General features: G+C 47.1%; 47 protein-coding genes. 20 read left to right on the top strand and 27 right to left on the bottom strand.

The window, feature by feature from the left end:
• The 11 genes from HKN88_01735 to HKN88_01685 all read right to left on the bottom strand — a co-directional run.
• The coding region (locus tag HKN88_01735; GenBank protein ID NNC96771.1) for a hypothetical protein at nucleotides 1-200 on the bottom strand (200 nt) is incomplete at its 3' end.
• A gap of 108 nt (nucleotides 201-308) precedes the next feature.
• The gene (locus tag HKN88_01730) at nucleotides 309-650 is read right to left on the bottom strand and encodes a DUF2853 family protein (GenBank protein NNC96770.1); all 342 of its coding nucleotides are present in this window, start codon (nucleotides 648-650) and stop codon (nucleotides 309-311) included.
• A gap of 219 nt (nucleotides 651-869) precedes the next feature.
• Nucleotides 870-1,169 carry a DUF202 domain-containing protein gene (locus tag HKN88_01725; GenBank protein ID NNC96769.1) on the bottom strand — a complete coding sequence of 100 codons (300 nt, stop codon included), beginning with the start codon at nucleotides 1,167-1,169 and terminating at the stop codon, nucleotides 870-872.
• Nucleotides 1,170-1,445: 276 nt separating this feature from the next.
• Nucleotides 1,446-1,994, bottom strand: coding sequence for a hypothetical protein (locus tag HKN88_01720; GenBank protein NNC96768.1), 549 nt, complete (start codon nucleotides 1,992-1,994; stop codon nucleotides 1,446-1,448).
• Nucleotides 1,995-2,022: 28 nt separating this feature from the next.
• The gene (locus HKN88_01715) at nucleotides 2,023-2,430 is read right to left on the bottom strand and encodes a hypothetical protein (GenBank protein NNC96767.1); all 408 of its coding nucleotides are present in this window, start codon (nucleotides 2,428-2,430) and stop codon (nucleotides 2,023-2,025) included.
• Between the two features lie 20 nt (nucleotides 2,431-2,450).
• A complete protein-coding gene (locus tag HKN88_01710) occupies nucleotides 2,451-3,215 on the bottom strand; it encodes an SDR family oxidoreductase (GenBank protein ID NNC96766.1) in 765 nt (254 codons plus the stop codon).
• 87 nt (nucleotides 3,216-3,302) lie between these two features.
• Nucleotides 3,303-4,277 carry an NADPH:quinone oxidoreductase family protein gene (locus HKN88_01705; protein NNC96765.1) on the bottom strand — a complete coding sequence of 325 codons (975 nt, stop codon included), beginning with the start codon at nucleotides 4,275-4,277 and terminating at the stop codon, nucleotides 3,303-3,305.
• A 37-nt stretch (nucleotides 4,278-4,314) separates the two neighbouring features.
• Nucleotides 4,315-4,791: a hypothetical protein gene (locus tag HKN88_01700; GenBank protein ID NNC96764.1), complete on the bottom strand. Its 477-nt coding sequence runs from the start codon at nucleotides 4,789-4,791 to the stop codon at nucleotides 4,315-4,317.
• Between the two features lie 9 nt (nucleotides 4,792-4,800).
• Nucleotides 4,801-5,826, bottom strand: coding sequence for a phosphotransferase family protein (locus HKN88_01695; protein ID NNC96763.1), 1,026 nt, complete (start codon nucleotides 5,824-5,826; stop codon nucleotides 4,801-4,803).
• A gap of 69 nt (nucleotides 5,827-5,895) precedes the next feature.
• Nucleotides 5,896-7,104 carry an acyl-CoA dehydrogenase gene (locus HKN88_01690; protein ID NNC96762.1) on the bottom strand — a complete coding sequence of 403 codons (1,209 nt, stop codon included), beginning with the start codon at nucleotides 7,102-7,104 and terminating at the stop codon, nucleotides 5,896-5,898.
• Between the two features lie 51 nt (nucleotides 7,105-7,155).
• Nucleotides 7,156-7,860, bottom strand: coding sequence for a histidine phosphatase family protein (locus tag HKN88_01685; GenBank protein NNC96761.1), 705 nt, complete (start codon nucleotides 7,858-7,860; stop codon nucleotides 7,156-7,158).
• A 149-nt stretch (nucleotides 7,861-8,009) separates the two neighbouring features.
• On the opposite strand from HKN88_01685, the gene HKN88_01680 reads away from it, so the two are divergent.
• From HKN88_01680 to HKN88_01660, 5 genes are all read left to right on the top strand, one after another.
• Complete coding sequence (locus HKN88_01680) at nucleotides 8,010-8,909, top strand: LysR family transcriptional regulator (GenBank protein ID NNC96760.1); 900 nt, start codon at nucleotides 8,010-8,012, stop codon at nucleotides 8,907-8,909.
• 92 nt (nucleotides 8,910-9,001) lie between these two features.
• Nucleotides 9,002-11,809, top strand: a complete 2,808-nt coding sequence (locus HKN88_01675; protein ID NNC96759.1) for a valine--tRNA ligase — start codon at nucleotides 9,002-9,004, stop codon at nucleotides 11,807-11,809.
• An 83-nt stretch (nucleotides 11,810-11,892) separates the two neighbouring features.
• Complete coding sequence (locus tag HKN88_01670; protein NNC96758.1) at nucleotides 11,893-12,771, top strand: AAA family ATPase; 879 nt, start codon at nucleotides 11,893-11,895, stop codon at nucleotides 12,769-12,771.
• An 18-nt stretch (nucleotides 12,772-12,789) separates the two neighbouring features.
• The gene (locus HKN88_01665; GenBank protein ID NNC96757.1) at nucleotides 12,790-13,791 is read left to right on the top strand and encodes a DUF58 domain-containing protein; all 1,002 of its coding nucleotides are present in this window, start codon (nucleotides 12,790-12,792) and stop codon (nucleotides 13,789-13,791) included.
• Nucleotides 13,788-15,737 carry a DUF3488 domain-containing transglutaminase family protein gene (locus HKN88_01660; GenBank protein NNC96756.1) on the top strand — a complete coding sequence of 650 codons (1,950 nt, stop codon included), beginning with the start codon at nucleotides 13,788-13,790 and terminating at the stop codon, nucleotides 15,735-15,737. The genes HKN88_01665 and HKN88_01660 overlap by 4 nt, the downstream gene beginning before the upstream one ends.
• A gap of 1 nt (nucleotide 15,738) precedes the next feature.
• Here the strand turns inward: HKN88_01660 and HKN88_01655 are convergent, their stop codons facing one another.
• The 5 genes from HKN88_01655 to HKN88_01635 all read right to left on the bottom strand — a co-directional run bounded on the left by HKN88_01655 (nucleotide 15,739) and on the right by HKN88_01635 (nucleotide 23,498).
• Nucleotides 15,739-17,325, bottom strand: a complete 1,587-nt coding sequence (locus tag HKN88_01655) for a peptide chain release factor 3 (GenBank protein ID NNC96755.1) — start codon at nucleotides 17,323-17,325, stop codon at nucleotides 15,739-15,741.
• A gap of 79 nt (nucleotides 17,326-17,404) precedes the next feature.
• Entirely contained in the window at nucleotides 17,405-18,844 is a 1,440-nt protein-coding gene (locus HKN88_01650; GenBank protein ID NNC96754.1) for an NAD(P)(+) transhydrogenase (Re/Si-specific) subunit beta, read from the bottom strand.
• A 114-nt stretch (nucleotides 18,845-18,958) separates the two neighbouring features.
• Complete coding sequence (locus HKN88_01645) at nucleotides 18,959-19,243, bottom strand: NAD(P) transhydrogenase subunit alpha (protein NNC96753.1); 285 nt, start codon at nucleotides 19,241-19,243, stop codon at nucleotides 18,959-18,961.
• 38 nt (nucleotides 19,244-19,281) lie between these two features.
• Nucleotides 19,282-20,412 carry a Re/Si-specific NAD(P)(+) transhydrogenase subunit alpha gene (locus HKN88_01640; GenBank protein NNC96752.1) on the bottom strand — a complete coding sequence of 377 codons (1,131 nt, stop codon included), beginning with the start codon at nucleotides 20,410-20,412 and terminating at the stop codon, nucleotides 19,282-19,284.
• Between the two features lie 47 nt (nucleotides 20,413-20,459).
• Entirely contained in the window at nucleotides 20,460-23,498 is a 3,039-nt protein-coding gene (locus tag HKN88_01635) for an aminotransferase class III-fold pyridoxal phosphate-dependent enzyme (protein ID NNC96751.1), read from the bottom strand.
• A 168-nt stretch (nucleotides 23,499-23,666) separates the two neighbouring features.
• On the opposite strand from HKN88_01635, the gene HKN88_01630 reads away from it, so the two are divergent.
• Nucleotides 23,667-24,629: a hypothetical protein gene (locus HKN88_01630; protein NNC96750.1), complete on the top strand. Its 963-nt coding sequence runs from the start codon at nucleotides 23,667-23,669 to the stop codon at nucleotides 24,627-24,629.
• Nucleotides 24,630-24,656: 27 nt separating this feature from the next.
• On the opposite strand, the gene HKN88_01625 is transcribed toward HKN88_01630, so the two are convergent.
• The 6 genes from HKN88_01625 to ilvC are packed head-to-tail and all read right to left on the bottom strand — an operon-like array spanning nucleotide 24,657 to nucleotide 29,122.
• Complete coding sequence (locus HKN88_01625; protein NNC96749.1) at nucleotides 24,657-25,226, bottom strand: hypothetical protein; 570 nt, start codon at nucleotides 25,224-25,226, stop codon at nucleotides 24,657-24,659.
• A 15-nt stretch (nucleotides 25,227-25,241) separates the two neighbouring features.
• Nucleotides 25,242-25,688, bottom strand: coding sequence for a ribosomal protein S18-alanine N-acetyltransferase (gene rimI / locus HKN88_01620; GenBank protein ID NNC96748.1), 447 nt, complete (start codon nucleotides 25,686-25,688; stop codon nucleotides 25,242-25,244).
• A 3-nt stretch (nucleotides 25,689-25,691) separates the two neighbouring features.
• On the bottom strand, nucleotides 25,692-26,516 hold the full coding sequence (locus HKN88_01615; protein ID NNC96747.1) for a uracil-DNA glycosylase: 825 nt from the start codon (nucleotides 26,514-26,516) through the stop codon (nucleotides 25,692-25,694).
• Between the two features lie 8 nt (nucleotides 26,517-26,524).
• Nucleotides 26,525-27,403: a CDP-diacylglycerol--serine O-phosphatidyltransferase gene (gene pssA / locus HKN88_01610; protein NNC96746.1), complete on the bottom strand. Its 879-nt coding sequence runs from the start codon at nucleotides 27,401-27,403 to the stop codon at nucleotides 26,525-26,527.
• A 29-nt stretch (nucleotides 27,404-27,432) separates the two neighbouring features.
• Complete coding sequence (locus tag HKN88_01605) at nucleotides 27,433-28,077, bottom strand: hypothetical protein (GenBank protein NNC96745.1); 645 nt, start codon at nucleotides 28,075-28,077, stop codon at nucleotides 27,433-27,435.
• Between the two features lie 55 nt (nucleotides 28,078-28,132).
• Complete coding sequence (gene ilvC / locus HKN88_01600) at nucleotides 28,133-29,122, bottom strand: ketol-acid reductoisomerase (protein NNC96744.1); 990 nt, start codon at nucleotides 29,120-29,122, stop codon at nucleotides 28,133-28,135.
• Between the two features lie 214 nt (nucleotides 29,123-29,336).
• On the opposite strand from ilvC, the gene HKN88_01595 reads away from it, so the two are divergent.
• The 3 genes from HKN88_01595 to HKN88_01585 all read left to right on the top strand — a co-directional run bounded on the left by HKN88_01595 (nucleotide 29,337) and on the right by HKN88_01585 (nucleotide 32,187).
• On the top strand, nucleotides 29,337-31,055 hold the full coding sequence (locus HKN88_01595; protein NNC96743.1) for a proline--tRNA ligase: 1,719 nt from the start codon (nucleotides 29,337-29,339) through the stop codon (nucleotides 31,053-31,055).
• 81 nt (nucleotides 31,056-31,136) lie between these two features.
• Nucleotides 31,137-31,715, top strand: coding sequence for a lytic transglycosylase domain-containing protein (locus tag HKN88_01590; protein ID NNC96742.1), 579 nt, complete (start codon nucleotides 31,137-31,139; stop codon nucleotides 31,713-31,715).
• A gap of 10 nt (nucleotides 31,716-31,725) precedes the next feature.
• Nucleotides 31,726-32,187, top strand: a complete 462-nt coding sequence (locus HKN88_01585; protein ID NNC96741.1) for a flavodoxin family protein — start codon at nucleotides 31,726-31,728, stop codon at nucleotides 32,185-32,187.
• On the opposite strand, the gene yccX is transcribed toward HKN88_01585, so the two are convergent.
• Nucleotides 32,188-32,490: an acylphosphatase gene (yccX, locus tag HKN88_01580; protein ID NNC96740.1), complete on the bottom strand. Its 303-nt coding sequence runs from the start codon at nucleotides 32,488-32,490 to the stop codon at nucleotides 32,188-32,190. It lies immediately after the preceding gene.
• Between the two features lie 43 nt (nucleotides 32,491-32,533).
• On the opposite strand from yccX, the gene arsC reads away from it, so the two are divergent.
• On the top strand, nucleotides 32,534-32,878 hold the full coding sequence (gene arsC, locus HKN88_01575; GenBank protein ID NNC96739.1) for an arsenate reductase (glutaredoxin): 345 nt from the start codon (nucleotides 32,534-32,536) through the stop codon (nucleotides 32,876-32,878).
• A gap of 13 nt (nucleotides 32,879-32,891) precedes the next feature.
• A complete protein-coding gene (locus HKN88_01570; GenBank protein NNC96738.1) occupies nucleotides 32,892-33,356 on the top strand; it encodes a DUF2069 domain-containing protein in 465 nt (154 codons plus the stop codon).
• A gap of 30 nt (nucleotides 33,357-33,386) precedes the next feature.
• Here HKN88_01570 and hda read toward each other — a convergent pair whose 3' ends face one another.
• Both hda and HKN88_01560 read right to left on the bottom strand, forming a co-directional pair.
• On the bottom strand, nucleotides 33,387-34,091 hold the full coding sequence (gene hda, locus HKN88_01565; GenBank protein NNC96737.1) for a DnaA regulatory inactivator Hda: 705 nt from the start codon (nucleotides 34,089-34,091) through the stop codon (nucleotides 33,387-33,389).
• Between the two features lie 16 nt (nucleotides 34,092-34,107).
• Nucleotides 34,108-35,346: an AI-2E family transporter gene (locus tag HKN88_01560; protein NNC96736.1), complete on the bottom strand. Its 1,239-nt coding sequence runs from the start codon at nucleotides 35,344-35,346 to the stop codon at nucleotides 34,108-34,110.
• Nucleotides 35,347-35,498: 152 nt separating this feature from the next.
• Here HKN88_01560 and purM point away from each other — a divergent pair, with 152 nt between their 5' ends.
• Genes purM through HKN88_01545 form a run of 3 tightly spaced genes read left to right on the top strand, consistent with a single transcriptional unit; the run spans nucleotide 35,499 to nucleotide 38,076 of the window.
• Nucleotides 35,499-36,542, top strand: a complete 1,044-nt coding sequence (purM, locus tag HKN88_01555) for a phosphoribosylformylglycinamidine cyclo-ligase (protein NNC96735.1) — start codon at nucleotides 35,499-35,501, stop codon at nucleotides 36,540-36,542.
• A gap of 13 nt (nucleotides 36,543-36,555) precedes the next feature.
• A complete protein-coding gene (gene purN / locus HKN88_01550) occupies nucleotides 36,556-37,197 on the top strand; it encodes a phosphoribosylglycinamide formyltransferase (protein NNC96734.1) in 642 nt (213 codons plus the stop codon).
• Nucleotides 37,198-37,215: 18 nt separating this feature from the next.
• Nucleotides 37,216-38,076 carry a DUF3108 domain-containing protein gene (locus HKN88_01545; protein ID NNC96733.1) on the top strand — a complete coding sequence of 287 codons (861 nt, stop codon included), beginning with the start codon at nucleotides 37,216-37,218 and terminating at the stop codon, nucleotides 38,074-38,076.
• Between the two features lie 29 nt (nucleotides 38,077-38,105).
• Here the strand turns inward: HKN88_01545 and HKN88_01540 are convergent, their stop codons facing one another.
• Both HKN88_01540 and apbC read right to left on the bottom strand, forming a co-directional pair.
• Nucleotides 38,106-38,672, bottom strand: a complete 567-nt coding sequence (locus tag HKN88_01540; GenBank protein ID NNC96732.1) for a dCTP deaminase — start codon at nucleotides 38,670-38,672, stop codon at nucleotides 38,106-38,108.
• Between the two features lie 86 nt (nucleotides 38,673-38,758).
• On the bottom strand, nucleotides 38,759-39,802 hold the full coding sequence (gene apbC / locus HKN88_01535) for an iron-sulfur cluster carrier protein ApbC (GenBank protein NNC96731.1): 1,044 nt from the start codon (nucleotides 39,800-39,802) through the stop codon (nucleotides 38,759-38,761).
• A 316-nt stretch (nucleotides 39,803-40,118) separates the two neighbouring features.
• Between apbC and HKN88_01530 the strand changes: the two genes are divergently transcribed.
• The 6 genes from HKN88_01530 to HKN88_01505 form a co-directional block, all read left to right on the top strand.
• Entirely contained in the window at nucleotides 40,119-42,536 is a 2,418-nt protein-coding gene (locus tag HKN88_01530) for a protein kinase (protein NNC96730.1), read from the top strand.
• Nucleotides 42,537-42,616: 80 nt separating this feature from the next.
• Nucleotides 42,617-43,693: a PilT/PilU family type 4a pilus ATPase gene (locus HKN88_01525; GenBank protein ID NNC96729.1), complete on the top strand. Its 1,077-nt coding sequence runs from the start codon at nucleotides 42,617-42,619 to the stop codon at nucleotides 43,691-43,693.
• Nucleotides 43,694-43,704: 11 nt separating this feature from the next.
• A complete protein-coding gene (locus HKN88_01520; protein ID NNC96728.1) occupies nucleotides 43,705-44,793 on the top strand; it encodes a type IV pilus twitching motility protein PilT in 1,089 nt (362 codons plus the stop codon).
• Nucleotides 44,794-44,912: 119 nt separating this feature from the next.
• Complete coding sequence (gene metG / locus HKN88_01515) at nucleotides 44,913-46,964, top strand: methionine--tRNA ligase (protein NNC96727.1); 2,052 nt, start codon at nucleotides 44,913-44,915, stop codon at nucleotides 46,962-46,964.
• Between the two features lie 37 nt (nucleotides 46,965-47,001).
• A complete protein-coding gene (gene rsxA, locus HKN88_01510; protein NNC96726.1) occupies nucleotides 47,002-47,583 on the top strand; it encodes an electron transport complex subunit RsxA in 582 nt (193 codons plus the stop codon).
• Nucleotides 47,584-47,591: 8 nt separating this feature from the next.
• The coding region (locus HKN88_01505) for an electron transport complex subunit RsxB (protein NNC96725.1) at nucleotides 47,592-47,731 on the top strand (140 nt) is incomplete at its 3' end.

The following is a 47,731-nucleotide window of genomic DNA, read 5'->3' as shown; positions in this document are numbered from 1 at the left end:
AGCCCCTGAGGTGCGGTGATACTCAGCTTTTCAAACGCTTTCGCATAATCGCCCGCGCGATACGCCTGCATGGCTTCTTTTTCCAGTTGATATAACTTGTTTACTTCCGAGTGCTCGAGTTTGGGTTGTGCAGCAAAGGCACAGATTGCACAGGCACTCACTGTAATTAATAGAATATAACTTTGAATAAACGCTTTCATAGCAATTCCTGTTGTGTGAGAAACAATATTAGCAAATTATTACCGACTATCAGGAAATAAAAAAGCCGACAAATTGCCGGCTTTAATAATTGCATATCAAACAAGGTCTTATTTATAGACAGATGCTTTTTTGAAATGCTTGCAGAGCATGTAATAGATCACTGCACGGTATTTGTTGCGGTTAGATTTGCCATATTTTTCCATAACAGTGGCAATCGCATCGTCCAGGTTGCTGCTGTCTTTCAGGCCAAGTTTTTTGATCAGGTAGTTATTTTTAACGGTGGCAATCTCAGCCTTGTCGGAACCGGATACTGTGGCAGCGTCTTTATTATAAATAGCCGGGCCACAGCCAATGGTTACTTTTTTCAGAAGATCCATATTGGCACTTTCGCCAAATTTGTCTTTAATATCGGCGGCGTATTTCGCGATCAAGTCGTCTCTTTTACCCATTACAGCGTTCTCCGTTGTGATTGATTAAAATTTGTGTGCCGTGATTGTATACGATTCTGCCCCCCTAGAGCATGCAAAGTTTTGTAAAGCGAAATGATTGAATCAAGATTGGAATTTTTATCAGGAATTTATAATTTGAATTTTAGATTAGACCTGTTCCAGATACGGAAAATAGGTCAAATATTCAACGTAAGCAATTGTTTTTATTGGTTATAGCTGTCAATTATGGGTCTCTGAGTGTTTTTTCGGTCTAACGACGCGAAGAATTTTACGAAAGCGGAAGAATCGCACCAAACCCATAATTACGACCAGGACGCCGGCCACGAAAAGTACTGCGCCAACTATTTGCAAAAACTGATCTTCAGGGAAGAACTTCAGCAGAGTTACACCACCCGCCAATAAGGCCAATGCTGTACGCAAATATGCCAGCAAAGTTCGCTCATTGGCCAAAACCGTGCGGTCAAAGGCGAGCTTGTCACGCAGGGTCATTTCATTATCGGTATAGGCCAAGTAACTCATAATTTCAATATCTGGTGAAGGAACAGGAATTATACATTTGAAAAATAAAAGCGGACATAAAAAAATCGCCTTGTTCTGCAAGGCGATCCAGTTCTTTACGTAATTTGTTTTTTTGTTTTCGGCGTTTACTGCTTGCGCTTCGGATGTGTGCACCGCCCTTGCGCATTAATGGCGAAAGAGCTGCGAGGTTTCGTCGTTTGTTTTTCTTTGGCTTATTTTTCTTGGGCATAGTTGTGTCTCAACATCTAAAAAATCAGTATAACATTTACTCAACTACTATTTTACGCGTCTATACACCAGTTTGTTTTCAGTGAGCTTGTCACCATCACGAAAAACAATATAACCTTCAATTTCGTTATCGGATCTTTTATAAAAACTGATACCGGAAAAATGTATTGCGTCTTTTTCAATACTGACCAATCGGAAATTCACATAATCCGGTTTTTCCTCCCAGGCACTGAAGTCGGGATTGAAATGTTTGACCTTCAGGGAAAGACTGTCGTTTTCCTCAACCAGCAGTAATATTTCGTAAAAAATAATTCCTTTATCATTAAACAATTTAAACATCCCAAGCATCGAACCCATGGACGGCGGATTCCAGACCTCTTCAAATTTCGAACCGAAAGCCTCACCTTCCCAGGACCCCACTAACCAGGCAACGTCCTTAAGTGTGGCTTTTTGACCAAGTTCTCCATTTGCCAGTCTTTTTGTATATTTTAGCGTTGTGCTTGGATCGGTATGCAAACTCTCGCTTGCAATCACACAAGCATTCAAGGCTAATAGTGTTAGCGTAATAACAGCTGATTTTGCAACAATTTTCAACACTTATACATCCTTTATTCAAGTAGCTTGCTTAAAATATAATTTTATACATTAAACGAAACCACATAGTCCACAAAAACACTGAACTAAGCACATACATCCAGAATCGATGAGACACTTTATTATAAGTTGTGTGTATGCAACTATGCAGGATTCGAAAGATCACAAATGCCCAAGCACACACCAGAAAGACACTATCTGTGAGCTTTAGTACAAGAATTATTAGCGAAACCGTATAAAACAATATGGGCAATTCACACAGATTACGAAAATTATCACCAGAGAAAATAATTGCTGCAGGTAAATTACGATTAGTTGGTTGCATGTCCGCTGTGGTTAAATCAAATTTCCTCATTACAGAAAAGCGCACATAGTACATACGCAACCATACGAAAAATGTTAGCAGAACCATTGCAAATACAGGATACAAAATATTCATAAATTATTGCACTTTTAAATCTATACTGTAAAACCACCATCCACAACAATACACTCGCCTGTTGTGTACGAACTTGCATTAGATGCGAGATACAAGATGGTACCGGCCATTTCATCCGGTTCGGCATGACGATGCATTGGAATCATGGCCATTGCCATTTTATACACTTTTTCGTCATTGAATAATGCCCCGGCGAATTTGGTTTTGGTCAGACCCGGAAGCAATGCATTCACTCTAATGTTGAATTTGGCACATTCTTTTGCGAAAGATTTTGTCATATTGATCACCGCTGCTTTGGTTATCGAATATATGCCTTGCCCGATACCCGGCTGCAAGCCATTGATCGATGCGGTGTTGATGATCGAGCCGCCGCCGTTCTCACGCATCATTTTGCCACCTTCGATGCTCATGAAAAAATACCCGCGAATGTTCACATCGACCGTTTTATTAAAAGCGCCGAGGTCAGTATCGAGTATATGCCCATAATACGGATTCGCTGCGGCATTGTTGACTAGAATATCCAGCTTGCCATGTCGGGATTTTAATTCGCTAAAAATACTCGAGATCTCTTCCATACTGCCAATATTACAGGCGATAGCTTCGGCAGAATTTCCCGCGGCTTTGATCTCGTCCACCACACGCTGACAGCCTTCAATTTTGCGGCTCGAAACGATCACGTGTGCGCCTTGTTCAGCGAGTAGTTTTGCAGCCGATTCACCAATCCCGCGACTCGCGCCGGTTACCAGTGCGATCTTTCCAGTTAGGTCAAATAAGTTTGTAGTCATAATTAAAATTTCTCGGTTAGTTTTTATCTGAATAAGCACATACAAAAGCCAGATTAATCAATTCAGCTCTTAATATGCATAATTTAGTTATGGGCGCAAAATCACTTTACCCTTGGTCTTCCGGTTCAGCACTTTATTCAAGGCGTTTGCTGTATTTTCCAAAGCAATGATCTCATCCACGTGAACTTTGACCTTGCCCTGCAAATACCAGGTTACGAGTTCCTGCATATTCTGCATAAATCCTTTGGGGTCACGTTGGGTCCAGGCGCCCCAAAACACTCCGACCAATGCATACCCCTTTACCAAAGCAAGGTTGATCGGAAGCTTGGGAATTGTTCCCGAAGCAAAACCGATCACCAATAAGCGGCCATTCCAGGCCATGCCACGACTGACCGCAGCAAAGGCGTCGCCACCAACCACTTCATAGGCAACATCCACACCCTGACCATCGGTCAAACGCTTGATCTCTGATTTCAGGTCATTCTCGACATAGTTAATGCTTTCATCGGCACCATTAGCCACAGCAAGATCGATCTTTTCCTGGGTTGAGCACACCGCTATGACTTTTGCCCCCATGGCTTTCCCGATTTGCACCGCGGCTAAACCGGTGCCACCCGCTGCTCCAGTCACCAGCAGGGTTTCGCCCGGCTGCAGATTGGCACGCTGCTTTAAAGCATGGTGTGCCGTGGCATGTGCCGTGACCAGTCCGGCGGCTTCTTCAAACGGGATCTGGTCCGGGATCGGAAAGGCAAAATGTGCATTAACCACCGCTTTGCTGGCAAACATACCCAAGCGTGCGACAGCAATTACACGATTGCCAATTTTCAGGTTTGTGACACCTTCCCCGAGTTCTGACACCACACCGGCAGCTTCAGTCCCCGGAATGAATGGAAAATCCGGTTGGGATTGATAAAGACCTTGTACTAACAAACCGTCCGGGAAATTGACTCCACAGGCTTTTAAGTCGATCACCACTTCACCCGCTTGGGCAACTGGATCGGGAAGCTCCTGGAATTGTAATTCTTCAACGGGTGCAAATTTGGTACATACTATGGCTTTCATATATTTCTCTTGAATTGGAGTATTTCTGAATCACTGCCTACCTGGTTAACAAGGTTATCACTCTGGCATTGATCTCGGCTTCGGACTCGATGGCATCAATTCTATTCTCCAGAATCTCATCCATCCAGTCATTTAATGACGCATACATTTCCGCAGTATCGACCGCATCTTCACCCATGGCTTGCAAATTACTTTTTGCCTGCTTGACGGTTAGCAAACGGGGTAAAAGCAAAGAGTAAAAGGTATACGCCCTTGGGTGTTGGAATTTACGCTCACTAAAATATGCGTGGACCTTGTCCAAATGCTCGGAAAAAGCCGGGTCCAGGTCGTAGTTTTTTAATTGATCTATCAGATGGTCTTTTTTAAGTTCGGAAAAATCTTCGGCAACCTTTGCATCCAGGCTGTCTTGCAAACGCTCTAGTGGCTTGGTCTGTTTATCTTGCCCGAACCATTTTGTTGCTGCGAAAAAAGCAGCCACGCCTGCGATACTTCCGATGATAAAGCCTTCTAGCATGAGCTCATTTTATTCAGAAATGACTTGTAAAGCCATTTGTGCGAGTGGCTCGACAAATGCTCCGACTTGTCCGGCCTGTTTGCTCGAGGCATTGCCGTCGGCGGCCCGTTTAGCGACCCCTTGCACAATAGCGGCCAAACGGAAAAAGCAAAAGGCTAAATAAAATGGCCAGTTTGGAATCTCGTCCAGGCCCATACGCTCACAATACATGGCCACGTATTCTTGTTCACTCGGAATATTAAGCGCTTTTCTGTCTCTGCCTTGCAAACCCGACATGCTGCCCATACCGGCCGGTAGGCGTAATCCCATGCACTGATAGGCAAGATCGGCATAGGGGTGTCCGAGGGTCGATAATTCCCAGTCTAAAACCGCAATGATCTTTTGATTGCTTTGATCGAACATAACATTATCGAGACGATAATCGCCATGCACCAGCGAAACTTTTCCGTCATCCTCCGGCATATTTTCTTCCAGCCAGGGCATTAGCTTGTCCATAGCCGGAATTTTGTGAATCTCGCTGGCCTTGTATTGCCTGGACCAGCGCCCGACCTGGCGGGCGAAATAATTGCCGGGCTTGCCGTAATCAGCCAGACCAACTTTATTGATATCGACACTATGCAGTGCGGCCAGGACCCGATTCAATTCAAGGTACATCTCGCGCCGCGTATCCGGATCCACGTTTTCCAGAGCCGCGTCCCAATGGATGTTGCCGTCACAATATTCCATGACATAGAACATAGAACCAATAAGCTCGCGGTCTTCACACAGGTGATAAACCCTTGCAACCGGAACGTCTGTATCTTTTAATGCATCCAGCACCCGATATTCACGATCAACGGCGTGAGCTGAAGGCAATAACTTGCCTGGCGGCTGGCGACGCAAAACGTATTGGCCCGACTTGGCATTGAGAAGAAAAGTTGGGTTGGATTGGCCACCTTTGAACTTAGTGGCCGATAACGGACCTTTGAAGCCCTCAATCCTGGTTTCCAGATAACGGGCCAATTCGGTTTCATTCAAAGTATCTACTGCTGACATTTAATTGTTCGCCAAAAGAAAGAGGGTCAATAAAATAGAATCAATGGAATAGTTTCAAGCTAATAGGCATTAAACCATATAGGTAGCGGCCAGATTACGCCCCAATTGCATCATGTGCACTTGGTCCGGACCATCAGCCAGACGCAAGGTACGTGCATAGGCATACATGTGTGCCAGTGGTGTGTCTTGACTCAATCCAACCGCGCCATGCATTTGCATGGAACGTTCCAGAACACGGATGGCCATATTCGGAACAGTGATCTTAATCATTGCGATCAGGTCTTTGGCAATCTTGTTGCCGAATTTATCCATGCGGTCTGCGGCTTTTAAAGTCATTAATCGCGCTTGCTCAATTTCACAAGCGGATAAAGCGATGTCTTCGCGTACCGACTGATTCTTGATAAGTGGCCGACCAAACACCACACGTTCATTGGCGCGCTTACACATCATGTCCAAGGCCACTTGTGCAACCCCGATCATACGCATGCAGTGATGTATACGTCCGGGTCCCAAACGCCCCTGGGCGATCTCGAACCCTTTACCCTCGCCCATGATCAGGTTTTCTTTGGGCACGCGAACATTTTCAAATTTGATCTCGGCATGACCTTCCGGTGCATCATTAAAGCCCAGAACAGTCATGGGTCTGATCACATTGACTCCCGGAGTATTCATCGGTATCAGGATCATGGATTGCTGGGTATAACGATTCTCGCCTTCCGGGTCACTCTTGCCCATTACGATCATAACCTCGCATTGTTTACGACAAGCGCCTGAAATATAAAACTTGTGACCGTTTATGACGTAGTCGTCGCCATCGCGAAGGATCGAGGTTTCGATATTGGTGGCATCACTGGATCCGACTTTGGGTTCCGTCATGGCAAAGGCTGAACGTATTTCGCCATTCAACAGCGGTTCGAGCCAGCGTTGCTTTTGTTGCGGGTTGCCGTACTTGGCTAATACTTCCATGTTGCCGGTATCCGGAGCGGCACAGTTGAAAACCTCGGAAGCCCATAATACTTTTCCCATTTCTTCTGCCAATGGGGCGTACTCAAGATTGGTCAGTCCCGGTGACTCCTCATAGGCCGGGGGCAAGAAAAAATTCCATAATCCCTGTGCTTTGGCCTTGGCTTTCATTTCATTCACAATTGCCGGTGTGCTCCAGTTATCAGCGGCCAGCTGTTGGGCATACAGTTCGTTGTTGGGTATGAGATTTTCATCAATAAAGCCGCGTACTTGGGCTATGAGATCGTTGACTTTATCGCTGTATTCGAAATTCATGATAGTTCCATTTTTGTGTATTGTTTAATGTGAATGCCTGGATGGTTAAACTTAACTGTATGTGATGTATTCTTTTTTTTCTGGATTGTCCAGATGCGGCACATGGTTGAACGTGTGCAATCGGGCGCGTTTGTGATTAAAGAAACAATGTGAAATGGAGGTATTGCGGATCTGGATGTTGAGCTCGATCATACTGTCTTGTGAAGCACCCAGCATGTGGCTCACCGCCATTCCGATCGCACCACCGGAAGTCACCGCCAATACTTTTTGCCCCACATGCTTTTGCGTCAGTATTTCAACAAACTCGAGAACCCGTGAGCGAAACTCGGAATATTTTTCCGGTACGTGTTCATCCAGTTTGCCTTCCGACCAGGCCAGAATTGCCATTCGAAACACCCGATAGAACTCGGACCTGTCGGAACTTTTTTTCGGGGTTAATTCCGGATTGAGTTTAAGAAAGCCTTCCGCCACCGCCTTGAAATCAAATTCGTTTAATTGTGGCATCACGGTGGCACTTTGAATCTTGTCATCGAGTACAGAGAAATTTTGGTGCGACTGCAAGCCCTTGTGTAATCCCTCCAAGGTCTCGCGATGTCTGACCATATCCCCGAGTACCACCGTATCAAAATCAAAAGCATGCCGGGCCAGATGTTCACCCAACCAATGGGATTGCTGATGACCGAGTTCGGATAATTTGTCGTAGTTGGCCGCTCCAAAGGATGCCTGCGCGTGACGGATTAGATAGAGTTCAGCCATAGCTTTTTGGAATACGGGAAGAAAACCCGATTATTATCTGAATAAACGCTAATTGTAAGTCTTTGAGTATTATATTTGTAATTTATTATATAAATTGCTAATATTCAGGTTAATTATAGTGCGTAGGGCCAATCCCAAGGAGACTCACTGTGTCGCAACACAATACCGATCTTAACCTATTCAAAGTTTTTGTTGTCATCTATCAACAGCGAAATCTAACTCGCGCTGCCGAGCTCCTGTCGGTGACCCAACCCGCGGTAAGTAATGCCCTGAATCGTTTGCGTAACAGTTTTGATGATAAATTGTTCATTCGCACCCATAAAGGCATGGTCCCTACCCCGTTTGCGGAAAGTATTATTGAACGTGTGCAAGAAGCTCTGCAAATTTTAAATTCTTCTCTTATCAGCAAAGAGACATTTGATCCAAGTACCAGTCGGCGTATTTTTCGTATTAGCATGAACGATCTGACTGAAGAAAAATTATTGCCCCGTTTGATCCAGGAATTGCAAAAACGCGCTCCAGGCATCGAACTCGACTGTTTTCATGTCAAGCGCGCCAATATCGAGAGTGAAATGAGTAAAGGCATGCTCGATCTGGCCCTGGATGCAACCATTTCAGTTGGCAGCAATCAACTCAACTCTCAATCACACGAAGGCAGTCGCTTTGTTTGCATGTTAAGCAAAAACCACTCGAGCATTCATGGTAATAGTATTTCCCTGAAAGAATATCTGGGCTTGAACCACATAGTGGTATCGAATCGCCGTCGCGGACTTTCCTACGAAGACACAGTTTTAAAACAATTGGGCCTGAAACGAAACATTGCCTTGCGCATATCGCATTATCTGGTTGCGCCACTGGTGGTCAAACACAGTGATCTGGCCCTGACCATTCCGGAATCATTGGCAGAACGGCAAGACAACAAGATCCTCGAATTGCCCTACGAGATAAAACCGCTGGGGTGGCGCTTGTACTGGCACAAAAGTACCGAAGACGACTCCGCCAATAAATGGATTAGAGGTCTGGTGGCTGAACTCGCTATCGACCTGTAAATAATCGAGTTAACAGGTGACATTCTGTGACCCTGATTATTGCAGCACTCGGTATAATGCCCGACTGCAATCAAGTCTGATCGAAACTTACAATGGAAAAAACCTACGACCCGCACAGTATTGAAAAAACCTGTTACCAAAAGTGGGAACAGGATGGTCGCTTTGCTGCCGGCAAACACGTGGCCAATGACAATACCAATGCGTATTGCATTATGATCCCGCCGCCCAACGTCACCGGCAGTTTGCACATGGGGCATGCTTTTCAACACACCATCATGGACGCCCTGACTCGCTATCAACGCATGCTGGGCGCGGATACACTCTGGCAACCAGGCTCGGATCACGCCGGGATCGCCACACAAATGGTGGTGGAAAGATTACTTGCCAAAGAATCAGTTTCGCGTCACGACATCGGACGTGAAAAATTCGTTGAAAAAGTCTGGGAATGGAAAGATCAATCGGGCGGCAAGATCAGCCAACAAATGCGCCGCCTGGGTGACTCCTGCGACTGGCAACGTGAAGCCTTCACCATGAGTCCCGAATTATCCGAAGCGGTCACCGAAGTGTTCGTGCGTTTGCATGAAGAAGGTCTGATCTATCGCGGTCAGCGTCTGGTCAATTGGGATCCGGTCTTGCAAACCGCCATCTCCGGACTGGAAGTTGAAACCCGCGAGGTGCAAGGCTCGATGTGGCAGTTCGCCTATCCTTTAGACGCAGGACCGGTCGACGGGATTTCCGAGATCGTGATCGCCACCACCCGGCCTGAAACCATGCTGGGCGACGGTGCAGTTGCTGTGCATCCAAGTGACGAACGCTACAAGAACCTCATTGGAAAAATGGTGCGCTTACCAATTGCCGAGCGTTTGATCCCGATTATTGCGGATGAATACCCAGATCCAGAATTTGGTTCAGGAGCCGTGAAAATTACCGGCGCGCATGACCAAAATGACTTTGAGGTCGCACAACGCAATAATATTCCGCTAATTAAACTCATGGACGGTCAGGCACGCATGATCTCGAATGCCGAGAATCAAGTGCCGGATCGTTATCACGGCAAAGACCGTTACGTGGCGCGTAAAATGGTACTTGCAGAAATTGAAGAACTCGGTTTATACCGCGGCAAAGAAGACAAACTCATCGCCCAACCCTACGGCGATCGCAGTGGTGTTGTGATCGAGCCTATGCTAACCAACCAGTGGTACGTTAAAGTTGGCCCGCTGGCTGAACCGGCGATCAAGGCCGTTGAAGATGGTGAGATCAAGTTTGTACCGGAGAACTGGAGTAATACCTATTTCCACTGGATGCGCAACATACAGGACTGGTGCATCTCCCGACAATTGTGGTGGGGACATCAGATTCCGGCCTGGTACGACGAGTCGGATAATATTTACGTGGGTCGCACAGAAACGGAAGTGCGAGCAAAATATGATCTGGGCAATGCAGTGTTACGCCGAGATGCAGACGTGCTGGACACCTGGTTCTCATCGGCCTTGTGGCCCTTTGCAACTTTAGGCTGGCCCAAACAAACCCCGGAGCTGGACACCTATTTGCCCACCAATGTTCTGGTCACCGGTTTTGACATTATCTTTTTCTGGGTTGCCCGCATGATCATGATGGGCCTCAAGTTCACCGGCAAGGTTCCGTTTAAAGAAATTTACATCACTGGCCTGATCAAGGACGAGCATGGACAGAAAATGTCAAAGTCCAAAGGCAATGTCCTTGACCCGATCGACCTGATCGACGGAATTGATCTTGAGACCCTGGTAGAAAAACGTACCAGTGGCATGATGCAACCAAAAATGGCTAAAAAAGTTGAAAAAGCTACACGCAAACAATTCTCTGACGGAATTCAGTCCTATGGCACCGATGCACTGCGTTTCACGTTTGCAGCCCTGGCCTCAACCAGTCGAGACATCAACTTCGATCTGGCCCGGGTAGAAGGTTACCGAAACTTTTGTAACAAGATCTGGAATGCCTCGCGTTATGTGCTCATGAACACCGCCGAGCACGATTGCAGTGAACAAGGCGCGGAATACTCAATCACCGACCAGTGGATCCAATCGCGTCTCAACACCACCGTGGCTAATGTGCATAAACATTTTGCCAATTACCGTTTTGATCTCGCCGCCATGGACTTGTATGACTTCACCTGGAACGAGTTTTGTGACTGGTACCTGGAGCTATCCAAACCCGTACTCTACAGTGACGAGATTTCAGCCGCGCGTAAACAAGGTACACGACATACTCTGCTCACAGTTCTGGAATCTCTATTACGCCTGCTTCATCCGATCACTCCGTTCATCACCGAATCGATCTGGCAAAGCGTGGCGCCCTTGGCTTTGTCAGAACACAGCCCGGAAGCGTCGATCATGGTCCAGGCGTATCCTCAATTTAAGCAAAGTCTGGTCAACAACGAGGCAGAAAAACACATTGAATGGATAAAAGAGTTTGTATTGGGCATTCGTCAGATCCGGGGTGAAAATGACATAGCCCCATCGCGAGCCTTACCGGTATTAGTGAGTAATGCCACTCAATCCGATATGCAAAGAATTGAAGAATTTCGTACCCTGCTGAGCAAGATCGCTAAAATTGCAAGCATTGAAATTTTGACTGATGAGTCGGGGGTTCCACCCTCTGCGACCGCTTTGTTAGGTCAAATGAAATTATACGTGCCACTGGCCGGTCTTATCGATGCCAAGGCTGAAATTGAACGCCTGGGTAAACGTCTGGTCAAAGCTCAAAACAATCAACAAAGTCTGACCAAAAAACTTGCTAACGAAAAATTTGTTAATAGCGCACCCGAAGCGGTTGTAGCCAAGGAGCGGAATAAATTGAAAGACAGTGAACAAGAATGCACTCAACTTAAGCAGCAAATTGAAAAAATGCAGGCTTTAGTTTAAACCTGAAATAATTAATCACGCGGATTAAAACTTTGGATACACAAACAAACTTACACAAAATTGCCGACCATATTGCCAGCAATATGGAAAAACTCATACTCGGTAAGTCTCACCAGATTCGTTTAGCCCTGGCTTGCTTGCTAGCCGAGGGTCACTTATTGATCGAAGATGTGCCCGGTGTTGGTAAAACCACATTGGCCCATGGCTTGGCAAAAGTTTTGGGACTAAGCTTTCAACGCATCCAGTTCACCAGTGATCTGTTACCTGCCGATGTTACCGGCGTTTCAATTTATGATCGCGACAACAAGGAATTCGTGTTCAAACCTGGCCCGATCTTTGCACAATTGCTTCTGGCCGACGAGATCAATCGTGCTACCCCGAAAACCCAGAGTTCCTTACTGGAGGCCATGGAAGAACGCCAGGTCACCACCGATGGTCAATCGCATAAACTCCCTGAACCGTTCTTTGTGGTCGCGACGCAAAACCCGAGTGAACAAATTGGTACGTTTCCACTGCCTGAATCCCAACTCGATCGGTTTTTAATGCGCATTGAGATCGGTTATCCGGATGCCGCCGCGGAACGTGAACTTCTGACTAAAGGGGATACACGCAAAAACATCCACAGTTTCACCTCTGGTCTAAACACTGATGATCTGAGTATGCTGCGTCAAGCTGTGAACGATATTGTTGTCAGTGAAGCCTTGATCGATTATGTCCAGGACATTGTGCAAGCCACGCGCGAACCCGAATTATTCCAGCATGGGCTGTCACCACGTGCGGCACTGGGCTTGATCCGCGCGGCCAAATCCTGGGCGTTCTTATCGGGTCACAAGGGGGTATTACCGGAAGATGTGCAAGCCGTATTGCCCGGAGTTGTCGATCATCGTCTAATTACGCGGCATAAAGAACGCACTGGAGACTCACCTTCCAATTACCTGCAACACAATGTTGCCATTCCGTAACTCGCATTTCATGATTGCATGACCGGCAAAAAAACATCCAAATCGGGTTGGTCACAGCGCATATTAAAGCGCACAGAAAAATGGGCGCGCAATCGACGTAGCTCGTCCGACAGTATTCCCTATCAGGTCTCGGCCAGACGTATTTACATCATCCCTACCCGGTTTGGCGCGGGCTATGCACTTGCCGTATTTATTTTGCTGCTTGGTGCCATGAATTACAGCAATTCCCTGGCATTTTTCCTGACCTTTAGTTTGGCCGCCATCGGTTTTATTGCCATGCATCTAACCCACAGCAATCTTGCCAAACTAAGCGTTGAACCCGCATTTGCCGAACCGGTATTTGCCGGTGATCCGGCAATTTTGAAATTGGGCCTGGCTTCAAGTGATAAAAAATTACATCCTGAAATACTGGTCAGTAATGCACACGCCAACATCACGAGCCAAACCGTGAATGTTGAGCAACAGGACAAATACGCAAGTATTGTATTGCCTACGCATAAACGCGGTTATATTGAGATTGATCAATTCACCCTTTCCACACGTTTCCCCATGAACCTGTTTTTTGCCTGGACAGTGGCCTTCCAGACTCTACGTTGTCTGGTCTATCCCTCACCGGCGGAGAGTGCGCCCGAGGTTTTTGGCGAGACTAACAATAGTGAAAGCGCACGCAGCTCAAATCGACTCGGTCAAGATGACTTTGCCGGATTGCGAGATTATCAATGGCAAGACTCCCCGCAACACATTGCCTGGAAAAGTTATGCCAGTCAGGACAAATTGCTGGTCAAACTGTTTCATGAAAGTGTTGCACACACTCTGTGGTTTGATTTTGACGCATTGACCGCTAATGACATTGAGCAACGCCTGTCGCAATTGTGCCGTTTGATTCTGGATGCCGATAAACTGAAACAGAACTACGGATTACGCTTGGGAAAATTAAGCATAGCGCCAGGTCACGGTGAACAGCATAAGCATCAATGCTTGCAAGCATTGGCCTTGTATGATCAGGCTGCCGGATCATGACCGGGGCTGCGTATCGACTGGTCCCCTGGACTCTGGCCGCTTTGATCGTCAGCACTTTGCCACATGTGCTCAAACTGCCAATACAGATCACTTTGCTGATAGCAGCAATTTATATAGGCCGAGTCTATATACATATACGCTTCCTGCGCATGCCCAAAATGTGGATCAAAGCAGTCTTGATCGGTGTCGCGGTGTTAGCTGTGCTTGCGACCTTCAAAACCATTAATGGCGCACAAGCCGGCGGCGCACTGTTACTTTGTGTCGTTGCCCTGAAAACCCTGGAAATGCATGCTTTACGTGATCACGCGGTACTGTTGATTTCGGCGTTTTTTATTATTGTGAGTTTTGTGCTCGATGACAACAGTATCTGGAGCGGGATTTATTTACTGCTTGCCACCAGTGTTTGTATATTTGCCTTACTCAAACTTTCAGCACCTGAATTAAGCTGGAAGCAGTTAATGCCAAATGCCAAACGCTTTTTGCTTTATGGATTACCTTTGAGTGTGCTGTTATTCGTATTATTTCCACGCATTCCCGGCCCCTTATGGGGCCTGCCAAATACCTCGGAACAAGCCAAGACCGGCCTGAGTGACAGCATGACACCCGGGATGATCACAGATCTGGTCCAGTCAAATGAACTTGCCTTCCGGGTCAAATTCAACGGCAAAGAACCCGCACGCAAAGACCTATATTGGCGCGGACCGGTGTTACACCATTTCGACGGTAGCACCTGGACCATGTTAAAACGGTTTTTCTTTTACGACCGCACCAGCGAAGCAAACTCCCAACACAGCAGTCCCGACGATTTTCGTTACAAAGTAATACTGGAACCACATGATCAGCGCTGGATGTATATACTGGATTACCCCGGAGAATTACCGCTGCAATCCTGGATGTTGCCTGATTTTCAAGTGGGTCGCCAAAGTCCAATTTCTCAACTCATTTCTTATACGGCCAGTTCGCGACCAGGTGACGGTGAAAAACTGAAATATCACTCGAGTTATGCATCCATGGCATTGAAATTGCCTGCTCAAGGTTTTGAAAAAACCCGAGAGCTGGTCTCGCAATGGCGGCAGTTATACGCAACTGACCAGGAAATTGTGCAAGCGGCACTGTCTATGTTCAACCAACAAGAGTTCTCCTATACCTTGCAACCGCAAGCCCTGGATATGTCCGATTCAATTGATGATTTTTTGTTTCGCACCCGCGAAGGATTTTGCGAACACTATGCATCTGCCTTTGCCGTGATGATGCGCTCCGCGGGCATTCCGGCGCGCGTGGTCACGGGTTACCTCGGCGGTGACAAAAACGCATTTAGCGGTTATTACCGAATAACCCAGGCAGATGCCCACGCCTGGACCGAGATCTATTTACAAGACCGGGGGTGGGTGCGTGTGGATCCAACCGCTGCTATCGCACCTGAACGCATTCAACAAAATTTGCAACAAACCTTCCCCGAAGAAAACCTGGCTGGCGCATTCTCCAGTTTTCCGCTATTACTGCGCTTGGAGAGTGCCTGGTATGCCTTGAATACCGCCTGGTTTGACTGGGTACTGGAATTCAATAAAGAAAAACAACAAGACCTATTAAAAAGTCTGGGCTTTGAGGACCCGGACTGGAGTACTTTGGTGTGGTTAATGGTCAGCGGTATTCTCGGCTTTACCGTATTCATGAGCTGGCAAATGTGGCGTCAAACTCGACGCATAGTCACCGACCCCTTACAAAAAATCTATTTAAAATTCATTGGCAAACTGGAAAAACAAGGCTTACACAAACAAACTGCAGACGGCCCGCTAACTTACCAGAACAAAGCGCTGGCGATGTTTCCCGAACAACGCAGTGGCATACTGGAATTTATGCAAACCTATATTAACGCGCGTTATTACTCTCGCGAAAGTAAAGTCACGCAAAGCAAGATCCTGTTTAAAATTTTCAAGCGTCTATGAATTAACGCTGAAATTCACGGGTTTCCCTGAACAAAACTTCAGGGTGCCGCTCCTGAGCCAATTGCAAATTAACTCGACTTGGCGCCACATACACCAGTGCGTCACCATGATCTAGCGCCAGGTTTTGATGGTTTTTGGTTTTAAATTTTTCAAAGATCTTTTCGTCTTCGCACTCTACCCAGCGTGCCGTAGCCACATTCACAGCTTCAAAAGTGCAGGTAACGTTGTATTCATGTTGCAATCGGTAAGCCACCACATCAAATTGCAATATACCCACAGCGCCCAAAATCAGATCATTGTTTTTAAGTGGCATGAATAACTGGGTCGCACCTTCCTGACTGAGTTGTGACAAGCCTTTTTGCAAGGCCTTCATACGCAACGGATCACGCAAGACCGCCCGACGAAAAATCTCGGGAGCAAAATTCGGGATACCGGTAAAGTGCAATTCTTCACCTTGGGTGAAGGTGTCACCAATATTTATAGTGCCGTGATTATGCACTCCGATGATGTCACCGGCGTAGGCGTTCTCGGTATTCTTTCGATCAGATGCCAAAAAAGTCACCGCGTCGGGAATTTTGATATCTCTGCCCAGGCGTACATGTTTCACTTTCATGCCTCGACTGTATTCCCCCGAACACAAGCGCATAAACGCAATACGGTCATGATGCTTGGGATCCATATTGGCCTGAACCTTGAATACAAAGCCTGTTAATTTGGTTTCATTCGCTTGCACTTCACGTTCTTCCGCTTTACGCGGCATTGGCGTTGGTGCAAAGTCAACAAAACAGCTGAGCAATTCCTCCACCCCGAAATTATTTATCGCAGACCCAAAAAAAACCGGGGTTTGCAGCCCTTGCAAATACAACTCTCGATCAAACTCGTCACTGGCACCTTCGATCAACTCGAGCTCTTCACACACTTCGGCGTACATATCACCCAGTGCGTCTTTAGCCTCCTGGGAATGCAGGCTGTCAATAATTTTATTGCTACCGACCTTGCCACCTTTCTCCGCTTGATATAAATAGATCTTGTCTTGCAGGCGATGATAAATTCCCTTGAGACGTTTGCCCATTCCGATCGGCCAGGTGATCGGGGCGCATTTGATATCCAAAACGGATTCAACTTCGTCCAGCAATTCGATCGGGTCACGCCCTTCACGATCAAGTTTATTAATAAAAGTCATGATCGGTGTGGTGCGCAAACGACATACTTCCATGAGCTTGATGGTGCGTTGCTCAACCCCTTTAGCACAATCGATCACCATCAATGCAGAGTCAACTGCGGTCAAGGTGCGGTAGGTATCTTCGGAAAAGTCTTCGTGACCCGGCGTATCCAGAAGATTTACAACCCGGTTTTTGTACGGAAACTGCATGACTGAAGAAGTCACCGAAATACCCCGTTGCTGTTCCAGTGCCATCCAGTCTGAAGTTGCATGACGGGCAGCTTTACGCCCTTTTACGGTTCCAGCTAACTGTATGGCGCGACCAAACAATAACAACTTCTCTGTCAGGGTTGTTTTACCGGCATCCGGATGCGAGATGATCGCAAATGTACGCCGTTTGTTGATCTGCTTTTGAAGTTCGGACATGGAATCAGCGGGTAATAATCCGTTGGAAATACGCGAAAAGCGCGTATTGTAGCCTAATTGCCCCTTGAGAGAACCGGTATTACAACTCTTTGAGTGACTGTATCACCTGATTAATGGCGTCTTTGGCGTCACCATAGAGCATGCGCGTGTTATCCGCATAAAACAAATGATTTTCAATCCCGGAGAATCCCTTGCCCTTGCCACGTTTAACCACAACGGTATTTCGCGCTTCATCGGCACTCAATATTGGCATACCGAAGATCGGGCTACTTGGGTCGGTACGCGCAATCGGGTTAACCACATCATTCGCTCCAATCACCAAAGCAATATCGGTGGTGCTGAATTCGGCATTGATGTCTTCCAGGTCTTCTATCAGATCATAAGGAACCCCGGCTTCCGCCAACAAGACATTCATATGTCCGGGCATGCGGCCTGCAACCGGATGAATCGCAAAACGCACATCCACATCTCGCTGGCGTAATAATTCCGCCAGTTCCCAAACCTTGTGTTGAGCTTGAGCCACGGCCATGCCATATCCCGGGATAATAATGACTTTGCTTGCATAGGCCATATTGATGGCGGTGTCCGTGGCATCGGTGGCCTTCATACTGCCTTTCACCTCACCCGCAGGCTCTCCATCCGCCACACCGAATTTTTTAAACAAAATGGCTCCGACCTTACGATTCATCGCATCGGCCATCAGTTTGGTTAACAGGCTACCCGCCGAACCAACGACGGTCCCGGCGATCATCATGGCGGCATTTTGTAACACGAATCCTTCCAAGCCTACCGCCAGACCAGTTAAAGCATTGAACAAGGAGATGACCACTGGCATATCTGCACCACCGATCGGCATGGCAATGGTGATGCCAAAGATCAAGGCAACAACAAAAAACGCAATAATGGCAAGGGTGTAAGTTGCACTGATCTCATGTGACCCATCGGTGTGTACCTGGCTGCTTAAATAAATGGCCAATAATAATGAAACAACAAATACCACCAGATTAATAATTTGCACACCCTTGAACTGCCAGCTTTTCCAGATCAATCCTTGTAACTTGGCAAAGGCAATAATTGAACCGGAAAATGCCACTGCCCCGATCAGCGCACCCAACACCGCCAAGACCTGGGTCACTGTATTCGTTGCATGACCCTGCAATAAAGCAATCGCAGCGATACAGGCCGCCGCACCACCGCCGAGGCCGTTATACAAGGCCACCATTTGTGGCATATCAGTCATGGCCACTTTTTTGGCCGAGACATAGGCTATCCAGGAACCTATAACTACAGCAATGACCGCTAAAGAAATATTGGTTGCCAGCAAGGATGCCCGTTCACCTTCCAGATCGATCAGGCGCAGGGTATCGGGCAAAAAAGTAACAAAAGTCGCAATCAGCATTCCAACCCCGGCCCAGATCATGCCCTTGCGCGCCGTGACCGGTGACGACATGGCTTTGAGACCGAGAATAAAAAGTATAGCCGCGATGAAATAAACGATTTGTATGGTTGTCGAAAGCATTATTTTTATATCATTTTTAAATTAGTTATCATTCTAAAAAAACCACTGACCGAGATACGCTTCTGGACCAGGTGAAATTCCTCTGTCACTAGCAATGGTCTGGAGTGAAAGTCTTCAGCCGTCAGAACTCTTGAACATTTCCAACATTCTATCTGTTGCGACATAACCTCCCGCGGCATTACCGGCAGCCATGAGCACACCGATGAAACCGATGATCTGTTCGGTCAGGTTGCTCGCCGATATCAACGCGATGATCGCTCCGACCACGACAATTCCGTGAATAAAATTGGAACCTGACATTAGTGGCGTATGCAAAATTACCGGCACTTTGGAAATAACCTCATACCCGGCAATAGCTGCCAGCATAAAAATATATATCGCGGTAAAGCCTTCAATCACCATATGCTTCTCTCAAATACTCTGTGTGATGTAATCATTTATAAATCCTGCGCTTGTTTAACCCCGGCATGCGTAACTTGGCCTTCCCGGGTTAAACATGCCCCGGCCAATACTTCGTCTTCCCAATCTGGTTGCAATTCCCCATCAACCAGCATCAGTTCGATGAGGTTAAGAATATTTTTTGCGTACATTTCACTGGCGTGCTTGGGTGCAGTAGACGGGATATTGACCGGACCGGCGATGGTGACACCGTTTGGTGTCTGGTAGTTCTCGCCCGCTTTGGTCATTTCGCAATTTCCACCCGTTTCAGCGGCCATATCCACGATCACACTGCCGGCTTGCATATTGGCAACCATGTCAGATGAAATAATCTTAGGCGCCTCTCGTCCGGGTATGGCGGCCGTTGTGATCACGGCATTAACCTGTGTCAGATGCTCTGCCAACACCGACGACTGTTGTTGTTTCTCTGCTTGAGTGAGTGCACGGGCATAACCGCCCTCACCGACCGCATTCACGCCGGTGTCGATCATTTTGGCGCCCAGAGACTCAACCTGCTCACGCGCATCCGGACGAATGTCGTAGGCCTCAACCATCGCACCCAAACGCTTCGCGGTAGCAATGGCCTGTAAGCCTGCAACGCCAGCTCCGATCACCAAAACCTTGGCCGGACGAATAGTGCCGGCGGCCGTAGTCAGCATGGGGAAAAACCCGGGCGTGAGTTGCGCGGCTTGTATAGCACACTTGTAACCGGCAAGACTGGCTTGTGACGACAAGGCATCCATGGACTGGGCGCGGGAGATGCGCGGGACAAGTTCCATGGCAACACTGGTAATGCCTTGCTGTTGCAGCTTTAGTACCAATTCTTTATTTCGGTATGGATCCATAAAACCGATGATTATCTGGCCAGGTTTTAAGGCAGCGAGCAGATCATCATCTGGCGCCTGTACCATAACCACAATATCACTGCTGCTAACAAGTTCGTCAGTTTGCTCAATGATGGTCGCGTCACTGTATAGGGCATCCGGAAAGAATGAACGCAAACCGGCATCTTTTTGCAGATTGATCCGAGCCGAATGCTTTTTGCAAAAGCGTACGATTGAAGCAGGGTCAAGTGCAACACGATTTTCACCGGCTTGTGACTCGCGAACAACACCTATTTTTAAACTCACTGCATTCCCCAATTTATAATGCTGACTCTTACGTATATTAACATTCTTTAATAAACCTGCAAAACATCTTCACTGAAAACTTTTTCCAGGGTATCCAGCAGTTCATCAACATCTTTTTCAGAGAACACCAGTGGCGGTTTAATTTTGATGACATTATGATCCGGTCCATCGCTGCTCATTAATATACTATGGGCTTTCATGCGATTGATCAGGTAATCGGTTTGTAAAGGCAAGGGCTTTAACGCTGCATCAACCAGCTCAAAGCCTAAAAACAGTCCTTCGCCACGCACATCACCAATGATTGGAAATTGTTTAGAAAGGATTTGCAACTTCTGTTTAAGCAATGCGCCGATAGTATTTGCGTGCGTTTGTAAATTCTCACGCTTGACCACACGCAAGACTTCGCTGGCGATGGCACATGAAACCGGATTGCCGCCAAAAGTATTAAAGTATTCCATGCCATTGGCAAACTTGTCGGCTATCTCCCGGGTACAAACAACCGCGGCAACCGGATGCCCATTACCCAAAGGCTTGCCAATGGTGACGATATCCGGGATCACATCGTGCAACTCAAAACCCCAGAAATGTTTACCCACGCGACCGCAACCAACTTGCACTTCATCCGCCACGCAATAGCCACCCGCTTCTCGTACATAAGTAAAAGCCTGTTGCAAAAAGCCCTCCGGAGGCACGATCTGACCGCCACAACTGATGATCGGTTCAATTATCATGCCAGCTACATGACGTCCCTCGGCATGCACATGCGAAATACAGGTTTCTACCTCATAGGCATAGCGAAAACCGCTGTTGTCACCGCGATACTTGCCACGAAACGCATCCGGCAACGGGAATACATGGGTATATTGCGGCGCGCCACTGCCACCCTTTCCGTCAAACTTATAGGAACTGATATTGATGGCGGCATTCGTGTTCCCGTGATATCCAACTTCTGAAACAAGGATGTCTTGACGTCCGGTTGCAGTTTTCAACATCCGTATGGCCAGTTCATTGGCCTCGCTGCCTGAATTCACAAAATGCACCACACATAATTCATCGGGTAAGGTCTCAAGTAACTCACTGGCCAGCTCATTGATGTTTGGGTGCAAATAACGTGAATTGGTATTGAGTACCGCCATTTGTTGTTGACCGGCCTTGACCACATCCGGGTGTTCGTGTCCGACGTGTGCAACGTTATTCACCGTATCCAGAAATTTGCGGCCCTGATCATCAATCAGATACTGAGCAGCTCCACGTACAATGTTCAGTGGCGTCTTATAAGACAGACTCAAGCCTTTGCCCAGATGTTGTTGTCTAAACTCAAGCAATTCCTGATTTGTTTTTTGATTTGGCTCAAGCCCGTCACATTTGAAAAGCAAATTCGGGTCAGGACAAATACTCGCCCAGACCCCGACTTCCTCCGGATAAGCAACACCGGCAAAATCGTTAACATAGTCCAGCATACTTAACATTAACTGAAAATGCAGATGTGGAGACCAGTTGCCATTTTCCGGATAAGAACCCAGGCGCGCGATGCATTCGCCCTGTTTGATCTGGTCACCGATCGTGTGCTGGGTGGCGGATGAAACTGTTAGATGACCATACAAGGAAAAAAAACTGAACTCGCCATGCTGGTCTTCGATCGTGTGTTTCAGAATAAGCAATCCGCCATATTGCTTATCGCCCGAATTATCCACCGCTGCAACGACTTCACCATCCAGAACGGCATGCACCGATGTGTAAGCAGGCAACCAATAATCCACCCCCAGATGCACAGTACGACTACGCCGCCCGCTGTTACCCACACTGTCGTATTCTGGCGCGATGTATAGAGCACGCGGCTCAAGGTAACCGCCTGCAATGATTTTGTCTGGATGTTGTTTTTGTAATTTATGTATTTTGAAATCAAACAGCTCCAGATCATTGAAGTCTGTAACGTGACCCAACCAAGTGCTGGCCACATTGAGTTCCAGGGGATGTATTTGATTGCGTAACACTGTTGGATACAGGTCCGATAAAGAGAATTTTGATTGTTTCGCCCATTCAACAAACCGTGCTTGATCAGGATGAGCAGAAAATCCACAGGCATCGCGAAAACGGTAAGTCGCAAATTCCTGGTCAATCGCATCCCACTTTAAAAGCAAATCAATTGCCGTTTGTTTACTAACCTGCAAATACTCATTCTCGGGTTCCGCCACACGATTGATTGCGGCCTTGGTGATCGACACGATCAAGCGCATGGCAATCAACAGATATAAATAGTCTAATTCTTGTTCCTGTAAGGCAAATGCGTGATGATAGCCCTTAAGCAGTGGCAAAGCAGCCGCGAGTGGATCCGGAAAGTCTTTAATGGCGTAAGAGCAAGCGATAGCCACATCGTTAATCACCTGGGTATGCAGCGCATCGCCAAAATCAAATATTGACAAAACCTGTGGCTTGAGGACATCCAGACTCACAACAATATTGCCCTCATTCACATCATTGTGCACCACAGACTTTCGCAAGCCCTGATAGGACTTTTGCACCGTTTCAAACCGACCGATGAAACTTTCAATAATGCGCTTCTCTTCGCCGGAAAATAAATCCGTATGCTCTTTTGTCCAGAGTGACTGGGCCACATCCCAATCCAGTTCCCTGTGCGCCTTTGGATGATCAAAATCCAACAGGGTTTTAGTGATCAATCCGGACTTGTATCCGAGCTCATACCTGAGTGCATCGAGTTGAGGATTGACCGTATGCCACAAACGACCTTCAATCCAGGTAAGCAGCCGGACGTAGCGAATTTGTTCATTCTCATCGGTAAACTCTGAAATCGCTTGACCGTTCACATCCTTAACTACTTGCGACGCGTTCAATTCCGGGTCTTGACTGAGTGTGAGCAATATTTGATTTTGCAGATCAAGATAGTCTTTATCAACGCCGGCTCGTGAAATTTTTAATAAATATTTTGCCCGTCCATCTATCTCGATGCAAAAATTGAAATCAATTTCACCGTGCACCGGACTTGCAAGCGCCTGAATGCCGTAGAGATCCGAAAGAATCTCAGCCGCATGTTGATCGTATATTTTGCTGGTGGAATAGTCGCCCATGCCTTGATTTTACAGTAGAAAGTGAAAGTTTTTGAATGGCAATTTGTGGTCATCCCCTATATCAAGTAATGTGAATACCTAGTATCTTTGCAAAACGGACGCAATAAAAGCCACAAAATGAACCTAGGATTATCCAAAATGTTGCTATTGCTTGTATCACTGATTGTGATGCAAACAGTTTCCGCACAATTATTTGAGAGCGACTCGGTATTAGAGATAAAACTGGAAGGTCCGGTCAGCCGTGTGATACGCGCCAAAAAACAAAAAACCCCGTCGCGTTTTGTTTTAGAGGTAAATGGTCACCGCCAAGAAGTGCTCGTGCGTGCGCGAGGCAATAGCCGGCTCAGAGTTTGTCGCTTCCCCCCGCTCCGTTTGCAATTCAATCAACAGCACGCACGTGGTAGTGTATTTTCCGGAATGGACAAGGTTAAGATCGTCACCCATTGCAAACTCACATCTGCGTATCAGGAAAATGCCATTCAGGAATATCTGGCGTACAAAATACTCAACCAAATCACCGACGTCAGTTATCAGGTACGTCTGGCGCGTATCACATATGTAGACACGCTAGCCAAAAAAAACTCTCAGTCATTGGTGCGCTATGCGTTTTTGATTGAACCCAGGCTCGACATGATCAAGCGTTTAGGCGCTCAACCGGTCGCGGCACAGGGCGTGTCATTGCGCTCCCTCAATGATGCGCACATGGCAAAGATTTATATCTATCAATATCTGATTGGCAATACTGATTGGTCATTGGTGTCGGCGGAAAAAGATACCGTATGTTGTCACAACGGAACCTTAATCAACATCAACCAAGAACGCTTTTACGTACCTTATGATTTTGACCTTTCCGGACTAGTGAATGCCCGCTATGCGTTTCCGGATAAGTCCTTACGCATCAGACGCGTTACCCAGCGCTTGTATCGCGGGTTCTGTCAATCTTCTAATAAACTACAAGTTGCCCTGGACCAAATCAGATCGACACAAAGCAATATAGTAAAAATAATTAAAGATGTGCCCGGTCTGTCAGACACTGCACGACTGGAAACAGAAAAATATGTGAACCGTTTTTTTCAGGAGGCGGCTAATGAACAAAAGCTGATGGCGGATTTTCAAAAACGCTGTTTATAAAATTCTGCATTGGCATTGTGGTTCCCACTAATGCATAAACAGATAAATATCTTTTTGAGTATGTTTTGCTCGCGTGAACCAGTCGATCAAGCGCTCTTTCTGGATTTCATCTATGCCTTCATATTCGGCATTTTCCAAGTCTATTTTAGTATGACTAATGTAGCCAAGTGCTGGCCAGTCATCCGGGTGAGGAAATTTGACCGGTAATGTCATTTCAGTAAATGGAATGGCATAAAAGCTGTCGATTGAACACGGATACCATTCAGAATTATCCAGAAAGTCTCCCTTGTACTCACAAATATTCTTGAAAACATAGCCATAGACATGACCTTCGTAGGCATTACTGATATTGTCAGTCAGGAACTCATCAATTACTTTTCTTGCAATCGGGACGTCGAAATTTTCATCGTCTTCATCCAGCCATTCCTGAATACTCTCATCCAGGTCATCCAGCTCGGGCTTAAGCGCTTCTATCATCTTCTCCTGTTCACTTTTTTTACCAAAAACAGAACTTAAAAACCCGCGCTTTTTTTCTTTTCTCAAAAGACTAAACAATTCATCCGTATCAACAAGATAGGCCATCACACCATAGCTCATTATATTTTCCTCTAATCAAGATAAATCCATCTTATACGTCACTGCATCTTCTTTCCCGCTTTGAGTCTTGTAATAATCTTTTCTTAGACCAATTTGCTCAAAGCCCATAGCCTCATACAAGGCAATGGCCGGTTTACTGCTAACACGCACCTCTAAAAACAAAGTATCGACATGTTTTTCTTGCAATAAATTTATCATGTCGGACAACAACTTTCTGGCCAAACCTTTACGACGCTGAGCGGGCGCGATACAGATATTCAAAAGATGGGCTTCATTGGCGCCAACCGAGATGAGTATATAACCGATGATGGTTTCGCCATCCAACAGCACCCAGGCCGGATAGCCGACTTTCAAACAATCGGAAAAAATGCCGCGGGTCCAGGGTACCGGATAGCTTTGAGTCTCAATTGCAAGCACCTGATCGAGATCGCTTTCCTGCATCCTGCGTAAGCTAACGGGCATGGATCAGGCTTTTAATACTGAAAATGCAAGTTTCAGATCGTCCCATACTTTGCGTTTCTGACTCGGACTTCTTAACAAGTAGGCCGGATGGTACGTCACAATGACCGGAATATCTTTCTCAAGTTTGACAGGATGCTGAATACTGTGCGGTTTACCCCGCATGCGGGAAATAGGATCCTCGACTTGCAAAACATTTTGACTGGCAATACGCCCCACGCAAATAATGATCTTTGGGTCAACCAGGGCAATCTGCTGTTCCAGATATGCTCGACACTGAGCCGCTTCGGATTTTTTTGGATCACGATTACCAGGCGGCCGGCATTTCAAGGTGTTGGCGATATAAACCTTATCTCGCCCCAAGCCAATGGACTCCAGAATAACAGTTAAGAGTTGCCCAGCTTGACCGACAAATGGCTCACCTTGTTTGTCTTCTTCGATACCGGGTGCTTCCCCGATGATCATCCAGTCGGCATTGCTGTCACCTACGCCAAATACCGTTTGGGTACGGGTTTTGTGCAAATCGCAGCGTTCACAATTGCTGACATGATCGATCAAGCCTGACCACTCCTGGGGCAAGTCACTGCGCTTTAAAATTTCATGCACTGAAACCGACGTTTCAGTTTCGGCTGGTGTAACAGTTGGCGCCTCGCGAGCTTGAGAATCATTGACCGGCGATAGATTGTCATCTGATTTACCCGGGGATTTTTTTTGACTTGACTTTACTTGCGGTGGAAGCTCAAAGTCCTGTTTTTCTTCTTCGGCTCTTTCTGTATAGACCGGTATACCCATCAAGTCCAAATACTGTTTTTGTCTTTCAGATAATGGCATGTTTGAACTTATTCTTCTTCAAGATAGTTGGCAGGCACCACGCGCGGGTCTTCAATGTCGTCCGGAATTATATTTTCAGTTTGTTCACCACGAATGCGTCGCATCACCAGTCCGACTGGTCCCGAAATGGCATAGGCAAAGAATGAGATAAACAGAGTCCTGTGTGGATCAATGAACAATAGACCAAGAATCAAAGGCACCAGCAATAAAATGTGAAATGGCACTTTGCCTTTAAGATTTAAATCTTTAAAACTGCGATATTTGATATTACTGACCATTAAAGCGCCGGCAAAAAAAGTGATGATCAACGCCGGGAAGCTGGTGTAGCTCGGGTCGAAATCGAATGAATGATCAAACAGAATTAGGCCCGCTACCACCCCGGCTGCTGACGGGCTGGGCAAACCCTCAAAATAGCGTTTATCCACTTTACCGATATTGGTGTTAAATCGCGCCAATCGCAATGCCGCACACACGCAATAGGTAAAAGCCACGATCCAGCCGGCCTTACTCCAGAAGCCACTCAATGAAACCAGGTGGTCAATGCCCCATTGATACATCACCAGCGCCGGAGCAATGCCGAATGAGACCATGTCGGATAAAGAATCGTATTCTTTGCCGAATTGCGTTTCGGTGCTGGTCATGCGCGCGACCCGGCCATCCATACCATCGAGTAACATGGCCACAAAAATGGCGAAAGCGGCTTTTTCAAAATTGCCGTCCATGGAGGCAACCACCGCATAGAACCCCGCAAACAAAGCGGCTGTGGTGAATAGATTAGGCAATAGATAAACCCCGCGCCCCCGTTCGCCAGCCTCGATATTCAATTGGCGTTTTTCACGATGGGCGGCTACCGTGTTTTTTACTTTCCGGGTAATTTTTTTGTTCATAGGGTTTATTGTACAAGGCTTGGCAGAATTTATTCTTCTTCGAACTGACCATGATCGAATTCCGCCAGTATAGAACTACCCGCTTTAACTCTCTGACCAATCGCAATATCCAGTTTGATGGTCTCAGGCAGATACAACACACAATTTGATGCCAAGCGATTCAAGCCCACACGTTCACCCTGTCCTATGCGTTCACCGAAACGCACATGACATACGGCCGGATACCATTTGGCAACACCCTCGCCACGCATTTGCATGACCACGTCATCCATTTCATCGGTGCGTATCCACAAGCCACGCGTATCCACCCTGCGCGAACCCAGATCGACATCACTCAAACTGAGGATCTTCCCTTCACACGGACTGCGTGTGGTGTAGGCGCCTGATTTATAAATTCGGATGGTTAATTTTATGGCACGTCGTTCCAATAAGCCCTCTTTCAGAACCGATATAGCCATCACCCGACCATCGACGGGACTCACGACGGCATAAGGAATAGCGGGGATAGTCCTATAAGGATCACGGAACAACAAAAAACCGGCAATAAAGTACACAAGGCACAACAGCATCAACCAGGTCAATCCGTATTTGAAACCGACCAGAAACACGAATAGACCACCAAGGAAAAATGGCCAACCGTCACTTGCTAAAATCGGATGTTTTACATCTGCCATATTCGTTAGACTCTAGTTCATTGCCTTAATTCGTGATAAATCTTTAAACATGCGATCAGCTCTTGATCCATGGCATCATAGCGCGCAAGCGTTCGCCAACCTCTGTGATCGGGTGAGCCTCGCTGGCGGCACGACCTTTTCGGATCACGGGCGAATTATTGTTTATTTCTTGAGATAATTCGCGTGCAAAAGCACCTGATTGCACTTCCTTTAACATTGCACGCATCTCTTCTCGTGTACGCTCATTGATGACACGCGGCCCTCGCGTGTAGTCACCAAACTCCGCTGTTTCCGAAATAGATTGACGCATTCCAGCAATGCCACGCGAATATATCAGGTCAATGATCAGTTTCAGCTCATGCAAACAGGAAAAATAAGCCAGTTCCGATTGGTATCCTGCTTCAACCAAGGTTTCAAAACCTGCCTCGATCAAATGCGTGATGCCGCCACACAAAATAGCCTGTTCGGCAAACAGATCGGTTTCGGTTTCGTCTTTAATCGTAGTTTCAATGATTCCGGCCCGGCCATGCCCGTTCAATGCCGCATAAGCAAGAGCCCGGCGTTTGGCTTGCCCGGTGAAATCCTGGTGCACGGCTAACAAGGCGGGAACCCCTGCCCCCGCTACGTACATGGCGCGAACCTGATCGCCGATTCCCAACGGGGCAACCATGCAAACATCCAGATCTTTTCTTGGTTTTAGCGTTTCATAATGAATACTGTAGCCGTGCGCAAACAAAAGCATTGATCCACTGCGCAGGTGTGGTTCTAACACGCTCTGATAAATTGCCGGATGCGAACTGTCCGGACTCAAAAGCATTACTACATCTGCAGTGCGCACTGCTTCTTCAAGCTCAAGAGTAGTCAAACCCATGGACGTGGCTGCCGTCATGGATGGTGAGTCAGCTCGCAATGCAATCACAACATCGGCACCCGAGTCATGTAAATTCAAGGCATGGCTGCGGCCCTGCGCCCCAAAACCAATTATGGCAATACGCTGTTCAGCCAAAGCATCGCTGCTGATGTCTTTATCGTAATATGTACCCATGGGAATATTTTTCAGAATGCGTATTTCAGGTCTGGTGATGGCCAGCCGATTGTTTTTATTCAAGCGAGCATTCTAACACCGATACGCATCTCGCTATGGATTGTGACATAAAGCGTCAGAATCTCGGCAAGCAGCTATGCAACACATATACAAACAGGTTAAAATACACAGCTAATATATTGAATTTTAATCATTTTTACCAAAAGCCCTCTTCATGCGTCTAAGTCAATTCCCCCTCAACACACTCAAAGAAACTCCGGCCGATGCCGAAGTCATCAGTCACCAACTTATGTTGCGTGCCGGATTGATCCGCCGCCTGGCCTCGGGTTTATATTCCTGGTTGCCGCTGGGTATGCGCGTATTACGTAAAGTGGAGCAGATCGTTCGTGAAGAAATGCAAAATGCCGGCTCCCTGGAAATACTGATGCCCGCCGTGCAACCGGCCGAATTGTGGCAGGAGTCTGGACGCTGGGATCAATACGGTCCTGAATTATTACGCATGCATGATCGCCACAAACGCGAGTTTTGTTACGGCCCTACCCATGAAGAGGTAATGACTGATATCGCCCGTCGTGAATTACGCAGTTACAAACAATTGCCAATTAACTATTTTCAAATTCAAACCAAATTCCGTGACGAGATTCGACCGCGTTTTGGGGTGATGCGGGCGCGCGAATTCATTATGAAAGATGCCTACTCATTTCACATGGATGCGGACAGCCTGCAACAAACCTACGATGCCATGTATGACGCCTATTGCCGCATCATGGAGCGCATCGGGCTGGAGTATCGTCCGGTTGCTGCCGATACCGGCAGTATTGGTGGCAGTGCCTCGCACGAATTTCACGTGTTAGCCGACAGCGGTGAAGACGTGATCGCGTATTCCGATGCATCCGAATTTGCAGCAAACGTCGAACTGGCCGAAGCACTCGCACCGAGCACTGAACGTGCCGCACCAACAATTGATATGCATGAAGTTGTAACCCCGAATGCAAAAACCATTCAGGACCTGGTCGAACAATTTGACATTGAGATCACCAAAACACTTAAAACCCTGATCGTGCATGGACACCGGGATGACGAGGCAAAGTCTGCCACTCCACTAGTGGCATTACTGGTGCGTGGTGATCACACTTTGAATGCAATTAAAGCGGAAAAACTGCCATTGGTTGCCAGTCCCCTGTGTTTTGCCAGCGATGAAGAGATCAATTCTGCAATTGGTGCCAGCGCCGGCTCATTAGGCCCGGTTAATCTGGAAATGCCCGTTATTGTGGACCGCAGTGTGGCGGTAATGTCGGATTTTACCGCGGGTTCCAATAAGGACGGGCATCATTTTTTCGGCATCAATTGGGAACGTGACGCTAGCTATAGCGAGATTGCCGACCTGCGTGAAGTACAAGCCGGTGATCCGAGTCCGGACGGTCAGGGACATTTGCAATTGTGTCGTGGAATCGAGGTTGGGCATGTATTCCAACTCGGAGACAAATATTCAAAATCCATGCAACTCAGTGTGCTCGACAAGAATGGTAAAGCCGCCACTCCATTGATGGGGTGTTATGGCGTAGGGGTGACCCGACTGGTTGCCGCCGCGATTGAACAAAACCATGACGACAATGGCATTGTGTGGCAAAACAGCATCGCGCCTTTCCATGTGGCTATCGTTGCCTTGAATTACGAGAAATCTGACATGGTGCGCAGTAAGGCCGATGCATTGTATGAAGAACTCAAGTCCGCCGGTTTTGATGTTGTCTTGGATGATCGCAAAGCCCGGCCCGGGGTTAAGTTTGCCGATATCGAATTGATCGGAATTCCGCATCGCATCACAGTGAGTGAGCGGGGTCTGAAAAATCAGACACTGGAATACCGTGCGCGCACCGCAAGTGAAAATGAAGAAGTAGCCATTGACAACATAATGGAAAAAATATCCAATTGAATCATGCGATTTTTTAATCACAGCACAATTAACTTGAGTATCAAAAAGTCGCCAGGTAATGCGAGCGCTTTTGCTGTTGCTATAGCTATCTCCATACTATTGATGGCCTTTATGGCAACGCCTGCATTATTTGCCGCCTCGCATACCAATTCCCAGGGTCAGGCCTTTGACCCCGAATTGAAAAAGTTGTTAAAACACGTAGCCGACAAGAGTTCGAGCTTTGAAGATAAATTTGAAGCCCAGGTGTGGTTGACCGACATGAGTAATCGCCTGGGCAAACAGGTTAAAGACCACCAGGAGCGTATTGCTATTTTGACCGCCGTTCACAGGGAAGCAAAGCGTTCTGGCTTGCAACCAGAACTGGTTTTAGCGGTTATGGACGTGGAAAGCGCCTTTGATCGCTTTGCAATTTCGCGAGTTGGTGCTCGCGGCTTGATGCAAATCATGCCTTTTTGGCTGGACGAGATCGGTCGCCCAAATGACAACCTGTTTCACATCGACACCAATGTACGCTTTGGTTGTACTATTTTGAAATATTATATTGATATGGAAAAAGGCAACCTGTTTCGCGCTCTCGGGCGCTATAACGGCAGCTTAGGCAGAGCCAAATACCCGAATAAGGTGTTTAAAAAACTCAATAATCGCTGGTACGTCAACTAGGCCAAGCCCAATGGTCAATCTGCTTTTTTTAAGTCACACCCCGTCGCCCAATACCGCGGCTTTACGCGACGCGTGCCTGGAAGGCATCACCCATCCCGACATACAGAATATCTCAGTAACTTCATGCGATTATCTTTCTGCCGGCGTGGACGATGTGCAAAATGCCGATGGAATCATTCTGGGCACCACCGAGAATTTTGGTTATATGGCGGGTTTAACCAAAGATTTTTTTGAGCGCATTTACTATCCTTGCCTGGAGAGCAAGCAAGGCCTACCCGTTGCCTTGTACATTCGCGCTGGACTGGATGGTCAGGGAACAAAAGTTGCTGTCGGAAAAATACTGACCGGGCTCAAATGGAAACTGGTGCAAGAAACCCTGATCTTGCATGGCGAGTATAAAGAGTCGTTCAAAGACGAGGTCAGAGAACTGGGCATGAATTTTGCCGCCGGTTTGGAAGCCGGTATTTTTTAGTTAGAAGATTTTAAAACCTTCGAGCTCAAGTTCGCAACCTGCACCCACCTCGATTACCGAGTCTACTCTCGCCAGTTTCGGGCCCAGATGAAGCCACTGAAATAATTCTTCAATTAATTCGGGATCGCCCTGCGCCAAGACTTCCACTTGACCACTGTGCAGATTTTTCGCATAACCTGAGAGATTACGGCTGAGTGCTTGCTCTCGGGTGCTGGTGCGAAAAAAAACACCTTGCACTTTGCCGCTCACAATAAATCGTCGCACAATAATAGGCTTATTGCTGCTGTTTAGTTTTTCATCCATGCGATAATACTACCCCAAATTAATCATTAGATAACCTAAAACCATGATCAAGATTTACCACAACCCGCGCTGCTCCAAGTCACGACAAACTCTGGCCTTGCTGGAAGCACAACAAGTTGACCACAGCGTCATTGAGTACCTGAAAACTCCGCCGGGCAAATCAGAACTAAAGGACATCCTTAAGAAACTGAATAAAGAACCGCTTGAGATCATGCGTAAAAAAGAAAAGATCATGGATAAATTAAATATCGACCTTACAAGCAAGTCCGATGTGGAATTGATAGATTTGATCATCAAGCATCCTATTTTACTGGAGCGCCCGATCGTGGTGACGGATGAGGATGCAAGAATCGGACGTCCGCCCGAATCCGTACTCGAACTGTTCTAATAAAAAATATTTAATGACTGAACAATCTCAGAACAAATCTGTCCATGCGCCTGCTGAAATACCTGGCAGTATTAATGCTGTGTATTACCTTACGGTGATCAGTTATTTAATTGCATTGAGCGTGTTCATCTCGGGTTGGTACAGTTCGGGTCGACAGGTTTGGGGAATCTTGCTTTGTGTGCCTTTGGTATTACTGATTCCCGGTGTCATTGGAAAACGCCGTCGTTATTATCAATTGATCCCCAATCTTTTGGTTATATACATCGGCTGGAGTCTGGTTGAACGCATGATCGATAATGGCATGCAAACCAATGCCGGAATTGCCTTGTTTTTCTGGGTAATGTGTCTGGTGCTAATGCTTAAACTCATTCGTACACCGTATCTGGTGGACGGCAGGCATTATGTGGCAGATCCGGAAAAAAAGGCTAAGCGCCTGGCAAAAAAACAAGCCAGAGCAAAAAAGAATCAAGGCGGCTGAAGTCGAGAGCCAGTTTAGTTATGCAACTCGTTAATTAACTTCTGAAATTAATTTTCTGACAAATGGCACGGTCAATTTGCGTTGTGCTTCTAATGCGGCTTGGTCCGCCAATTCCAGCCAATTCATCAGACTGCCGAGTTCCCGCGGCAGGCGTTTCAAAATAAACTCCAAAGTCTCTTTTGGGATCTCCAATCCACGTTGCCGGGCGTGTAATAACAAGGCTTCAGACAAATACTCATCCGCTAGAACTGCTAAAGCATGGATCAATCCCGAGCTTAAGCGCGAACGCAGATCCGCCAGATCCAATCGCAAATCTGCCAAGGGTCGTGCTGCTGTCATAACCAGACTCGCGCGTTTTCCCGGCGCCCGTTCCAGGCGGCGATTAAACAGGTCAAACAATGCCTCTTCCCAATCTGCCTGGCCCTGGATGCGATCAATATTATCCAGGCACAACAACTGCACCTGTTCCCAGCCTTGCAAAATATCGGGAGGAAAATCGGGATTATCCAGATCCAGATACACGGCTTGCACATCTGCTGGGCAGGCATGACACATGGCCTGTAACAAATGTGTTTTTCCGGAGTTTTCCAATCCCGAAATAAACAAGGTTTCACCAATACTCGAATCCTTAGCCAGCATGCGACACTGCTGCACCAGGGCTTCATTTCCGTGGGCGACAAAGGTATCAAAAATTGCGTGGTCTGGCAGGCTTACGGCCAGGGCGAGTTGTTTCACGACCAATTCTCGTTATTTACAAAAAATCGTCGTCAAACGGATCATGTTTGTACAAACTGCGTGAGGCCTCGTCGTCAATCGATTGCTCTCTAGCGGACGCACCATAGGTGCTTAATGAGTCTTGTGCGTCAGACTTCTCAACACCAGAATCTTCTGCACTTGTATCTTCACTTTTAGCATCATCGATTTGGACATCATCGCTTTGGTCATCGTCATCCAGATAATCGTCTTCAATGAAATCTGCATAAAAGTGCCGCACAAAAACCGACAAAACTGCAGCGGCCGGGAGAGCAAGCAATACCCCAAAAAACCCGAACAACTGGCCACCAGCCATGACGGCAAATATTACCACTACCGGGTGTAAACCAATAGATTCGCCGACCAGTTTCGGCGTGAGCACGGTTCCTTCAATGGCCTGCCCGACGGCGAAAACCAGCACAACACCGGCCAACAGCAGCAGACCTCCGCCTTGAGCAAATGCGGTTATACCTGCCAGAAAAATACCGACAATAAATCCCAGGTATGGCACAAAACTCACCAATCCCGATAACACGCCGATTGCGATGGCATTATCCAGCCCGAGCATGCTCAGGCCAATTGAATAAATCACGGCAAGGCCGATCATAACCATCATTTGCCCGCGTAAAAAGCTACCCAGGGCCTGATCGGATTCTTTGGCGATCAAAAAAGTTTTCTCTTGATAGCGACGCGGGATGAGTGCACCGATCCTGGCGACCAGAAGATCCCAGTCACGCAATAAGTAAAACGCTAAAATTGGTGTTAAGGCAATAGTGAACACGGCACCGATGATGTTCGCACCGGACTTGGTCAGTGTACCCACCAGTTTAGTGCCCAGCTCACCCAGTTTATCGCCGTATTCACTGACCACCTGACTCCAACCAAAGCCACCTTCGCTACTTAGGCCCAGCCAACCGGCAACTTTGGGCAACAGCCCGGTTTCCAGCGCTTCAATATAAGACGGCAATTTTTGCGTAAAGGCCGATATCTGGCTTTTGATCATCGGCCCCAGCATCAGGACCAATAAAATGAGCAATATGGTCAAGCCAAAAAAAACGATCACTACGGCCAGGGTACGGCGTATGCGATAGGTCTCTAGCTTGTCCACCAATGGATCGCCAATATACGCCAGCAAGGCCGCGGCAATAAATGGCGTAAGAATGGGCGAGAGTTTGAACAACAACCAACCGATCAAAAAAACACCGATCAAATTGTATAAGCGATCTTGGGCAACCATGGCAATGTGCAAGTAACTGAATCAGGCGATATTTTGACACACTTAACCCTGGGCGTCAGTGAAATGCTCTCTCAGCAAGACCTGAATCTCGTGCAATAAAAGTGCCTTGAATGTGTCTGGGCCAGCTTGGGCATCGTGTACAATACGCGCCCATGACAACACAAAACAGCCAAAATTCAGGCTTGACCTATCGTGACGCCGGTGTCGACATCGAAGCCGGGAACGCTCTGGTCGAACGCATCAAACCCGCCATTAAGCGCACTCATCGACCCGGCGTCATGGGTTCACTGGGTGGCTTCGGCGGTTTATTCTCGCTCGATACGCAAAAATATCAGGAACCGGTTCTGGTTTCAGGTACTGACGGAGTTGGCACCAAACTTAAATTGGCCATCGATTCCGGGCGACATGAAACGGTTGGTATCGATCTGGTGGCCATGTGTGTGAATGACATCCTGGTACTTGGTGCAGAGCCATTATTTTTTCTGGATTATTACGCCACCTCTAAACTCGACGTGGACGTGGCCAGTGATGTGATCAGCGGTATTGCCAAAGGCTGTGAATTGGCTGGAGCCGCATTGATCGGTGGTGAGACCGCGGAAATGCCAGGCATGTACGCCAAAAACGATTACGACCTTGCCGGTTTTTGTGTTGGTGTGGCAGAAAAAGATCAGATCATTGACGGTAGCCAGGTAAAGGCCGGTGACCAATTGATCGGGCTCGCCTCATCCGGGATCCACTCCAATGGCTATTCCCTGGTGCGCAAAGTACTCGAACACAGTGGTATGGATTTTGAAACGGATCTGGATGGTAAATCATTGATCGACCATCTTATGCACCCTACGCGAATTTACGTAAAAAGTATTTTAGACGTATTACAAAACCACAGTATCAATGCCATGGTGCATGTTACCGGTGGCGGGCTGACCGAAAACATTCCACGCGTATTACCAGACAACGTAGATGCTGTGATCGAGACCTCGGCCTGGACCTATCCCGCTATTTTTCAGTGGTTACAAACACAAGGCAAGATTGCCGACGCGGAAATGCGCCGTACCTTTAATTGCGGTATTGGCTATATATTAGTGGTCAGCCCTGAACAAACAGACGCAATTGTCGCTGCCTTGACTGATTGCGGTGAGCAAGTTATTCGCTTGGGAGAAATCACTCCGGGCAAGCAGATCGTTCAATATCGCTAATTAAGTCATTATTATGTTTGAGATCGTGGTGCTCATATCCGGAAACGGCAGCAATTTGCAAGCCATTATTGATGCACAGCAAAGCTCAGACTCGCCAGCTCGCATCAAAGCCGTGATCAGCAACAAGCCCAAAGCGTTTGGATTGCAACGCGCAAAAGAACATGCGATTCCCGCTTACTGCATCCCAGGCAGAAAACAGCAATCACGTGAAGAGTATGACCAACGCTTGATGACAATTCTGGACAAGCTCAAGCCTGACCTGATCGTACTGGCGGGCTTTATGCGAATTTTCACGCCACAATTAGTCGAACGCTTTGCCAATCGCATTATCAATATCCATCCCTCCTTGTTACCTAAATACAAAGGCTTGCACACCCACCAACGCGCGCTGGATGCCGGAGACCGCGAGCACGGTTGCAGTGTGCATCTGGTAACCGCCGAACTAGACGATGGACCGGTAATTGCCCAGGCGAAAACCGAAATCAACAGCGGCGATAATAGTGAATCGCTTTCAGCCAAGGTTCAGAAACTGGAACATACACTGTATCCTGAAGTAATAGACTGGTTTGCCCGTGGGCGCTTAAGTTGTAAAGATCAACAAGTGTGTCTTGACGGAACCCCGCTTGAGCAAGCCTATCTAATGAACCAGGCCTGATAATCACTTGGAAGTTACATGCACTTATTGACAAACACTATTGAAAAAAACAAGCATCAACTGCTTAGTCTGTTGCTGTTGACTTGCGCAATGGCCTTCAGTTTACCTGCGCTTGGTGCTGATACCGATGCGGAGATTTCCGGCGAAGTGAATACAGTTTTTGCGGCTGATATTACACCCGCATTGATGCCCTACCACGCCACCTATCAGGCCAGATTCGGCAGCATATCCGGGCGCGCCAATATCGAACTCAAACTTGACCCTGAAACCCGAACCTACACCTATTATTCAGTCACCAAACCGAAAGGTATCGCCAAACTCATGGGTAAGATCCGTGAATGGACAATTTTTCAAACCTCAGACGTACAAGTAATCCCACAAGAATACGTGCACAAAAGTCGTGACCAACAACATATTCGCTATAACTGGAAAACCAAGCTGGCAGAAAGTAATGCCGATGGTAATGTTAAAAATCTGGAACTAAGCGGCAATGAATACGATTTACTGAGTTTGCAAATGCAGTTAATGCTGGATGCAAAACACGCGCAACTGAAATCAAGTTATTCAGTGATCAAAGACAATGAAGTCAAAGCTTATCAAGTGACCGGTCTGGGTGAAGAAAAAATCGAGTTAATGCAACAAACTTTGAATGCAATAAAACTCAAACAACAACGCGCTGGTTCAAGCCGACATATGTTGATGTGGTTGGCTCCTGAATTGGATTACGCTGTGGTCAAAATGCAGCAATACAAAGGCGAGACATTACGGGCAACCCTGGACATGACCGCGTACAAAGCCAAACCGCTTGTTGTAAAAACGCTTGAATCTGGTGGCTCTGAACAATCTAAAAAAAGCGTACGCGAAAAACTCAACTACTGATTGGTACCAGTACGCTTAAGCAAATTAACTCAGGTTTTGGGTAAGGTTACGCCCTGCTGACCCTGATACTTACCGCCGCGATCTTTGTACGAGGTTTCGCAGACTTCATCCGATTCAAAAAACAACATTTGTGCCACACCTTCATTCGCGTAAATACGCGCCGGTAACGGGGTTGTATTTGAGAACTCCAATGTCACATGGCCTTCCCATTCCGGCTCCAGCGGTGTGACATTCACAATAATGCCGCAGCGTGCGTAGGTAGATTTTCCAAGGCACACAGTCAGCACATTACGCGGGATACGAAAATACTCAACTGTACGTGCCAGGGCAAATGAATTGGGCGGGATAATGCATTCACTGGCTTGCACATCCACAAAACTGTTTTCGTCAAAATGCTTGGGATCAACAATGGCGGAATTAATATTGGTAAAGATCTTGAATTCATTGGCACAACGCACGTCATAGCCGTAACTGGACGTGCCATATGAGACTACACGGTCTTCATCGTGGTAGCGGACTTGTCCGGCCTCGAAAGGCTCGATCATGCCCTGCTCTTCTGCCATACGACGTATCCAGCGATCCGATTTTATACTCATAATGAATTCTCTTTAATGCATGTTTAATGCGTTTTTGCACTTAGCCTGGTTGTTGTTTAGTAAGTGATTGTAATGGATTTCTATGTTCAGGTATTTTCCACAACAATATTGGGAAACTTGCTCGAATAGTCTTTTTGACTTTGCGCCAAGGATGCCAGCATACGCAAGGCCGCATGTCGATAAGCCTTGGCAACGGTACTTTCTGGATCAGCGGCTACCGTTGGGTTGCCGGCACCGATCTCCTCACGAATGCGGGTGCTTAAGGGAACCGACGCCAGTAATTGAGTCTGATAATCACGCGCCATTTCAGCGCCACCGTGAGAGCCGAAAATATCCGATTCTTCGCCGCAGTGCGGGCACACAAAGGCCGCCATATTTTCCAGCACTCCAAGTATTCTGACATTAACCTTGTTAAACATTTGTAAACCTTTTTTAGCGTCCAGTAATGCAATATTTTGTGGCGTGGTAACAATGACGGCACCGCTCAATGGCACGCGTTGCGACAAGGTTAATTGGGTATCGCCGGTTCCGGGTGGCATATCCACGATCAAATAATCAAGTTCGCCCCAACGCGTGTCCATGAGCAATTGTGTCAGTGCCTGGGTCACCATCGGACCGCGCCACACCATGGGCTGATCTTCGCCCACCAGGAAGCCGATCGACATACATTTGATGTCATGTGCTTGCAATGGCTCGATGCTTTTCCCGTCGGGGCTTTCCGGTTTGGTCCCGGAAAGTCCAAGCATGCTGGGAATACTTGGACCGTAAATATCGGCGTCCAAAATTCCTACTGCGGCCCCTTCTTGCGCTAAAGCGATTGCCAGATTGACGGCAGTGGTCGATTTCCCGACACCACCTTTACCCGATGCAATCGCAATAATATTCTTAATACCACTTAAGGGTTTTAGATGTTGTTGAACCGCGTGTGATCGCACCTTCCAGCTGATCTGTAACTGACAAGCATGCTCCGGATATTTCTGCCTGATGCGTTCCAGAATGTCATTTTTCAGGCGTTTTGCATGCTGACTTATCGGAAAAGGATAGATAAGATGAACTTCTGGCTGATCGGCATTACCCAGATTGTGTAATTCCTGCACAATACCCGCGTTTATGGCTTTGCCAAGGCTCATGTCCAGGACTGGATCATGAACATCGTTCAAGATGCCGTGCAGATCAAAATTAGCAAGATTTTTCGTCATATTTTTCAATTAGTTAGGATGTTTTTCGTTGTACAGATGTACGCCAATAGCTATCAGGCGCGCATTGTACCTTAAACGATTTTTTTGTGTCAGGCATTAAAACCAATTGCAGCAGTCTATATTGATGTGTCATCAGGTAAAAAAATCCAGCAAATTCAGACTGTTATCGTGTAAGATTAAGAATAGAGTAAAGTGTCAAAAGAAACTAGTAAAACGGAACGGGCGAATACATTTCTAATAAAAACAAATGGCATTATTTACAGGACATAGAGCAGACAGGAACATTAAAAAACTGGTTACAGCCGTAAACCAGTCAAACAATGACGCCTATAAGGAAGCTATTAATAATCTTACCAATCTGGGTGAGAGTGCCCTGCCATACGTTTATGAAGCCATGGATTATGTCAATGAGGAAGCTCGCAATGGCCTCACCCATGTAGTGTCACGCTTGACCGATAGCAGTAGTTTGCAATCCATAGTTCATCAGCTTGAACACTCCAACCCTAAAGTCAGCAATGCAGTAAGCAATGCCTTGATCCAGACTCGCAAAATAAATCCAAATGCTTTACTCGAATTTCTCAAAGACCCTGCCGTTCCGAATAACAAACTGTATGTGATATTGGGAACGCGCGAAGACGAACTGGACGCCGGGCGTCTAATTAGTACAGCGTATGATCTGGAAATTTCTGACAAAGACCAGATCTTTAAAATTGTTGAGCGCATTATTACCCAAGATCAGCTTAACGATCTTTTGGGCCGAGCCACCGGTAAAGACCCGGTGATCAGGGCTCACATTATTCGCATACTGGCAAAATTCCGTGACACCAAAGTTGTGCGCACTTTGGAAGGTTTACTGAATGATAAAAACGCCATTGTGCGAAAAGCGGCACTGGAAAGCCTGACCAAACTCGGAGCAGCGGCCGACATAAAAAGCTTGTGCGCCATGCTTGAAGACAATGACATCGGAGTGCAGGAACAAGCCGTTGAAGCTATCTCGCGCCTTAACCATCCAGATACAGCTAAACACTTGCTCGATGTATTGAAGTCGGAAAACGAATACGCTCGCCGTTCAGCTGTTGAAGTCCTGAATGACATCGGCACGGTTGAGAATATGAAACAATTGCTCCAGGCAATTCTCGACGAAGACTGGTGGGTACGCTCGCGTGCTGCCGATGCCATGTCCAAGATCGGCGGACCAAAAGTTGTCGATTCTGTGCTTGGCTTAATTCACGATGAGAACGAAGACTTACGTCGCATTGCGGTAGAAATATTAGTTACCACAAAAGATCCACGCGCCGAACAACAACTCATCAAAGCCTTGCAAGATGATGACTGGTGGGTGCGCGAAAGAGCCGCCGATGCATTGTCAGAAATGGGCAGCGGTGGCGCCATTCCCAATCTGGTAAAAATTCTTGGGAAAAACCCCAAGTCTGATCCGATCATTATTCGCGCGATTGGCAAATTGGGCAATGAGAACAATGTTGCACAAATTATGCCATATGCCGAGAAAAGCGATGAATTGGTGAAAGTTGAAGCTTTGCGTGCCGTGATCGACCTGGCTGGAAAAGATACCGTCAAACATGTAGTGGCATTGCTCAAAGACCAGGCCAATAAAACCGAGAACATGGAGACCAAGGATGTCATTCGCATAGGCATTCAACAACTCGACCGTACCTATTTCAATGTCTTGATGGAAGATGGCAGTCCGGTTGATCTGCCTCCCTTACCCACCGCACCGGTCGAGGCTACGGGCGCCCTTGCCGCTTCAACCATGTTGATTGACGAAAAGGATGTTAAAAAAGCCATAGAAGAGGCTCGGCCAAATCTCGATATCGGGAAACTCAATCCGGGTGACGTACTAGAGAATCGCTATAAATATCTCAAGCGAATTGGCAAAGGCGCCTTTGGCACAGTCATTCTGATGGAAGATACCGCCGTAGGCGAACAGATCATATTGAAATTCCTGAACGCACATATTGCTGCTGACTCGGAAACCATGCAACGCTTTGTGCATGAATTGAAATTCTCACGCAAAATTACCCACAACAATGTGATACGAATTTTTGATTTCTTGAATATCCAGGGCGTATTTGCGATTTCCATGGAATACTTCCCGTCCAAAGAACTCAGTGATGTGATCCGGGGTGAACCCATAGATTCACAACGGGCCCTCAAGATTGCTATCGATATTTGTAACGGCATGATAGCGGCGCACGAAGTTGGCATCGTGCATCGCGACCTCAAACCCGCAAATGTATTGATCGATCATCATGACGAGATCAAGGTCGTGGATTTTGGTGTGGCTGCCGCACAAAGCAGTGGCGATACGCAACTTACCAAAACCGGGTTCGTGATCGGCTCACCAAAATACATGGCGCCCGAACAAATTCTTGGCAAAAAAGTTGACCAGCGTGCGGATGTTTATTCTTTGGGTGTCATTTTGTATGAAATGTTTACCGGTGTTGCACCTTATACCAAGGGTGATCACATGGCGGTTATGTATCAACACGTGCAAGGCAGTGCTGAAGCGCCACACTCAGTCAACCCGGAGCTAGACATGGCGATCAGTGAGATCATCACTACCGCAATGACCGTGAATCGCGACGACCGCTATCAAACCATGCATCAATTACAAGAGGCTTTGCAAGGTTTGGTTGTTGAGTAAGCTCAATTTCAAGTAATACCTCACCCTTGTTTTCAAACTAGTACTTGCACAGAGCTGATACGCTCGACATAATACAACGCATGGCCAGAATTGATGCTTTCCTCAAACTCGGACTTGCCCAAGGCTGTTCCGATATTCATCTCGCGGTTGGCGTTCCACCCATGCTACGCATGAGTGGTGACCTGCTACCAATTAAATTTCGTAACCTGACGTCGACCGAACTGGACAGCTATATCAATGAAATCCTCAACGAAGTCCAAATAAAAGAATTCAATAACGGTAATGATGTTGATTTTTCCTATGTGACCGAACAAGGCACACGCTTCAGGGCCAACGTATTTCGCAAAACCAGTGGCAGTGGTGCGGTATTCCGGTTTATCCCAACCGAAGTCCCAACACTGGAAAAGCTCAATCTACCGCCGATAATTCAAAAATTAACCAATTACCATCAAGGCATGATTTTGGTCACTGGTGCAACAGGTACGGGAAAATCAACTACCCTGGCGGCGATGATCGATCACATGAATGCCAATCGTGCGATCAATATCCTCACCCTGGAAGACCCGATCGAATTTGTGCACCCAAGTAAACAAGCTCAAGTCATTCATCGCGAAGTGGGGACACATGTAAACAGTTTTTCACATGGCCTGCGCGCCGCCTTACGTGAAGATCCGGACGTAATCCTGGTTGGTGAATTGCGCGATGAGGAGACCATTACCCTCGCCATGGAAGCCGCGGAAACCGGGCATCTGGTACTAGGCACCATGCATACCACCACAGCGGTTAAAACCATCGACCGGGTCATCGATGCCCTGCCCGGAGAAAAACGCGAGCAAGCCAAAATGTTTCTGGCCACAAGTTTGAAAGGTGTGATCAGTCAAGTGCTGTGCAAAACCGCAGAAGGCCGTGGTCGGCAAGCTGCACTGGAGATCATGGTGCCAAATCGCGCCATCAGTAAATTGATCATGGAAGATAAAATTCACATGATCAAGTCACAGTTACAAACCGGTAAAGAAGATGGCATGCAATTGCTCGACCAGCACTTAATGCAGCTGGTCGAGAATAAAGTGATCGATCCGGACGATGCCTATATTTACGCGCAAGAAAAAGGTCCTTTTGAACGATATGCCAGCCCTGATGTGATCACCCCGGAATAATTTGAACACTTATGAGTACTTCACCAGAAAACCATATCGACAAATTCCTCAAAATGATGGTCAAAAATGATGGATCTGACCTGCATTTTCTGGCCCGTAATCCGCCACGTACACGGCGTTACGGAAAACTCATGGCTCTGGATAAAAAAATTCTTGAACCATTAGAGGTACAAGAAGCCATATTTCAAATGATGAATCAACGCGCCTTGAGTGAGTTTGAAAACGATCATCAGGCCGATTTTGCCTATGCCCTGCCAGGAATTGCCCGATTTCGAGTTAACGCCTTTCGGCATCTCAATGGCATGGGTGCGGTCATGCGTACCATTCCGGAACAACCTCTCACTTTGGAACAATTACATACACCTGAGGTGATCAAAAAGCTGTGTATGCACAAACACGGCCTGGTCCTGGTCACGGGAAAAACCGGCTCGGGTAAATCAACCACCATGGCCGCAATGATCGATCATCTTAACCGCACGACCAAAGGGCATATTCTGACCATCGAGGATCCTGTGGAATTCCGGCATGTCCGGGTGAAGAGTCTAATCAGTCAGCGTGAGGTCAAAGCGCACACCAAAAGTTTTGCTGATGCCTTGCGCTCTGCCTTGCGCGAGGACCCGGACGTTATTCTGGTGGGTGAGATGCGTGATGCTGAGACTATTGGTATTGCTGTAACCGCCGCTGAAACAGGAATTTTGGTGATGGGCACCCTGCATACCAACAGTGCTTCCTCAACCGTCGAACGAATTATTAACGTATTTCCATCAAGTGAACAAAATCAAATTCGCACTATGCTCTCCACCTCGCTGCGTGGCGTGATCTCGCAACAACTTTTGCCGCGTGCGAGCGGCAAAGGCCGAGTTGCAGCGCTGGAGATATTGGTGAACAATTCGGCGGTTGGCAACATGATCAGACAGGGAAAAACCGAGCAGATCGACAATGCCATCACCAGTGGTAAACGCTATGGCATGCAAAGTATGGACGGCGCGCTAAAAGCTCTGGTCGCCGATGAAACCATTACCGGCGAACAAGCCTATATGAATGCGTTTAACAAAAGCAGTTTCGAACAATACGCCCCGGAAAACCAGTCCGAAGATTAAGCCTGTACCCATTCTAAAATATTTCTCTGTAACTGCGAACTGCTGCATTCTCGCGGCAGCAATAGCCCGCCTGTGGCATAATGAGCGGCAATTCGGTTCTGTACCCAACAATTATCTAGATGACTGAAAAACAAAGAAAAATAATCGTAACCGCCGCCCTGCCTTACGCCAATGGAGCTATCCATCTTGGTCACATGCTGGAGTATATTCAAACCGATATCTGGGTGCGTTTTCAAAAATTACGCGGGCACGATTGTCAATTCGTGTGGGCCAGTGACGCGCATGGCACGCCGATAATGCTCAGCGCCCGTAAACAGGGCATTACGGCGGAAGAACTGATCGAGAAAATGAAAACGGAACATCAAGGTGTATTCGATGATTTCCAGGTTGCCTATGACAATTTTCATTCCACGCACAGCCAGGAGAACCAGGACATTGTGGAGGAGATCTTTGCCAAACTCAAAAGCAATGGACATATCCAGGAAAAAAAGATCGAGCAGGCCTATGACGCCGAAGCCAAAATGTTTTTACCTGACCGGTTTGTCAAAGGCACTTGCCCGACCTGCAAAAGTCAGGATCAAAATGGTGACAGCTGTGAAGTGTGTGGCGCCACCTATAACCCGACCGACCTGATCGATCCGGTTTCCGTGGTGAGCGGCACAACCCCGATCCAGAAAAAAACCCTGCATTACTTTTTTGCTTTATCCAATTTTACACAAGACCTGCAAGACCTGGTTCACAATGGTCTGGTGCCCGGCAGTATGGCGAGTAAACTGGATGAATGGTTTGAAGCCGGACTTCAGGACTGGGACATTACCCGTGACGCGCCCTATTTCGGGTTTCAAATTCCTGGCAGTGAAGATAAATACTTTTATGTGTGGCTTGATGCGCCAGTTGGCTACATGGCAAGTCACAAACAACTATCGCACCGCACCGGTAAAAATGATTTCCCCCAAGCCTGGCAAAAAAACAGTGAACACGAGATCTATCATTTTATCGGCAAAGATATTGTATATTTTCATGCTTTGTTTTGGCCTGCGGTTTTAGCCGGCGCCGGCTACAAAGTGCCAACAAAAATTTTCCCACACGGTTTTTTGACCGTGGATGGCAAAAAAATGTCCAAATCTCGCGGCACCTTTATCAAGGCCCGCACCTATCTGGATAATCTGGCACCGGAATATCTGCGTTATTACTTTGCGGCTAAACTCAATGCAAGTATTGATGACATCGATTTAAACCTGGAAGACTTTGTACAAAAAGTTAATTCGGATCTGGTCGGTAAATTGGTGAATATCGCCAGTCGTTGTGCCGGATTCATCCATAAGCTTTTTGATGGTGAACTGGCGGATGGATTGGATGATGCCGAGCTGTATAGCGACATGCTGGAATCATCTGAATTTATAGCCCGCAGTTACGAAGATCTTGAATATCATCGCGGCATGCGCGAGATCATGCGTCTAGCCGACGTGGCCAATCGATACATAGACGAGAAAAAACCCTGGATCATGGCCAAAGGTATCCAGGACGATGCTGAAATGGCGCGTGCAGTGCAAAGGGTTTGTACCCAGGGCTTGAATTGCTTCCGCGTATTGGTGCACTACCTCAAACCGGTCATTCCCGAATTGGCTAAAAAAGCTGAAGCCTTTTTAAATATTACTTCACCGAGCTGGAATGCCATACAAGCCCCCTTACTCGATCATCGTATTGAAAAATTTAAACCACTGCTCACGCGTGTTGACAGCAAAAGTATTAACGCGATAGTAGAAGCGAGTAAAGAGGACTTACAGGTCAGCCCAAGTGATTTGAGCACAAGTAAAATTGAAGCGCTGGCTCCCGAGATCAGTTTTGATGATTTTGTTAAAATTGATCTGCGCGTAGCCCGTATTTTATCTGCCGAGATAGTCAAGGATTCAAACAAACTTCTCAAGTTAATCCTGGATTGCGGTGATCGTCAACGCGTGGTGTTTTCCGGCATCAAGGCCAATTATTCACCGGCTGACATTGAAGGTCGCCTGACCGTAGTCGTAGCAAACTTAAAGCCCAGGAAAATGCGTTTTGGCGTCTCAGAAGGTATGGTTTTATGCGCTGGAGGCAATAATTCTTCGGGCGAAGAAGAGATCTATTTACTCGACACCGACGTCAAAGCCTGGCCAGGTATGCGTATCACTTGATTCAATCCAACTAGGTAGCTAGATAAAAAAATAGACCATGACCGAACTCTTTCTCATTATTGTCAGTACGGTATTAGTGAATAATTTTGTCTTGGTCAAATTCCTTGGACTTTGCCCGTTTATGGGCGTATCGCAAAAACTCGAATCTGCGATTGGCATGGCCCTGGCAACAACTTTTGTTTTAACTTTATCTTCGGTGTGCAGTTACTTACTCAACACCTACTTCTTGCAACCATTCGGGATTGAATTTCTGCGCACCATCAGTTTTATTCTGGTGATTGCGATTGTGGTGCAATTCACTGAAATGGCGGTTAAAAAAGTCAGCCCGCTGCTGTACAAAATTCTTGGCATCTACCTGCCATTGATCACCACCAATTGTGCCGTATTGGGTGTTGCTCTACTGAATGTACAGGAGGCGCACACTTTTGTGCAATCGGTATTTTACGGCTTTGGTGCCGCCCTCGGTTTTTCTCTGGTTATGATCTTGTTTGCCGCAATGCGCGAACGTTTGCAAGCGGCCCAGGTTCCGGTCACATTCCGTGGCGCAGCGATTGCCTTTATTACCGCAGGCATGATGTCATTGGCCTTTATGGGCTTTACCGGTCTGGTGAGGTTCTAGGAATTGATATGCTTATCTCGGTCCTGATCTTTGTCATTATTGCCTTGATCTGTGGCGCACTCCTGGGACTGGCTGCGGTTCGTTGGGCAACGCGCGAAGACCCGCTGGTTGAAAAGATCAATGCACTATTGCCACAAACCCAGTGTGG

This window comes from Gammaproteobacteria bacterium (assembly GCA_013001575.1).
Lineage (GTDB): Bacteria > Pseudomonadota > Gammaproteobacteria > Steroidobacterales > JABDMI01 > JABDMI01.
This window is presented reverse-complemented; position numbering and strand designations above follow the sequence as displayed.

Bases quoted from the DNA above. Each gene is read 5' to 3' on its own strand.
- HKN88_01655 (NNC96755.1), bottom strand. From the start codon at position 17,325: ATGTCCGAACTTCAAAAGCAGATCAACAAACGGCGTACATTTGCGATC.
- purM (NNC96735.1), top strand. From the start codon at position 35,499: ATGACAACACAAAACAGCCAAAATTCAGGCTTGACCTATCGTGACGCC.
- HKN88_01665 (NNC96757.1), top strand. From the start codon at position 12,790: ATGACCGGCAAAAAAACATCCAAATCGGGTTGGTCACAGCGCATATTA.
- HKN88_01525 (NNC96729.1), top strand. From the start codon at position 42,617: ATGGCCAGAATTGATGCTTTCCTCAAACTCGGACTTGCCCAAGGCTGT.
- HKN88_01595 (NNC96743.1), top strand. From the start codon at position 29,337: ATGCGTCTAAGTCAATTCCCCCTCAACACACTCAAAGAAACTCCGGCC.
- HKN88_01585 (NNC96741.1), top strand. From the start codon at position 31,726: ATGGTCAATCTGCTTTTTTTAAGTCACACCCCGTCGCCCAATACCGCG.
- ilvC (NNC96744.1), bottom strand. From the start codon at position 29,122: ATGGGTACATATTACGATAAAGACATCAGCAGCGATGCTTTGGCTGAA.
- HKN88_01715 (NNC96767.1), bottom strand. From the start codon at position 2,430: ATGAATATTTTGTATCCTGTATTTGCAATGGTTCTGCTAACATTTTTC.
- pssA (NNC96746.1), bottom strand. From the start codon at position 27,403: ATGAACAAAAAAATTACCCGGAAAGTAAAAAACACGGTAGCCGCCCAT.
- HKN88_01685 (NNC96761.1), bottom strand. From the start codon at position 7,860: ATGGCTGAACTCTATCTAATCCGTCACGCGCAGGCATCCTTTGGAGCG.
- purN (NNC96734.1), top strand. From the start codon at position 36,556: ATGTTTGAGATCGTGGTGCTCATATCCGGAAACGGCAGCAATTTGCAA.
- HKN88_01545 (NNC96733.1), top strand. From the start codon at position 37,216: ATGCACTTATTGACAAACACTATTGAAAAAAACAAGCATCAACTGCTT.
- metG (NNC96727.1), top strand. From the start codon at position 44,913: ATGACTGAAAAACAAAGAAAAATAATCGTAACCGCCGCCCTGCCTTAC.
- HKN88_01695 (NNC96763.1), bottom strand. From the start codon at position 5,826: ATGTCAGCAGTAGATACTTTGAATGAAACCGAATTGGCCCGTTATCTG.
- HKN88_01725 (NNC96769.1), bottom strand. From the start codon at position 1,169: ATGAGTTACTTGGCCTATACCGATAATGAAATGACCCTGCGTGACAAG.
- HKN88_01675 (NNC96759.1), top strand. From the start codon at position 9,002: ATGGAAAAAACCTACGACCCGCACAGTATTGAAAAAACCTGTTACCAA.
- rimI (NNC96748.1), bottom strand. From the start codon at position 25,688: ATGCCCGTTAGCTTACGCAGGATGCAGGAAAGCGATCTCGATCAGGTG.
- HKN88_01540 (NNC96732.1), bottom strand. From the start codon at position 38,672: ATGAGTATAAAATCGGATCGCTGGATACGTCGTATGGCAGAAGAGCAG.
- HKN88_01570 (NNC96738.1), top strand. From the start codon at position 32,892: ATGACTGAACAATCTCAGAACAAATCTGTCCATGCGCCTGCTGAAATA.
- apbC (NNC96731.1), bottom strand. From the start codon at position 39,802: ATGAGCCTTGGCAAAGCCATAAACGCGGGTATTGTGCAGGAATTACAC.
- HKN88_01630 (NNC96750.1), top strand. From the start codon at position 23,667: ATGCAAACAGTTTCCGCACAATTATTTGAGAGCGACTCGGTATTAGAG.
- HKN88_01690 (NNC96762.1), bottom strand. From the start codon at position 7,104: ATGAATTTCGAATACAGCGATAAAGTCAACGATCTCATAGCCCAAGTA.
- HKN88_01520 (NNC96728.1), top strand. From the start codon at position 43,705: ATGAGTACTTCACCAGAAAACCATATCGACAAATTCCTCAAAATGATG.
- HKN88_01705 (NNC96765.1), bottom strand. From the start codon at position 4,277: ATGAAAGCCATAGTATGTACCAAATTTGCACCCGTTGAAGAATTACAA.
- arsC (NNC96739.1), top strand. From the start codon at position 32,534: ATGATCAAGATTTACCACAACCCGCGCTGCTCCAAGTCACGACAAACT.
- HKN88_01560 (NNC96736.1), bottom strand. From the start codon at position 35,346: ATGGTTGCCCAAGATCGCTTATACAATTTGATCGGTGTTTTTTTGATC.
- HKN88_01730 (NNC96770.1), bottom strand. From the start codon at position 650: ATGGGTAAAAGAGACGACTTGATCGCGAAATACGCCGCCGATATTAAA.
- HKN88_01650 (NNC96754.1), bottom strand. From the start codon at position 18,844: ATGCTTTCGACAACCATACAAATCGTTTATTTCATCGCGGCTATACTT.
- yccX (NNC96740.1), bottom strand. From the start codon at position 32,490: ATGGATGAAAAACTAAACAGCAGCAATAAGCCTATTATTGTGCGACGA.
- HKN88_01605 (NNC96745.1), bottom strand. From the start codon at position 28,077: ATGGCAGATGTAAAACATCCGATTTTAGCAAGTGACGGTTGGCCATTT.
- HKN88_01660 (NNC96756.1), top strand. From the start codon at position 13,788: ATGACCGGGGCTGCGTATCGACTGGTCCCCTGGACTCTGGCCGCTTTG.
- HKN88_01635 (NNC96751.1), bottom strand. From the start codon at position 23,498: ATGGGCGACTATTCCACCAGCAAAATATACGATCAACATGCGGCTGAG.
- HKN88_01710 (NNC96766.1), bottom strand. From the start codon at position 3,215: ATGACTACAAACTTATTTGACCTAACTGGAAAGATCGCACTGGTAACC.
- HKN88_01625 (NNC96749.1), bottom strand. From the start codon at position 25,226: ATGAGCTATGGTGTGATGGCCTATCTTGTTGATACGGATGAATTGTTT.
- HKN88_01670 (NNC96758.1), top strand. From the start codon at position 11,893: ATGGAAAAACTCATACTCGGTAAGTCTCACCAGATTCGTTTAGCCCTG.
- rsxA (NNC96726.1), top strand. From the start codon at position 47,002: ATGACCGAACTCTTTCTCATTATTGTCAGTACGGTATTAGTGAATAAT.
- HKN88_01700 (NNC96764.1), bottom strand. From the start codon at position 4,791: ATGCTAGAAGGCTTTATCATCGGAAGTATCGCAGGCGTGGCTGCTTTT.
- HKN88_01530 (NNC96730.1), top strand. From the start codon at position 40,119: ATGGCATTATTTACAGGACATAGAGCAGACAGGAACATTAAAAAACTG.
- HKN88_01615 (NNC96747.1), bottom strand. From the start codon at position 26,516: ATGCCATTATCTGAAAGACAAAAACAGTATTTGGACTTGATGGGTATA.